Origin of the sequence: Candidatus Desulfovibrio trichonymphae (assembly GCF_002355955.1) — a bacterium.
In the GTDB taxonomy this organism is placed as follows: Bacteria; Desulfobacterota; Desulfovibrionia; order Desulfovibrionales; family Desulfovibrionaceae; genus Desulfovibrio; species Desulfovibrio trichonymphae.
In genome coordinates this window covers 287,898-345,568 of sequence record NZ_AP017368.1, presented here as the reverse complement: position 1 = coordinate 345,568, position 57,671 = coordinate 287,898, and the positions used below count along the sequence as shown (strand labels likewise).

Annotated in this window: 52 protein-coding genes, 4 tRNA genes, 2 pseudogenes and 1 CRISPR repeat array (2 of these 59 cut by a window edge); of the genes and pseudogenes, 41 read left to right on the top strand and 17 right to left on the bottom strand. The window is 56.6% G+C overall.

The annotated features are described in order from the left end of the window. Positions 1 to 1,299, top strand: partial view of a type III-A CRISPR-associated protein Cas10/Csm1 gene (gene cas10, locus RSDT_RS01690; protein ID WP_096399308.1) — the 3' portion only. It extends 63 nt beyond the left edge of the window; 1,299 of the gene's 1,362 nt are visible here — the last part of the coding sequence; its start codon lies beyond the left edge, outside the window; the stop codon is at positions 1,297 to 1,299. Positions 1,300 to 1,385: 86 nt separating this feature from the next. Here the strand turns inward: cas10 and RSDT_RS01685 are convergent, their stop codons facing one another. Continuing rightward, on the bottom strand, positions 1,386 to 2,000 hold the full coding sequence (locus RSDT_RS01685) for a DUF456 domain-containing protein (protein WP_096399307.1): 615 nt from the start codon (positions 1,998 to 2,000) through the stop codon (positions 1,386 to 1,388). 272 nt (positions 2,001 to 2,272) lie between these two features. Between RSDT_RS01685 and RSDT_RS01680 the strand changes: the two genes are divergently transcribed. From RSDT_RS01680 to RSDT_RS01665, 4 genes are all read left to right on the top strand, one after another. Further along, positions 2,273 to 2,348, top strand: a tRNA-Lys gene (locus RSDT_RS01680). Then, the gene (prmC, locus tag RSDT_RS01675; protein WP_096399306.1) at positions 2,338 to 3,264 is read left to right on the top strand and encodes a peptide chain release factor N(5)-glutamine methyltransferase; all 927 of its coding nucleotides are present in this window, start codon (positions 2,338 to 2,340) and stop codon (positions 3,262 to 3,264) included. The genes RSDT_RS01680 and prmC overlap by 11 nt, the downstream gene beginning before the upstream one ends. Positions 3,265 to 3,370: 106 nt before the next feature. Further along, a tRNA-Thr gene (locus RSDT_RS01670) sits at positions 3,371 to 3,446 on the top strand. Between the two features lie 176 nt (positions 3,447 to 3,622). After that, the gene (locus RSDT_RS01665; protein ID WP_145954794.1) at positions 3,623 to 4,036 is read left to right on the top strand and encodes a hypothetical protein; all 414 of its coding nucleotides are present in this window, start codon (positions 3,623 to 3,625) and stop codon (positions 4,034 to 4,036) included. Positions 4,037 to 4,148: 112 nt separating this feature from the next. Here the strand turns inward: RSDT_RS01665 and RSDT_RS01660 are convergent. Next, positions 4,149 to 4,240 (bottom strand) — tRNA-Ser (locus RSDT_RS01660). A 284-nt stretch (positions 4,241 to 4,524) separates the two neighbouring features. On the opposite strand from RSDT_RS01660, the gene RSDT_RS01655 reads away from it, so the two are divergent. Next, entirely contained in the window at positions 4,525 to 5,001 is a 477-nt protein-coding gene (locus RSDT_RS01655; protein ID WP_331712857.1) for an RrF2 family transcriptional regulator, read from the top strand. An 80-nt stretch (positions 5,002 to 5,081) separates the two neighbouring features. Continuing rightward, entirely contained in the window at positions 5,082 to 6,038 is a 957-nt protein-coding gene (cysK, locus tag RSDT_RS01650) for a cysteine synthase A (protein ID WP_096399303.1), read from the top strand. A gap of 202 nt (positions 6,039 to 6,240) precedes the next feature. Here the strand turns inward: cysK and RSDT_RS01645 are convergent, their stop codons facing one another. Then, entirely contained in the window at positions 6,241 to 7,422 is a 1,182-nt protein-coding gene (locus tag RSDT_RS01645; protein ID WP_197702120.1) for a ThiF family adenylyltransferase, read from the bottom strand. An 89-nt stretch (positions 7,423 to 7,511) separates the two neighbouring features. On the opposite strand from RSDT_RS01645, the gene mnmA reads away from it, so the two are divergent. The 4 genes from mnmA (at position 7,512) to murJ (ending at position 12,058) form a co-directional block, all read left to right on the top strand. Continuing rightward, positions 7,512 to 8,594: a tRNA 2-thiouridine(34) synthase MnmA gene (mnmA, locus tag RSDT_RS01640; RefSeq protein ID WP_096399302.1), complete on the top strand. Its 1,083-nt coding sequence runs from the start codon at positions 7,512 to 7,514 to the stop codon at positions 8,592 to 8,594. Positions 8,595 to 8,651: 57 nt separating this feature from the next. Continuing rightward, entirely contained in the window at positions 8,652 to 9,509 is an 858-nt protein-coding gene (locus tag RSDT_RS01635; RefSeq protein WP_145954793.1) for an adenine nucleotide alpha-hydrolase family protein, read from the top strand. A 90-nt stretch (positions 9,510 to 9,599) separates the two neighbouring features. Next, positions 9,600 to 10,304 (top strand): Bax inhibitor-1/YccA family protein, encoded by a 705-nt coding sequence (locus RSDT_RS01630; RefSeq protein ID WP_096399300.1) that lies wholly within the window; start codon positions 9,600 to 9,602, stop codon positions 10,302 to 10,304. 74 nt (positions 10,305 to 10,378) lie between these two features. Beyond that, positions 10,379 to 12,058, top strand: a complete 1,680-nt coding sequence (gene murJ, locus RSDT_RS01625) for a murein biosynthesis integral membrane protein MurJ (protein ID WP_231941877.1) — start codon at positions 10,379 to 10,381, stop codon at positions 12,056 to 12,058. Here murJ and RSDT_RS01620 read toward each other — a convergent pair. From RSDT_RS01620 to RSDT_RS01600, 5 genes are all read right to left on the bottom strand, one after another. Beyond that, positions 11,979 to 12,467 (bottom strand): metal-dependent hydrolase, encoded by a 489-nt coding sequence (locus RSDT_RS01620; RefSeq protein WP_231941876.1) that lies wholly within the window; start codon positions 12,465 to 12,467, stop codon positions 11,979 to 11,981. The two genes, murJ and RSDT_RS01620, sit on opposite strands and share 80 nt — an antisense overlap. A gap of 115 nt (positions 12,468 to 12,582) precedes the next feature. Further along, entirely contained in the window at positions 12,583 to 14,841 is a 2,259-nt protein-coding gene (locus tag RSDT_RS01615) for a vitamin B12-dependent ribonucleotide reductase (protein WP_096400378.1), read from the bottom strand. A 40-nt stretch (positions 14,842 to 14,881) separates the two neighbouring features. Continuing rightward, positions 14,882 to 16,195 (bottom strand): small ribosomal subunit Rsm22 family protein, encoded by a 1,314-nt coding sequence (locus RSDT_RS01610; protein ID WP_096399299.1) that lies wholly within the window; start codon positions 16,193 to 16,195, stop codon positions 14,882 to 14,884. Further along, complete coding sequence (locus RSDT_RS01605) at positions 16,196 to 17,797, bottom strand: ASKHA domain-containing protein (RefSeq protein WP_096399298.1); 1,602 nt, start codon at positions 17,795 to 17,797, stop codon at positions 16,196 to 16,198. It lies immediately after the preceding gene. A gap of 152 nt (positions 17,798 to 17,949) precedes the next feature. After that, positions 17,950 to 18,573, bottom strand: a complete 624-nt coding sequence (locus RSDT_RS01600; protein WP_096399297.1) for a flavodoxin family protein — start codon at positions 18,571 to 18,573, stop codon at positions 17,950 to 17,952. 610 nt (positions 18,574 to 19,183) lie between these two features. Between RSDT_RS01600 and RSDT_RS01595 the strand changes: the two genes are divergently transcribed. From RSDT_RS01595 to RSDT_RS01570, 6 genes are all read left to right on the top strand, one after another. Further along, positions 19,184 to 19,486, top strand: coding sequence for a helix-turn-helix domain-containing protein (locus RSDT_RS01595; RefSeq protein ID WP_145954792.1), 303 nt, complete (start codon positions 19,184 to 19,186; stop codon positions 19,484 to 19,486). A gap of 12 nt (positions 19,487 to 19,498) precedes the next feature. Continuing rightward, the gene (locus tag RSDT_RS01590) at positions 19,499 to 19,936 is read left to right on the top strand and encodes a HipA domain-containing protein (RefSeq protein WP_408606712.1); all 438 of its coding nucleotides are present in this window, start codon (positions 19,499 to 19,501) and stop codon (positions 19,934 to 19,936) included. A 260-nt stretch (positions 19,937 to 20,196) separates the two neighbouring features. After that, positions 20,197 to 21,438, top strand: coding sequence for a nickel pincer cofactor biosynthesis protein LarC (gene larC / locus RSDT_RS01585; protein ID WP_096399294.1), 1,242 nt, complete (start codon positions 20,197 to 20,199; stop codon positions 21,436 to 21,438). Then, positions 21,405 to 21,995: a hypothetical protein gene (locus tag RSDT_RS01580; protein WP_096399293.1), complete on the top strand. Its 591-nt coding sequence runs from the start codon at positions 21,405 to 21,407 to the stop codon at positions 21,993 to 21,995. Before larC ends, RSDT_RS01580 begins: the two co-directional genes overlap by 34 nt. Beyond that, positions 21,992 to 23,233 carry a bifunctional phosphopantothenoylcysteine decarboxylase/phosphopantothenate--cysteine ligase CoaBC gene (coaBC, locus tag RSDT_RS01575; RefSeq protein WP_096399292.1) on the top strand — a complete coding sequence of 414 codons (1,242 nt, stop codon included), beginning with the start codon at positions 21,992 to 21,994 and terminating at the stop codon, positions 23,231 to 23,233. Before RSDT_RS01580 ends, coaBC begins: the two co-directional genes overlap by 4 nt. Next, a complete protein-coding gene (locus RSDT_RS01570; protein WP_096399291.1) occupies positions 23,215 to 23,976 on the top strand; it encodes a hypothetical protein in 762 nt (253 codons plus the stop codon). Before coaBC ends, RSDT_RS01570 begins: the two co-directional genes overlap by 19 nt. A gap of 316 nt (positions 23,977 to 24,292) precedes the next feature. Here RSDT_RS01570 and mgtE read toward each other — a convergent pair whose 3' ends face one another. Continuing rightward, complete coding sequence (mgtE, locus tag RSDT_RS01565; protein ID WP_231941875.1) at positions 24,293 to 25,681, bottom strand: magnesium transporter; 1,389 nt, start codon at positions 25,679 to 25,681, stop codon at positions 24,293 to 24,295. A 170-nt stretch (positions 25,682 to 25,851) separates the two neighbouring features. Between mgtE and nadC the strand changes: the two genes are divergently transcribed. From nadC to RSDT_RS07640, 9 genes and pseudogenes are all read left to right on the top strand, one after another. Then, positions 25,852 to 26,823, top strand: coding sequence for a carboxylating nicotinate-nucleotide diphosphorylase (gene nadC / locus RSDT_RS01560; RefSeq protein WP_096399289.1), 972 nt, complete (start codon positions 25,852 to 25,854; stop codon positions 26,821 to 26,823). Between the two features lie 81 nt (positions 26,824 to 26,904). After that, positions 26,905 to 28,509 carry an L-aspartate oxidase gene (gene nadB / locus RSDT_RS01555; protein WP_096400376.1) on the top strand — a complete coding sequence of 535 codons (1,605 nt, stop codon included), beginning with the start codon at positions 26,905 to 26,907 and terminating at the stop codon, positions 28,507 to 28,509. Positions 28,510 to 28,557: 48 nt separating this feature from the next. Beyond that, on the top strand, positions 28,558 to 29,742 hold the full coding sequence (locus tag RSDT_RS01550) for a pyridoxal-phosphate-dependent aminotransferase family protein (protein ID WP_096399288.1): 1,185 nt from the start codon (positions 28,558 to 28,560) through the stop codon (positions 29,740 to 29,742). Positions 29,743 to 29,812: 70 nt separating this feature from the next. Next, entirely contained in the window at positions 29,813 to 30,145 is a 333-nt protein-coding gene (locus tag RSDT_RS01545; protein ID WP_096399287.1) for a DUF1844 domain-containing protein, read from the top strand. After that, the gene (gene argC / locus RSDT_RS01540) at positions 30,142 to 31,194 is read left to right on the top strand and encodes an N-acetyl-gamma-glutamyl-phosphate reductase (RefSeq protein WP_096400374.1); all 1,053 of its coding nucleotides are present in this window, start codon (positions 30,142 to 30,144) and stop codon (positions 31,192 to 31,194) included. The genes RSDT_RS01545 and argC overlap by 4 nt, the downstream gene beginning before the upstream one ends. Positions 31,195 to 31,305: 111 nt before the next feature. Beyond that, entirely contained in the window at positions 31,306 to 32,214 is a 909-nt protein-coding gene (gene epsC, locus RSDT_RS01535; RefSeq protein ID WP_096399286.1) for a serine O-acetyltransferase EpsC, read from the top strand. A gap of 3 nt (positions 32,215 to 32,217) precedes the next feature. After that, positions 32,218 to 32,406, top strand: a complete 189-nt coding sequence (locus RSDT_RS01530; protein ID WP_096399285.1) for a hypothetical protein — start codon at positions 32,218 to 32,220, stop codon at positions 32,404 to 32,406. A gap of 176 nt (positions 32,407 to 32,582) precedes the next feature. Then, positions 32,583 to 33,200 carry a signal peptidase I gene (lepB, locus tag RSDT_RS01525; protein ID WP_096399284.1) on the top strand — a complete coding sequence of 206 codons (618 nt, stop codon included), beginning with the start codon at positions 32,583 to 32,585 and terminating at the stop codon, positions 33,198 to 33,200. 89 nt (positions 33,201 to 33,289) lie between these two features. Then, positions 33,290 to 34,798: pseudogene (locus RSDT_RS07640) on the top strand (YifB family Mg chelatase-like AAA ATPase). 6 nt (positions 34,799 to 34,804) lie between these two features. On the opposite strand, the gene RSDT_RS01515 reads toward RSDT_RS07640, so the two are convergent. From RSDT_RS01515 to RSDT_RS01490, 6 genes are all read right to left on the bottom strand, one after another. Continuing rightward, complete coding sequence (locus RSDT_RS01515) at positions 34,805 to 35,731, bottom strand: phosphoglycerate dehydrogenase (RefSeq protein ID WP_096399283.1); 927 nt, start codon at positions 35,729 to 35,731, stop codon at positions 34,805 to 34,807. A gap of 86 nt (positions 35,732 to 35,817) precedes the next feature. Continuing rightward, positions 35,818 to 36,093, bottom strand: coding sequence for a hypothetical protein (locus RSDT_RS01510; protein ID WP_197702119.1), 276 nt, complete (start codon positions 36,091 to 36,093; stop codon positions 35,818 to 35,820). 467 nt (positions 36,094 to 36,560) lie between these two features. After that, positions 36,561 to 37,235, bottom strand: a complete 675-nt coding sequence (locus RSDT_RS07120; protein ID WP_231941872.1) for a pyridoxamine 5'-phosphate oxidase family protein — start codon at positions 37,233 to 37,235, stop codon at positions 36,561 to 36,563. A gap of 226 nt (positions 37,236 to 37,461) precedes the next feature. After that, positions 37,462 to 37,546: transfer RNA gene (locus tag RSDT_RS01500), tRNA-Leu, on the bottom strand. Positions 37,547 to 37,622: 76 nt separating this feature from the next. Beyond that, positions 37,623 to 39,053, bottom strand: coding sequence for an NADPH-dependent glutamate synthase (gene gltA / locus RSDT_RS01495; RefSeq protein ID WP_096399282.1), 1,431 nt, complete (start codon positions 39,051 to 39,053; stop codon positions 37,623 to 37,625). Next, positions 39,043 to 39,885, bottom strand: coding sequence for a sulfide/dihydroorotate dehydrogenase-like FAD/NAD-binding protein (locus tag RSDT_RS01490; RefSeq protein ID WP_096399281.1), 843 nt, complete (start codon positions 39,883 to 39,885; stop codon positions 39,043 to 39,045). Before RSDT_RS01490 ends, gltA begins: the two co-directional genes overlap by 11 nt. Positions 39,886 to 40,644: 759 nt before the next feature. Between RSDT_RS01490 and RSDT_RS01480 the strand changes: the two genes are divergently transcribed. The 14 genes and pseudogenes from RSDT_RS01480 to RSDT_RS01415 all read left to right on the top strand — a co-directional run. Then, positions 40,645 to 44,397 (top strand): complex I subunit 5 family protein, encoded by a 3,753-nt coding sequence (locus tag RSDT_RS01480; protein ID WP_096399279.1) that lies wholly within the window; start codon positions 40,645 to 40,647, stop codon positions 44,395 to 44,397. Continuing rightward, positions 44,394 to 45,365 carry a respiratory chain complex I subunit 1 family protein gene (locus RSDT_RS01475; RefSeq protein WP_096399278.1) on the top strand — a complete coding sequence of 324 codons (972 nt, stop codon included), beginning with the start codon at positions 44,394 to 44,396 and terminating at the stop codon, positions 45,363 to 45,365. The genes RSDT_RS01480 and RSDT_RS01475 overlap by 4 nt, the downstream gene beginning before the upstream one ends. A gap of 25 nt (positions 45,366 to 45,390) precedes the next feature. Continuing rightward, positions 45,391 to 45,825: an NADH-quinone oxidoreductase subunit B family protein gene (locus RSDT_RS01470; protein WP_096400370.1), complete on the top strand. Its 435-nt coding sequence runs from the start codon at positions 45,391 to 45,393 to the stop codon at positions 45,823 to 45,825. Between the two features lies 1 nt (position 45,826). Continuing rightward, the gene (locus RSDT_RS01465) at positions 45,827 to 46,411 is read left to right on the top strand and encodes a 4Fe-4S binding protein (protein WP_145954791.1); all 585 of its coding nucleotides are present in this window, start codon (positions 45,827 to 45,829) and stop codon (positions 46,409 to 46,411) included. Between the two features lie 11 nt (positions 46,412 to 46,422). After that, positions 46,423 to 46,956 (top strand): NADH-quinone oxidoreductase subunit C, encoded by a 534-nt coding sequence (locus RSDT_RS01460; RefSeq protein WP_096399277.1) that lies wholly within the window; start codon positions 46,423 to 46,425, stop codon positions 46,954 to 46,956. After that, the gene (locus RSDT_RS01455) at positions 46,953 to 48,044 is read left to right on the top strand and encodes a hydrogenase large subunit (protein WP_096399276.1); all 1,092 of its coding nucleotides are present in this window, start codon (positions 46,953 to 46,955) and stop codon (positions 48,042 to 48,044) included. Before RSDT_RS01460 ends, RSDT_RS01455 begins: the two co-directional genes overlap by 4 nt. A 1-nt stretch (position 48,045) precedes the next feature. Beyond that, a complete protein-coding gene (locus RSDT_RS01450) occupies positions 48,046 to 48,417 on the top strand; it encodes a hydrogenase maturation nickel metallochaperone HypA/HybF (protein ID WP_096399275.1) in 372 nt (123 codons plus the stop codon). 4 nt (positions 48,418 to 48,421) lie between these two features. Beyond that, positions 48,422 to 48,988, top strand: a complete 567-nt coding sequence (locus RSDT_RS01445) for a 4Fe-4S dicluster domain-containing protein (protein WP_096399274.1) — start codon at positions 48,422 to 48,424, stop codon at positions 48,986 to 48,988. Between the two features lie 8 nt (positions 48,989 to 48,996). Next, a complete protein-coding gene (locus tag RSDT_RS01440) occupies positions 48,997 to 49,218 on the top strand; it encodes a hypothetical protein (RefSeq protein WP_145954790.1) in 222 nt (73 codons plus the stop codon). A 112-nt stretch (positions 49,219 to 49,330) separates the two neighbouring features. Then, entirely contained in the window at positions 49,331 to 49,633 is a 303-nt protein-coding gene (locus RSDT_RS01435; RefSeq protein WP_231941871.1) for an AtpZ/AtpI family protein, read from the top strand. Beyond that, positions 49,605 to 50,021, top strand: a complete 417-nt coding sequence (locus RSDT_RS01430) for a hypothetical protein (RefSeq protein ID WP_096399271.1) — start codon at positions 49,605 to 49,607, stop codon at positions 50,019 to 50,021. The genes RSDT_RS01435 and RSDT_RS01430 overlap by 29 nt, the downstream gene beginning before the upstream one ends. A gap of 99 nt (positions 50,022 to 50,120) precedes the next feature. Then, a complete protein-coding gene (gene atpB, locus RSDT_RS01425; RefSeq protein ID WP_096399270.1) occupies positions 50,121 to 50,825 on the top strand; it encodes a F0F1 ATP synthase subunit A in 705 nt (234 codons plus the stop codon). 63 nt (positions 50,826 to 50,888) lie between these two features. After that, on the top strand, positions 50,889 to 51,212 hold the full coding sequence (gene atpE, locus RSDT_RS01420; protein WP_096399269.1) for an ATP synthase F0 subunit C: 324 nt from the start codon (positions 50,889 to 50,891) through the stop codon (positions 51,210 to 51,212). Between the two features lie 46 nt (positions 51,213 to 51,258). After that, positions 51,259 to 51,708 (top strand): annotated as a pseudogene (locus RSDT_RS01415) (redox-sensing transcriptional repressor Rex); the annotation flags it as partial. Positions 51,709 to 52,151: 443 nt separating this feature from the next. On the opposite strand, the gene hemW reads toward RSDT_RS01415, so the two are convergent. Further along, positions 52,152 to 53,402 (bottom strand): radical SAM family heme chaperone HemW, encoded by a 1,251-nt coding sequence (hemW, locus tag RSDT_RS01410; protein ID WP_096399268.1) that lies wholly within the window; start codon positions 53,400 to 53,402, stop codon positions 52,152 to 52,154. Between the two features lie 42 nt (positions 53,403 to 53,444). Further along, on the bottom strand, positions 53,445 to 55,442 hold the full coding sequence (locus RSDT_RS01405; RefSeq protein WP_231941870.1) for a TIGR04326 family surface carbohydrate biosynthesis protein: 1,998 nt from the start codon (positions 55,440 to 55,442) through the stop codon (positions 53,445 to 53,447). 223 nt (positions 55,443 to 55,665) lie between these two features. Between RSDT_RS01405 and RSDT_RS01400 the strand changes: the two genes are divergently transcribed. Then, entirely contained in the window at positions 55,666 to 56,466 is an 801-nt protein-coding gene (locus RSDT_RS01400; RefSeq protein ID WP_096399267.1) for a TrmH family RNA methyltransferase, read from the top strand. Positions 56,467 to 56,540: 74 nt separating this feature from the next. Then, a CRISPR array of direct repeats spans positions 56,541 to 57,671; the repeat unit is 31 nt; unit sequence GTTTCAATCCACGCCCCTGTGAAGGGGCGAC; it runs 214 nt beyond the window's last position.

Genomic DNA, 57,671 nt, shown 5'->3' with positions numbered 1-57,671 from the left:
TTCGTCCAGCGCGCCGACAAAACTGGGAATTCCCGCTTCCCTCAGGATAAGCTGGACGGCAACACCACCTTGTATTGCCCGTTTCACGAAGCAGGCGGCTACCACTCGCACAGACACGCCGCCTATACCGCCCTTGCCTTTGACGAACTGGAGAGCAAATGGCCGGACGTGATCAAAGGCGACATGTTCCCTTTTGCGGACAGGACAAAAACCGAAACTATTACCGACAGCCTCGTCAACGCGGCGGCAGCCCACCACAAGCCGGACACATACCTCCAATGGATTATTGCTGTTGCGGACAGAACTGCTTCCGGCTTCGAACGTGAAGAATTTGAAAAATACAATCAGGCTGAGGACAAAACAGACACCGGCCGCAACCATTATCAGGCAAGACTGCTCTCTGTGTTTGAACAGTTGCTGTTGCCCACAAAACAAGGCTCGAAAGACGTCGAATACCGTTATCCGCTTAAAGCGCTAAGTCCAGCCGATATTTTCCCCATGCGGCGCGAAGAATGCGAGCCGGATACGGACAGCGCGGCGCAAACCGAATACAGTGCGTTGTGGAAGGCATTTGTGGAAGGCCTTGACAAAATCCCCCAGTCACACTGCAAATCATGGCCATTATGGCTTGACCATTTTGATTCCTTGTGGTTGACATTCACCCATGCCATACCGTCGGCAACAGCCTTCGGCATAAAGCCGGACGTTTCCCTGTACGACCACAGCAAAGCTACAGCCGCCTTGGCTGTGGCCATGTGGCGTTACGGCCAAATAAAAAATGGTGACGAGACGGCGACCGTGCGCAATATGCACGATCGCGCCGGCTATGACGAGAAAAAGTTTCTGCTGATACAGGGTGATTTTTTTGGCGTGCAGAATTTTATTTTTGCAGAAGGCAGCCAGACCAACAAGCAGGCAGCAAAAATTCTGCGCGGGCGTTCCTTTCAGGTAGCGCTGTTTACTGAGCTTGCCGCACTGCGCATTCTTGAGGCGCTGAACCTGCCATCCACAAGCCAGATTACAAACGCCGCCGGAAAATTCCTTATTGTCGCCCCCAACACGCCGAATACTGTTGAAAACATGCAAAAAATCAGACGGGAATTTGACGACTGGTTTCTCCGTCATAGTTACGGACTGGTCGGCATCATCCGAGAGTGGTATGAACGTAACCCTGAATTGAAAGGGATTGAGACTCTCTTCCATCGTCGCAGGAATGCACTCCAGCTAGGTAATTTTTCACAAAAAACAGCGAACAGAAGTAGAATTTTCCATACCGGGCAAGCGGGAGATTTCACATGAAAAAGTCACGATATGCCGTCCGCCAGATTGCAAGGCGCTGCTGCAAAACGTCAACTTGACCCTTCTTTAGGAGTGTCCATATCGCTTCAGCACAAGTGGCGCGCAAGGCGCAGCATAACCTGAGCCGCGCTATCCAGCGCGTCCGGCGAACCAGGCACGAACGGAACTGAGGGCGGCCATATGCGCCCCGCAGTCAGCGCCAGCATGGCACCGCCAGCGCCGCACTTGCATACTGTGCCCAAAAATCGCCCCATCATGGCGCCGAAGGCAGCGTCCATCGCTTCCTTGAGTGGTCTGCGGCGAATAAAAAGTTCTGTGACGAAGCAACCTGTCCATGCTCCGCCCAAAGCGCCGATCAACGCGCCCAGTCCAAAAAAAAGCGGCGCCAGAAAAATCGCGCCGGCAACGGCGCCGATCATGCCCGCAAACGTGCCCGGCGAGCTGGAACCATACCGCCGCGCTTTTAAAATCTGCATGCCCAGTTCCAGAGCTTCGCCCGTCAGCGCAAGCCCGACCATCATAACCCAGAACCATACGTCCATGGTTGTCGCGGCAGGGTGCAGCACTTTCCACAGAGCCGTCAGGCCGAGCAGACCCCAGTTGGCCGGCAAACCAAAAATGTTCAACAGCAGTATAAAACAAAACAGCGTGAGAAATGCGCCCGCAAGCACAGAAGCGATGGGAAAAGGCAGATAATCCATGACCGCCCGCAAGCATGCCCCTGATTCGCCGCAGAGATTCCCGGCCGCAGCGGAATCCGGGTTTTGCCGTTACATTATGTTGCGCATGTCCTGCATGCGCACAACCTTGCCTTCCGCACGGGGGAGGCTGTTGCATTTCCACTGAAATTTTCAGTATACCCGCAAGAAAGCGCGAACACAAGCCCCTAGACAAGCAGGACACTTTGTCTTGATATATTTATAAGGATTGACAATCAAAAAAGTTCGGCATATAAAAAAAATGAACACCCGCAGGGTCATTAGCTCAATTGGTAGAGCAGCTGACTCTTAATCAGTTGGTTCGGGGTTCGAGTCCCTGATGGCCCACCACACTGCTCTCTCTCTTACATCGAGTCCAGACGTAACAGCAACGACACCGCGGATCTGCCAATCCGCGGTATCTCTTCAGCAATATCTTGTCGAAGCCGCAACCCGTCTCAGGCAGGCCGGCATCGACAGTCCCCGCCTTTGCGCACAACTGCTGCTCTGCCACCTGTTGAAGATTGATCGCCTGCGCTGTACGCTTGAAACGGAAATGGAATTGACCTCCGCGCAGGTTAAAGCGGTAAACCTTCTTGTCAACCGCAAAATCAAAGGGGAACCGCTGGCTTACCTCATCGGGCACAAAGAGTTTTTCAGCCGCAATTTTTCAGTCACTCCCGATACGTTGATCCCGCGCCCGGACACGGAACTGCTTGTTGCAACCGCTCTGGAACTCCTGCCTGCATCCCCGCTCACCTTCGCCGATGTCGGGGCCGGCTCCGGCTGCATCGGCATCACGATCGCCCTGGAGCGCACGTCCTGGCACGGTGTTTTGTTTGATCTCAACCCAAGGACTATTGCAGTGGCCCAGGCAAATGCGCACAGACTGAAGGCGACATCGCGACTGACGTGCGTCCAAGCTGATATGCGCCTTGCCCCGTTGCAGGCATGCGCCTATGACCTTGTGGTGAGCAATCCTCCCTATATTGCGGAATGCGAACGAAGTCAAATTATGGACGAAGTGCTGCACTTTGAACCGCATATGGCGCTGTTTTCTTCAGAGAACGGCATTGCCTGCCTGAAAATTGTTGTCGCTCTTGCGGCACCCGCTCTCAAAACAGGAGGACTTTTACTCTTGGAACACGGCGCGAATCAGGGCGCGAAGGTGCGCCGGCTGCTTGACGAATCATTTGTTTTTGGCGGCATTTGCACGCGCAAGGATCTGGCCGGTCTGGAACGCTGCACACTTGCCTGGAAACATTGATGCGGCGGGACGCGCTTCGTCTACACGACCAATGAGTTTGCCGGCCCTGGCAAAACGGCATTTTGTTCTTGCAATAAAAATCAAAAGTGGATAGAGATTTTTTGCCGCTGGCGTAGCTCAACTGGCAGAGCAGCTGATTTGTAATCAGCAGGTTGCGGGTTCAAATCCCATCGCCAGCTCCAAGAATATCAGGGAAGCTCCAACGGCAATCTGCGGCAATGCAATTGGACAATAATCCCCAGATGATGCCCGTGGAGTTTTCCGCGTTTTTGTTCACTGCGGCGGAGCTGTAATTAAAGCTGCCCGTTTGCAAAGACCGGCTGTCTATCACATGAATTTGTGGTGATGGATGGTGTGCTTGGAGTTCCGCCGCACCGGCACGCCATCGTTAACCAACTCTGTCACCTCGTTCACCCAGCGCCGAAACCACATCCAAGCTGCCCCGCGCGGGGAGAAGGCGATATCATATTGCGCGCCCGGCTCCAGTGGCGCTGGCGAGAATCGCGGCAAGGGCAACGCGTGGTGTTGCAATATCTTACTTTTTCGGCACGCTGCGCTTGTGGGATTTCACGCTTGTGCTGTTTTTCTTCAGGTGTTTTCTCATCTTGACCTTTTTTTCGCGGCATGGGCGGAGCTGACACAGGACACCACAGTGCCGGCAGCAGTGTTTGACACATACGCGGGCAGCGCGAAGGAGAGAAAAAAGCTGAAACCTATCAATAATGCTGTCTTTTTCATGGCTATTCCCTTGGTAATTATTTTTTTCACCTGAAAGATACTGCTCTCACAGAATGAAAAACAGGTTCCCTAAAGCTGAGGCATCCCGGCTTCTCCTTTGTCGTCAAATTATCAATTCCTTTTCTGTATCCATCTGGACTTAAATTTGGCGGAGGGGGAGGGATTCGAACCCCCGGAAGGTTTCCACCTTCGCTGGTTTTCAAGACCAGTGCAATAAACCGGACTCTGCCACCCCTCCATGTTCCGCTACAATCAGCGGCAACCACAAGCAGTAATTTATCCCTGGGAAATATTCAAATAAAAAAATCCACTATACCCTAACGATATAAAATAGTTAAATTGCTTGAAAGCCACCCAAAAAAAAGCATCTTTGGAAGTGAAACCTACGGGCAAGGCGGCTTTTGGGTCGATTTAATCGGATTCTATATTCCGTCAAGACCGCATGCATGAGCAGTAAGGACATTTCTGATAAGCGCTTGCTTTTCGTCCACAGATAAATTATAACTATCTCGACAAAGTTGCATGACTTATCTGTCAGGTTTTGAAGGGGGTCACGGGATGGGTGTTTCCTTAAAATGTCAGTATGGGTTGCGGGCTCTGTTTGAATTGGCCCGACGGCACGGGAACGGCTTGGTGCGGATTTCCGAGATAGCCGAAATCCAGGCCATCCCTGAACGTTTTTTGGAAAACATCTTGAACCAGCTTCGTCATGGCGGCTTTGTGGAAAGCAGGCGCGGCAAAGGCGGCGGATTCACACTGGCAAAAACACCTTCGGGCATTACCGTAGGCGACATTATAAGATTTATTGACGGCAGCATCTATAATATAGGTTGTGATGGAGACGCGCCGCTGCACAAGTGCAGACTCAAGGGCAACTGCATTTTTTTGCCGGTCTGGCGGGAAGCGAAAACTGCCGTTGAAGAGGTCTATAACAGCAAATCACTGCAGTATCTGGTAGACGCGGACGCTGATGTAACTTTGTCTGATTATAGTATATAATATCAGCATAGCTATTTCTTAAAAACATAACTATACCTGATTTTGTCGTTTTAATACTATAACATACAAGGAGTTCAGTTATGTCCAAAATTTTTCAGGATAATTCACAATCCATCGGTTGCACGCCGCTCGTCAGGCTCAACAGAGTTGTCAGCCGGAAGGCCACGGTCCTTGCGAAAATTGAAGGCCGCAACCCCTCTTACTCCGTCAAATGCCGTATAGGCGCGGCAATGATCTGGGATGCCGAGACCCGCGGCGTTTTGAAGCCGGGGGTAAAAATTATTGAGCCCACCAGCGGCAATACAGGCATCGCGCTTGCCTGTGTTGCGGCGGCAAGGGGTTATGATCTGACTCTGACCATGCCTGAAACCATGAGTCTGGAACGACGGCGCGTTCTTGCCATGCTGGGGGCCAAGCTTATTCTTACTTCCGGGATGGATGGCATGCCCGGCGCCATTAAAAAGGCCGAAGAAATAGCCGCGGGCAACCCGGCCGCCTATTTCATCCCGCAGCAGTTTAAAAATCAGGCCAATCCCGACATCCATGAAAAAACAACGGGGCCGGAAATCTGGAACGACACGGACGGCCGTGTGGATGCTGTCGTGGCGGGTGTGGGAACGGGAGGAACAATAACAGGGGTGTCACGCTATATCAAAAAAACACGGGGCAAGTCCATCGTCTCGGTAGCGGTTGAACCACAGACAAGTCCGATCATTACCCAACATCTGTCCGGGCAGCCGCTGCAGGCAGGGCCGCACAAGATTCAGGGGATTGGAGCCGGTTTCATCCCGGACACACTGGATGTCAGCCTGCTGGATAGAGTGGAGCCTGTCGGCAATGAGGAGGCGATTGAATTCGCCCGCCGGCTTGCAAAGGAAGAAGGCATTCTGGCAGGCATCTCCTCCGGAGCGGCCGCGGCCGCGGCCGGACGCCTCGCCGAGCTGTCCGAATTCGCCGGAAAAACAATCGTAGTTATTCTTCCGGACGCCGGGGAGCGCTATCTCTCCTCGGTTCTGTATGAAGGCGTCGGCGTGTAATCTCCTGCTGACCGGCATGATCCCGCATAAATGCCAAGCAACAGCCGCGCAGCACTGCCGCAATGTAGCGCTTCGGTGATATTTCTTCACCCCAGCGGCGTCAAGTGGAGTTCGGCCGGCATCGTGGCAGGGGCGCGTGTCCATCCTAGATGTTGTTCTGGAAAATCGCTGAACCGGCTGACCGGGGAAAGCGCGTCTCCGCCTAATAAACAGGCATGTCGGGATCAATCTCCGCCGCCCACGCGTTCACGCCCCCTTTCAGGCTGAGCAGGCGGCCGTGGTAACCCGCTTCCCTCAGGCCCTGTATCGCAAACACACTTTTTTCTCCTTTTTTGCACACCACAACCACATCCCGTTGCGGGTCAAGCTCGTCCATGCGCGTATACAGTTCATGTAAAGTAATCGGCACGGCAAAAGAAAGTCTGCTGATTGCCAGCTCCGCGGGAAGCCGCACGTCTATCACCTGCATGTCAGAGCCGTGATCCAGAAAATTTTTCAGTTCTTGCGGGCTGATCTCCTCGACCGTATCCTCTCCCGCACGAGCATCCTCCGTATGCGACCCGCAAAACCACTCGTAATCAATAAGTTCCTTAATATGCGGATGCTCGCCGCACAAAGGGCAATCCGCCTTTTTGCGCAGCGCGAACTCGTGAAAGCGCATATCCCAGGCGTCAAAGGCAAGCAGACGGTTGATGAGCGGCGCCTCGCCGTTCAGGATCAGCTTGATGACCTCGGCCGCCTGGATGGTTCCAACAATGCCGGGCAGCACTCCGAAAACGCCGCCTTCTCCACACGAAGGCGCCGTGCCGGGGGCGGGGGGGGAAGAAAACAAACAGCGCAGGCATCCGCCCTTCACGGCATCAAACACCGTGGCTTGTCCTTCAAAGCGATACACCGCGCCATACACGTCCGGCTTGCCCAGCAGGGCGCAGGCATCATTGATCAGGTAGCGGGCGGGAAAATTATCCGATCCGTCCACAATGATGTCGAAACGGCTGAAAATATCAAACGCGTTGGCGCTTGAAAGCGTCACGTCGAAGGTGACGACCAAGACCCCTGAATTGATGCGCAGGATGCCGTCTTTGGCCGAAGCCGTTTTCAGCCTGCCGATATCTCCCTCTCCGTGGATAATCTGCCGCTGCAGGTTGCTTTCTTCCACCTTGTCATGATCCACAAGACCTATAAGCCCTACCCCGGCGGCAGCCAGATAAAGGGCCGCAGGAGAGCCGAGCCCTCCGGCGCCGACCAGCAGAACACGGCTTTTTTTCAGTTTTTTCTGCCCTTCAATACCGACTTCCGGAATCAATATATGGCGGCTGTAACGAAACATTTCCCCTCTGTCCAAGGCCGGCAGCGCACTGTCATCTTTTTTCCCCTCCGCCACGGGGAACTCCTTTACATTTCTTTAAAATTGAGAATAAGTAATATTAATCTTTCAGCCTACTTCGAATCAAGCGTTTTTTGGAGTTTCTCATGAGCGCCGGGCACCTCCTCCGCAAAAAAATTCTGATCGGCCTTTCAGGCGGAGTGGACTCGGCTGTGGCCGCCCTGCTGCTTGTGAAGCAGGGATTCCGTGTCATCGGGGCGACCATGTCCGTGTATGACGGCCCGCCCGCTCCTTCGCGCGGAGGGGCGTGCTACGATTGCGGCGAAAAGGAAGATATAGCTTCGGCCGCCATATTGAGCGCCATGCTGGGCATACCGCATCATGTTTTTGACTGCTCCGCTTCTTACAAGGCTGTTGTGCTGTCCTATTTCAAAAAAACCTATCTGGCCGGAAAAACGCCAAATCCGTGCGTCCGCTGCAACCATCTGCTGAAATTCGGCCTTCTGCCTTCACTGGCCAGGGAATGCGGTCTGGACTTTGATTTTTTCGCCACAGGACATTACGCGCGCACGGAATTTTCCCAGCATTACGGACGGCATGTTCTGCTCCGCGGACGTGACCCGCACAAGGACCAATCCTATTTCCTTTACCGTCTCAACCGGTCCCAGATCAACAGCGCCCTTTTTCCCCTGGGGAACATGACAAAAAAGGAAGTACGCGCTCTGGCGGCCGGGCATGGCCTGCCCATGCATGCCAAACCCGACAGCCAGGATTTCTGCGCCGGCGGCTATGCGGCATTGTTGAATATGCCGGACAGCCCGGGGAAGATTGTTGATTCCGACGGCCTTGAGCTGGGAACCCATGCGGGATTCTGGCACTTTACGCCCGGCCAGCGGAAGGGGCTCGGTATCGCCGCAAAAAAGCCTTTATATGTACTGCGCGTCAACCCCGCGCGCAATGAGGTTGTGGCGGGAGATTACGAAGAAAGCCTGCAACAGGACTGCACCCTTGAATACACGCGTCTGCATGTTCCTCTTGAGACGGCGGGGCACTCTTTGGCCGCCCGTCTGCGTTCATCCCAACGCCCCGTGACGGTGACGGCACTGCCGGGCGCTGCGGCCTCACAGCTTTCCATATCTTTTGCCGAACCCCAGCAGGGAGTTGCGGCGGGGCAATCTCTGGTGCTGTATTGCGGCGATCTGGTTGTAGGCGGCGGCATTATCCGCTAACAACATGTTTTGCATCAGCAACAGTCCAATTATATTATAAAAACTCTTGAGAACTGTATGACATCATCCCAATCATTGCCTGACCGTGAACATTCGCTGCACGATCATCTGCGCTCGCTGGGCGCTCTGTCCGTCGCCTTTTCCGGCGGCGTGGACAGCCGTTTTCTCAGTTTTACGGCATTGCGTCTGGGGCTGGATGTCAGGGTGCTGCATGTGAAAGGGCCGCACATTCCCGCCGAGGAGAGCGCCTGGGCTGAAAGCTGGGCTGAACTGAACGGGCTTTCTCTGACGCTGCTGTCCATTGACCCGTTGCAGGTTCCTGAGATTGCGGCGAACGGCAGGGAGCGCTGTTATCATTGCAAAAACGCGGTTTTCAGGGCGCTCAGGGCGGAAGCGGGTGATCTGCCGCTGTGCGACGGCACAAACGCTTCGGATGGAGAAGGATACAGGCCCGGCTTGCGCGCCCTCAGAGAATTGGGCATTATTTCTCCACTGGCCGCAGCCGGGCTGCGCAAAGTCGATATTCGGGCGCTGGCCCGGAAAAACGGCATGGACATGCCCGATCAGTCGGCCCATCCGTGTTTGTTTACCAGGTATAACTACGGCATCCGCCCGACATATGCAAGTCTGGCTGCTCTGAACACGGCGGAAGAAGCCGTCGGGCTTGTGCTGCGGCGTCATGCCGTGCTCACACGCGGCGCGGATGCGGAAGACCCGCAGGCGGAAAGGGGCCGTTTCCGCCTGCGCTTTGAGCAGGAGGGGCAGGCGGTGCTGCATGTGGCTTACGCAGACTTGACAGACGCCGTGCTGGCGGCCCTGCGCGGCGTTTTGGCGGAAACAGGGTTCAGTGATGTCCCTGTGGTGACGGTGGAACAGATCAGCGGGCATTTTGACAACTTGCCAAGCGCGGGTTAAATCTTATAACTATACCGTGAGTACTCTGTAAAAACAGGTAAACACATTGCAGAAGCAAAAAACACATTACTAACCATTTCAGGAGGAACCATGTCGCCAACTACCCGCACTATCGCCCAAAGCGGCGTCAGCGCCGCTTCCGTCTATATGCGTCAAGTCTATCAGTGGATGACGGTCGGTATGGCCCTGACCGCTGCTGTGGCTTACGGAGTGACGTCGTCGCCCGATCTGCAGCAGACCATACTGGACAACAGCCTTATCACGGTAGCGCTGATTATCGCCCAGTTCGGCCTTGTCATAGCTCTCTCCGCCGCCGTGCATAAAATGTCCGGGCAGACGGCCACAGGCCTTTTTCTGCTCTATTCAGCCCTGACCGGGGCCATGCTTTCGTCCGTTTTCGTCGTCTATTCCACAGCTTCCATTTCCAACGCCTTTCTGACGACGGCGGGTACCTTTCTCGCCATGTCCCTTTACGGCACTGTGACAAAACGCGACCTTACAGCCTTCGGCAGTTTTTTATTCATGGGGCTTATAGGCATTGTCATCGCCATGCTGGTCAATATTTTTCTGCAAAGCACCTTGATGGATTTCATCATAACCTGCCTCGGCGTTCTGATTTTTACCGGACTCACAGCGTACGACACGCAAAAACTGCGTCGTTTCGGCGAAACCGCCCCTCTGAATGACGGCACGGCTGTCCGGCGCGGAGCGATATTGGGCGCGTTGACCCTGTACCTTGATTTTATCAATCTCTTCCTCCTGCTGCTGCGCTTGTTCGGCACCAACCGTAACTGACATGACCCTGTGACAGCGCGTGAGGCAGCAGGAGTAAACGCCCTGACCGCCCTCACAGTCTACCCCGGCACTCTGTGAAAAAATGCAAGCTTGAACTACATGGCACTCAAGCTCCCTCCGGGGCTTGCGCCAAGGCCTCTGGCAGCCGCCGGGAAACCACACTGATGCCGGGGCTCGCCACACGTCACCGCATGGGCCCGGCAGCGCTGATTCTGGCTGTCAGCGCCATTCTTTCACGGCTCATGGGCCTTGTGCGGGACAAAGTTATTTCCTGGCAATTCGGCGCGAGTGGCGAGGCGGATATGTATTTTGCCGCCTTTGTGGTGCCGGACATCATTAATTATCTGCTGGCTGGCGGCTTCATGTCCATCACCATCATCCCCCTGCTCTCCCGCAGATTTGCGGAGGACGAGGACGACGCCTGGCGCTTTTTTTCCTGCGTCTTCTGTTGGACGCTGGCCGGCTCAATCCTTCTCACAGCATTCGGCATGTTCGCGGCGGAACCTCTGGCCCGGTTGACCGCTCCGGGCTTCGCCCCCGACCAGTGGCAACGCCTGGCTTTCTTTATGAGAATTATTCTGCCTGCCCAGATATTTTTTCTCTGCGGCGCCTGCCTCACTGCCCTGCTCTATCTGCGGCGGCAGTTCAGCATACCGGCGCTTGCGCCGCTGGTCTATAACGGCTGCATCATCGCCACGGGTCTGCTGCTGCCAGTTGTCGCTCCTGTTCAGGGCATGACAGGGTATTGCGCCGGCGTCACTGTCGGCGCTGCCCTGGGCACTTTTTTCCTACCCCTGCGCGTTGCGGCAGCGGGCGGGCTGCGTTTGCGACCGATCTGGCGGCACGCGCTCATGGGCAGATTTCTGCTCACGGCCCTGCCGCTCATGCTGGGGCAGACCGTCATCATGCTGGACGAACAGTTTCTGCGCGTTTTCGGCAGTCTGGTCGGTGACGGCGCGGTCAGCCTGCTCAATTACGCGCGGCGCATCGCCCAGGTTCCTGTTGGTCTCATGGGACAGGCCGCCGCCGTGGCTTCCTACCCATTTCTCGTGAGTCTACTGACGCAGGGCGAAAACAAACGCTTTCACCAGACACTACGCACAGCTCTGAGCGCCGGACTGGCGCTTGTCATCCCCTGTGCGCTCTGGATGGCGGCGTCCGCCTGGCCTGTTTTATGCGTCATCTTTCAGGGCGGGAGCTTCGGCGCGGAGGAAACGCTGGCCGCAGCACCGTTGACCCGGCTCATGCTGGCGCCGGCCCCGTTCTGGATTGTCTACATGGTGCTGGTGCGGGGCTTCTACGCTTACGGCGACACTGTCACCCCTGCCGCCACAGGCACACTCGTCACCCTGATATGTCTGCCTGTTTACTACTTCTGGGCTGTTCCCGCGGGCGCGGCCGGCATAGCCGCGCTTTCCGGCGCAAGCGTCAGCCTGTACACGCTCTGGCTCGTGGGGATATGGATTCATCGCCACGGCAAAAGTGCTTTTGCCGGGATCCGCGGCCTTGGGCTGCGGGTCTTTTTCTGCGCTCTGCCGGGCGCGGCAGCGGCCTGGCTTATATCCGAATACTGTCTGCGGGAGCTGCCGCTTCCGCCCATCGGCGCGGCCTGCGTGGCGCTGGTAGCCGGCGGCTGCGTCTTTGCCCTGCTCTTTCTGCCCCTGTCCCGCGCGTTCACGCCGTCTTCTGTATGGGAAACGATCCGGCGGTGTGTTCAGGGCAGTTCACATGTGAAATCTCCGCTAGTTGAATGACAACCGCGCTAAAAAAAACGCTCCGCCCCAGACGCCGCACCACGCGCAAGACGTCTGTGCCCAGAAAAAACCAGGTCGCGGCGACAACACCCGCAAGAAAACAATATTCGCCGAGGCTGCCGGTGGAACAGAGATTGAAAGAAAAACGGCCCGTGCGGGGAAAAGGCTGCAAGGGCACGCCCTGCGGCGTGAGCATGTCCAGAATCACATGGCTTAATCCGCCGAAGCCGAGACCTGTCGCCGCTGCCCGCGCCGCCGGCGTCAACGACAAAAGCAACGCGCCTGCAAAAACAGCCGCCCACCAGCCGAACCAGTGCGTGGTTCCCCGGTGAATGCGGTTGAACGTCTGCTGTCGTCCGCGCGCCGAACCGGCCAGACCCGCCATGCGCTGATCCAGAACGTCAGACAAGGCAGCGCCGGCACAGGCTGCCAGCAGGCCCGCCCGGCGGCAGCTACAACGCCAGTGCGGCGGCCACAGCCGTTGCCTGATGGGTGATCCATTTCATGCAGACGCCGCCCTGTCATCACCCGCAACGGGAAAAGCCGCACGCCGGGCAAATGAGGCAACCCTCCTGAAATACAGGTGTCTCTCCACATTCCGGGCAGTGTCGGGATTCCAGATTATTCATGTCTCCCAAGTGTTCGTCTTTGAGGTAACGCTTTTCAAGTACCCAGGCGATGGCATCGGGAATGGACAAAAGCAGGCCCTTGCCCCTGAACACGGGGTGTTCTCCGCCTATGTCCTTTATCTGCGCCACCACATCGCGCACATGCACGCCGGAACGCAGCGCCAGGGAAACGAGACGGCCTATGGCTTCCGCCTTGGCGGTGATGGACCTCCCTGATTTTCCGATGGTGGCAAAGATCTCGAAAGGCGCGCCGTTCACTTCATTGACGGTCAGATACATGGCTCCCAGGCCTGTCTGCACCTTTTGTGTAAAGCCCTGCACCACGTCCGGACGCCTGCGCACAGAAGAGACAGGCCGGACGGAGTGCGCGTCCCCGTCCATTTTTTTCTGACCCTCGCCCGTGGCCAGCACCTGAACGCTCTTGCAGCCGTCGCGGTATACTGTGACGCCCTTGCAGCCTTCTTTGTAAGCAAGCCAGTAAATATCGTAAATATCTTTTTCTGTTGCGCTGTTAGGCAGGTTCACCGTTTTTGAGACGGCGTTGTCTGTATGGCGTTGAAAGGCAGCCTGCATACGCAAATGCCAGACAGGCTCAATATCCATGGCAGTCACAAAAACTCTGCGCAGATCAGCCGGCAAAAAATCCATATCCTGTATGGACCCCCTGGCCACAACGCTGTCCATAATTTCATGACCGGAGAGGCCCTCGGCAGAAAGAGCCGCCTCAAAATAGGGATTGACCTCCACAAGGCGTTCCCCGTCCAGAATATTGCGCGTGAAACAGAGCGCAAACAACGGCTCCACACCGGAAGAACACCCGGCAATAATGGAAAGCGTGCCTGTAGGGGCAATGGTGGTGACTGTGGCGTTGCGATAAGGGCCTTTTTTCCCTTTGCGGTGAACAGAAGAGGGCCAGGCGGGAAAGGGACCGCGTTCCCGCGCCAGAACGGCTGAAGCCCTGTGCCCTTCTTCCTGAACAAAGCCCATGAGGCGCTCGGCCAGTTCAATACCCTTCTGTGAATTGTACGCTACGCCGAGCTGATACAGCAGATCGGCAAACCCCATAACGCCAAGGCCGATCTTGCGGTTTCTGCGCACAGTTTCATCAATGTTTTTGAGCGGAAAACGCGAAGCGTCAATCACATTGTCCAAAAAGCGCACGGCCAGATGCACAACGCGCCTGAGTTCGTCCCAGTCTACCCCCTTTGCGGCCGGGTCGGCGTCATCATTGTGCCCCGGCGCATAAAAACCGGCCAAATTGACCGATCCCAGATTGCAGGCCTCAAACGGCAACAGCGGCTGCTCGCCGCAAGGATTGGTGGACTCGATCTCGCCTTGATCCGGTGTCGGATTGTCGCGGTTGATGCGATCCAGAAAAACAATGCCCGGATCACCCGACTGCCAGGCTTTGTTGGTCAGCAGCTCAAAAACATCCCGCGCGCGAAGGCGCTGTGTGACTTCGCCGGTATTGGGTGCACGCAGGTCGTAGTGTTCGTCCCTTTCCACAGCCTGCATGAATACCTCCGTCAGCCCGACGGAAAGATTGAAGTTATTAAATTCCCCCTCTTTTTCTTTGGCGCGAATAAAGTCCAGAATGTCAGGATGATCCACGCGCAGAATGCCCATGTTGGCGCCGCGGCGTGTCCCCCCCTGTTTGATCTGCTCTGTGGCGGTGTTGAAAATACGCAAAAAAGACACCGGCCCCGAGGCCACGCCGCCGGTGGAACCCACACGGCTTTCCTTGGGGCGCAGACGCGAAAACGAAAAACCCGTGCCGCCGCCGGATTTATGTATCATGGCCGCGTATTTCACTGCGTCAAAAATTTCCTCAATGGAATCACCCACAGGCAGCACAAAACATGCGGAAAGCTGGCCTAGATCCGTTCCGGCGTTCATCAGTGTCGGCGAATTGGGCAAGAACTTCCAGCTTGTCATCATATCGTAGAACTCGCGCGCGAGAGCGTCCGACCGGCAGGAAGACTTTTCATACCTGGTTTCTTCCGCAGCGACGGCAGACGCAACACGCCAAAAGAGCTCACGCGGACTTTCGTCGGGATATCCCTCCGGAGTTTTGCGCAGATAGCGTTTTTGCAACACCACTTCGGTGTTGGCGGACAGCTGCGGATGAGACAGATTTTCAGGCATGGGAATCATGAAAGATAACCTTAATTTTATCATAAAGATATAATATAAATCAATACAGCAACGATGCACGGCGGACAATCCGGGCACGGCTTTTGGCGTCACGCGGCGCATCAGGCGAAACCCGCGCATGAATCAAATCGCCGCACGCAAGCCCTTCAGCGTCCTCCAGCAGCAAAAGCCCCCCGTCCGCACAGGCGTAACGCGCCCGCCCCGCAAGGCCGGGCACGGCGAACGGTGCGGAAAGCACTCTTGCCCGGCCGGCGGAACCCGCTTCCTGCCGCAGGCCGCTGGCCTGTCGCAGGAGAAGGGCCGAAAGACTCAAGGCCTTCTTGTCCAGACCCGCCGCCGCGGACAGACGGCGCAACCATTCAGGCGCACCGCCGCTGCCGAAGGTAAAGTGGCACCAGGTGCGCCCGCCGTCTCCGGCCAACAAAGGGCAGGCGGAGCTGTGGGAACAGGGCGCCAACGCGGCAAAGCCGCCGGCAAGCGCCGTCGCCCGCAGACGCATGAGGGTTTTGCCGCCAAGGCGCGTTCCCGGTTCCACAACCAGCAGCGCGGGGGCTGCGTCCGACCTGCCTGTCGCCGTGCCCGCACCTTCGGCACGGCGTTGTAAAGACAACAACGGCGACAGCACCTCCAACAAGTTCTCAAAGCGTTCCGCCCCATACCGTGACGGGACGCCATCCCCGCTCCGTGCAAAGTCTGACGCGCATCGGTCGCAATGCAATTCGTTAAGCACATTCGCCGCCGTAACCAGCCAGGGCCGTACCCGCCCGCCAGAGAACGCCGGGGCCGCCCGCCGGGCCAGCTGTTCTACCGGGCTCGCCGCCGTCAGCACAGGCCAGATTTTCCGTCCCAGCATTTCCCCCAGTGCCGCGAACAATTTCCTGCCCAGATCCAACGGCTGCGAAGCGCTGTCCAGCGCCAGAATCCGCACAGGGGCATCGCCCCATTCCGGCCGCGCCAACCAGAGGGCCAGAGGCAGCGTCAACGGACCGGAACCGACGTCCAGCAGCAGAACTTCTCCTCCGGCCGGCGCGGCGCAGCGCGGATCAGGCAAAGGCAGGGCAGTGAGCAGAGGAACAAGGCGCAGCAAATTCCAGGGTAGAAAATAATAAAGATAGGCGCTGACAAAGGCCGGAGAACTCCAATAAGGGCGGCGCAATTCCCCGCGTTCAACAGTCAGCAGACGCGACAGAGATGCCGCGTCTTCCGGCAGGGACCTGCGGTGAGAAAGATTCAGAGGCCGGACGCGCGACAGCGCCTCGGGCAGAAGCGCAAGAGCGCGGCCTGCCTCTGTTGACATCTGCGGGAAAAGCGGCACACGCGCCGCTGATTTTTGTAGTGCTGTTCTGCCCGGCATTTAATCTCCAAAACGCATACGGCAAAAGTATTCACGCTGAAAGTCCGCCTCCTCAACCAACGAGAGAAGGCGGGCCCGCCCGCACAGACAGGCCAGACCTAAGCTTTTTTGGGGCCGCAGAGCCAGAAGTGCCGCTCCATCCAGTGATACATTGCCCGCAGCCCGGATGCGCGAGGCCTGACATGCGGGCACAAAACCAAGTATTGCCATATCTTCAGGATTGACATGTTCGCCCAGCGCGCCGGCCAGACATATCCGCGCCACATCCTTGTGCGACAAAGCTGCTGCGTCCAGCAGCCTTGACAGGGCCAGTTCAAAAGCGGCTTTAACCTTGAGCAATTTCTCCACATCAGCCGCGGACAGCCAAAGCCCGTTGGGGAGGTTCAGACGCGTCTGCCCGCTCCATTGCACAAAACCGGCGGCCACAGTGTGCGCAATGGGCAATGCGCAGCCGTTCAGAGACACGGAATCGGCGAAACGGCCGAAAGCGTCCAGCAAACGCAATTTGTACAACGCCGCGGCAAGAGAAATATAGCCGGTAGCGCTGATCCCGCGCGCCTGCGCCGTCCCGCCGGGCGCGACCGCCGTCAAGCCGGATGGAGTGAGGCTGAAGCGTGTTGCCGCGTCCGGTCCGGCAAGCCGGCCGCATTCCATGCCTGTGCCCTCCAGTGCCGGTCCCAGGGGGACGCTTGTCAGCAGCACTTCCCCCCGCCCTGTAACAAGAGCCAGTTCGCCGTTTGTTCCCAGATCCGCCAGCACAAAAGGCCGCGGCGTTTTACAATGCAGCAGGGCCGCCAGCCCGGCGCTGACATCGCCGCCGACAAACGGCGCAGGCAGCGGAGGGATATAGACAGGCGGCAACTCCGACAGACGTACAAGCTCATGACCGGCATGACTCGTGTAATAAGGCGCCGCGCACAGTCCGGCGACGTCGCGGTCCAGAAAAATATCGGTCATGGCCGTGTTAGCCGCAAGGCACATTCGGACAACCGGCCCGGGCGCGGACGCAACGACAAGACGCAGCCGCTCACGGACGAGATCGCTCAGGCGCTTGCGGCCCTCCGGCCGCACAGCGACGGCCAAACGCGACATGACGTCAGCCCCGGCGCCTGCCTGCGGATTCAGAAAACTCCCCTGCGCTGCAATCGCGCCGCGTTCTCTGCCCGTTGCGACCAGAGCGCGCCAATGCACGGAGGTGGTTCCCAAATCCACGGCCAGCACCAGTTCAGACCCTGCGTCGGCAACAGATTTTACAGAAGTGGGACCAGGGCAGTGCAAGGCCACAAAAACGTCCCGCGGGAGTTCCAGATCAAGCGACGCGCGCCCGTTGCCTTCATAAACCTGACGACGGCAGGCCAGCCTCCAACCAGAAGCCAGATCCTCCCGGGAAAAAACGACTTCTTCCTCCGGCAACGGCAGAGGTGCAGCCCCTACAAAACGCACGCGGCATCGGCCGCAATGCCCAAGCCCGCCGCAAAGCGGCAACGGCGGAATCCGCCCGGAAAGCCAAACCGCGTGGGAAAGTTTTTCTCCCGCGACGGCGTCAATCTCAGCTAGCGGAGCGCCACGCGACGCCTGGACTTTAAAAATGCGCAATTTCATGGGAACTGCATGCCTTAATGCCCACGGAACGGCAATTTCATCATCCGCCGCGTGTTTGGTATACCTAACATCTGCGCAAAATATATGGCTATTATAATGCGCTATACTTGTGCCTGATAAATCAGGAAAGGTTAAGCTGAGCGTCAAGCTCTCTAACGGATAAAGTTGGTCACTTCCCAAGGCTCCGGTTTCGGCGCATTTATGCCGGCCGCCCTGCCTGCCGCTATACACTTGACAAGCCAGGCCATATTGTCGCCCAGCGTGCGCATGGTCTGCAAGCCTTCCCTGTCCTGACGCACCTCATCCGACGTATTGCCGTGTACAGAATTCCAGTATTGGGAAGAAACCACGGGCATGCGCGCAATGGTAAAATATTTGTTCAGCCTGTCAAAAGAGGCGCTGGCCCCGCCACGGCGGCAACTGACCACGGCCGCGGCGGGCTTGAAAGCATACGGCGCCGCTTTCATAAAGAACATACGCTCCAGCAGAGCGCAGACAGAAGCATCCGGCCCGGCATAGTACACCGGCGACCCCACCACAAGCCCATCCGCTGCTCGAAGCAGATCGACGGCCTCGTTGACGATGTCATCATCAAAAACGCAATGGCCGCTTTTCGCGCATTTGCCGCAGGCAATACACCCGCGCACCGGCTTTGTGCCCAATTGCAGCATTCTGGTTGTCAGACCGTTTTTCCCAAGCTGTTCAGCCACAGTGGAAAGCGCTGTAAATGTACAGCCATTTGGATGAGGGCTGCCGTTGACAAGAAGAACATTCATACATTTCCTCCATAAGAAAAGCAATTGCAAGAATATCACCGTTGAAAAGCTGCCTGTAATTCTACGGCAGATTGTGCAAAAAAACAACCAGATCTTTCACGCAGTGCCGGCGGCGGGCGAGACAGCAACTGACATATTCCCGATGAGTCAGGCATGTTGAAATGGAGAAAGCCTGGGATCAAGGGTAACCGGCTTGAAAATAATGCTCGAAATTTCAGCAATTAGACTCTGGATGGTGTATCACGAGGTTGTCCGGATTCGATTTTTCTGGAGTACTGCGCTTGCAGATCAACCAACAGCGAGATTCTTAACGTTTGGGAGAAGTTTGAACCACATTTGCTCGGCCAAAAAGGAACCTGGCGGCATTACACAAGATAATCGGCTCATTATAAATACTGTGTTTGGCTCATGCGTACCGGCGCGCCATATGGACAAGTCCAACTTTGGAAGATATGGCGCGGCTTGCCGGTTAGTCATCATAACAAGCTCACGCGTAATACTATTCCGCTTGCCGTTACACAAACGATAGAATAATATCTCTTATATGCTTATTTAAGATATTAAAAGTGTTATGCGAAAAAATGTTGTTTTGGAAAAATCACTGCGGGAAATGAGACAAGGCATCAAGATTGCCAGGTTGCGCCGGCGTCTGCAGCTTGTCGTTATAGCTGAACGCGCCGGCATAAGCGTTATCACACTCTACAAGATTGAGAAGGGCATGGCGGGCATTGCCGTCAGCAACGTCGCCGCAGTTTTCTGGGCGCTTGGCCTCGGCACACCATTGGGCAGGTACATTTTATGCGCTGTTACAGGATATTCAGGCAGGAAGAGAACTGTCCGACAACGATATCTGGGATATCGTCGCGTCGGGCGCTTCACTGGGAGGTTCGCGTCCCAAGGCCTCCCTCTGTGACGTCAACGGAAAATTTTTTGTCGTAAAATTTCCACAAGCCACCGATCCTGTGGTGTCTCCCTCTGGGAAAAAGTTTCGCTGGACATGGCCAAACGCTGCGGCATCCGAGTTCCTGAATCCCGGCTGATTCAGCTCCCGCAAGACCGTCACGCTCTTGTTCTGGATCGTTTTGACCGCGACCCGCAGGGCGGTCGCATTCCCTTTGCCTCAGCCATGACGCTGCTTGAGGCACGCGACAACGACGGCAATGTTCACAGCTATTCTGAAATTGCCGTGCTGCTCCAATTATGTGGGAGCGACACCACAGAAGACCTCAGAGAATTATGGAAAAATCACGCGGAAAGGCTCGACGCGAAAGGCAGGGATATCGACGCAATGAGAGGAAATTTTACGTTACCGCCTGCTGCGGTCAAAACGTCCGCGGCTCTACCTCCTGAAAATACGGTTTAAAATTTCCAGAGAATATTAAATTTCTGCCGCCCCATATTCCCCTGAGTTAAATTCTGTGGAAAACATCCGGGAAGAATTGCGAGAGAAAAATTTTCATAACCGCGTTTTCAAGTTTTCTCATCCGGTACAGGCAGACGACGGATATTGTGGTCCAGCAGCAGTTTACCGATTTTAAGGAGTGTTGTATCCTGCGTGAGTGACCTGTACACCAAAAGACCGCGCCGGCACAATGCCGCCGGCAAAAAGATTGAGGAATCCCCATGGATTTGTATCTGGATTGCGGACGCGGCATCAGCGGAGACATGACGCTGGCCGCCTTAAACCATCTCGGCGTGGAGATGGCGCCCTTTGTTGCCATCCTTGCCGAAGCCGGAATACGCTGCCGCATTGAAACCCGCGCGGAATTGCGCGCCGGCGGCTTGGGCCGACTGGCGGACGTCAGTTGGGACGATGTGCAACCGTTGCGACACCCGGCCGATATCGCGGCTGTCTTTAACCGCCTCGCCGTCAGCGCGACCGCGCGCGACCGCGCGCTTGCCGTGCTTGAGGCGCTGACGCAGGCTGAAGCGCATGCACATCAAATTCCTCCGGAGCAGGTGCATTTTCATGAAGTGGGTGCCGTTGACACGCTGGTGGACATTGCCGGCGTGTGCTGGGCGCTGGAGCAGCTCGGGGCAGAGCGGATTACAGCCTCGCCTCTGCCCTGGTTTTCCGGCACAGTCGAGTGTGCGCACGGGCTGCTGCCGTTGCCCGCTCCGGCCACGGCTTTTTTATTCCGCGGCAAGCCTGTACGCCCTGTGCCGGACCGCGAAGAACTGGTTACGCCAACGGGCGCGGCTCTTGTCCACACACTTGCTGACGGTTTTGCCGACGGCCCCTGCGGCATTGTGCGCGCCATGGGCACAGGCTACGGCTCCCGTCCGGCGCCAGCCGGGCTGCGCATTTGGCTGACGGAAGCCGTTCAGGCACAGGTTTCCCACACCCGTGGAGGCTTTGAATTTGTGCTGCAGCTTGAAACGCATCTGGATCACCTGACGGGCGAGGAACTGGGACTCGCTCTGGAAGCCTTGTCCGCGCTGCCCGAAGTGCTGGATGTGCTCTGGCTGCCCGGCACAGGCAAAAAAAATCGTCCGGCAGGGCTTATGCGCATGCTCTGCCGCCCTGAAGACGAAGACGCGGTCAGTCGCGCCGTGTTGCGCCATACGCACAGTCTGGGCCTGCGGCGCCAGTGTCTTGAACGCCGCGTGCAGCCCCGTGAACCGGCTTTTCTTGACATCGGAGACGCACAACTCGCTGCCAAGGCCTATATTCTTGAAGACACGCGGTATGCGCGGGCTGAAGCGGAGGCCGTCAAAACCGCGGCCGGAGAACGCGGCATCGGTGCGCCGGCCTTGCGTTTCGGGCAAACACGCCGGGGCCTGACGGCGCACGGCCAAAAAACCGGGACAAACCGTAAAGGAGTGCAGCCATGCGCGTGCTTGCCGCCCTTGTTCTCGGATTGACCGTTGCCGCCGTGCAGGGCTGCACCGACCTCGGCATCGGCAATCTCTTCTCCAATGATCCGTTCACCGGCGGCTCGGAGGCAGCCACAAGTCGTCTTCTGGATGTCACGCTGCCCCCTGGCATGGAACGTTACCCCTCGCACGGCTATCAAACCTCCGGCGCCTACGGAGGACGCGAAGGGCTTGAGACCTTGCGGGGAGACGTGGATCCGGCGCAGGCGGCGCAAAGCCTGTACTCCTCGCTGTCGGCGCAGGGCTGGCAAATGCGCCTCGCGTTGCGCAAAGGCGACCGCTCCGTTTATCTCTATGACAAGGCAAACGCGCTGACCATCCTGGTTTTTCGCCGCCAGACGGTCATGACAATTCTGGAAATATGGACAGGCGGCCGTCTGCAGGACGGCGCCGCACTGAATCTGCCGGGAGAAAACGGCCCGCATACAGAACCGCCCGGCGAAACATGGCCGGCCGGCAACCCAGACAGCTATCCTCCGTCCCCCGGCGCAACTGAACACTGGGGCGAAAAGAACGGATCAGGGATTCAGGAAAGAAATCTATGACCCCCATTGACACTACCTTTAATGCAAGCACACGCTTTGTCAATCACCGCCTGCACCTCGGCGTGTGCGGTTCAGTCGCCTGCTATAAAGCTGCTGATCTATTGCGGGCCTGGCACAAGCTCGGCATCCACGTGTCCGTCACGCTGACAGCGGCAGCGCAACGTTTTGTCGCGCCGCTGCTCTTTGAATCGCTCGGGGCAATGCCGGTATATCAGGGCATGTTCTCGCCCGGCGACAATATTTTCGCTCATCTTGAGCCGGGTCAAAGCGCCGAAGCGTATGTTATTGCTCCCGCCTCGGCGGACGCGCTCTCAAGGCTCGTCCACGGCGCGGCCTCAGACATGCTCTCCGCCCAGGCTCTTGCGTTTGACAAAACACTCATCATAGCACCGGCCATGAACCCGCGCATGTGGGCGCACAGGGCAACGCGCGCCAATGCCGCCCTGCTGCAGGAACGCGGCATCGTAATTATTGAACCGGCCTGCGGCGATACGGCCTGCGGCAATGAAGGACAGGGCAGACTCGCTGATCTGTCGGATATTTTTCTGGCCGTACTGCGCGCTCTGGCTCCGCAGGACATGGCCGGACGCAAGGTGCTGGTCACGCTGGGCCCCACCCGCGAACCTTGGGACGGCGCACGCTTCTGGTCAAATCCGTCAAGCGGACGCATGGGCACGGCAATGGCCGTTTGCGCATGGCTGCGCGGCGCGGAGGTGACGGCCGTCTGCGGGCCGGGAGAAGCGATATGGCTGCCGCCGGGCATTGTCAGAATCAACGTCGGCAGCGCAAGAGAAATGTTCGCAGCAGCGCGGGACAGCTGGCCGCAGATGGACATGGGCATGTTTGTGGCGGCAGTGGCCGACTTTTTTCCAAAATCCCTCGGCCCGGACAAATTCAAAAAATCGGAAACGCCGCAAGGCTTCAGCATTGAATTTTGCCCCAATCCGGATATTCTGCAAACACTCGCCGCCCATCGCCGGCCGGATCAAAAACTGCTTGGATTCGCTGCGGAAAGCACGCCGGATATGGAAAGCCTGCTGCCGCTCACGCGGGAAAAACGCCTGCGCAAAAATGCAGATCTGCTGGCCGCCAACCGCATCAACGCGCAGGGCAGCGGCTTTGGTTCGCACACCAACAGAATGGCCGTTATTGACGCGCATGGCCATGAGGTCATCTGGCCTGAACAAAGCAAGGCCGACGTGGCCTGGGATTTGTGCTCATGGCTTTTGCGGATATAAATCTTCAGGGCGTCGTCTGGCGGGGAAAAGGCCTGAACCTCCTTTTGCTGCCTCCGGGGGTGTCCGCACGCAGCTTGCGCGGCGCATCGCAGCCGAAATCGACATCGCAACGGGGGGAACACGGCAAAAAAAAACGATACCCCTGCGCGCCGAATCAAAACCCGGAAGGGCAAAACGGCCTTCAAACAGCGCAGCCGCCTGACCGGCGGCCCCTGCCGCAAAACGCATGGCCCGAAGAGTGGCAAAAACGCCTTGCGGCGACGAGGCCGGGGAATATTGTCTGGACATACTGGGAGTTGGGACGGGATGTGTGCCTGACGCCAAACGCGGCCCGTCGGGCATTTTTTCAACGACTGCTTACTGATCTGGCCCATCCGGCGGGCACCCACACCTTCTGGCCGTCATGCCTGCCCACAGATACGGAGACATCGGCCTTCCCCCCTTCTCCCCTGTCAGGAGCCGGCTTTACAGCAAATCCCGACGTTTTCTGGTCCGGCGTGGACAAACTCGGCGCACGCGGCGTTATGGTGATGGGCGAAGCAGCCGTGAAAGCTCTGAATCTGCCCGAGGAGTTTAACAACTTTGTGCAAATCCACCATCAGGGACACTTCGTCTGGATGCTTCAAGATGTCGATGATATTCTGCGTGAAGAAAAATTCTACCGCTCCATCTTGGAATTTTTGCGCAACGCGCTGCGCGATTTCGTGCGCAGCAACCGGGTGGAACCGAATTCCTCGCGATAAACAGAAGCGGCAACACCATCCAATCAGATTTTGCCCTGCTCTCCAAGCTCTTTAACCGCCCAGCGCCTAGAAAACCCGATACAAGTGGCAACAAAGTCCAAAGCGAGCGACGAAACAAACGCCTTGAAGAAGGTGAAGAAAAAATTCTAAAAATGACCCCTCTTTTCCTCATGCATGACGGCTACTTCCCGTGCCTTTTCGTCATGGCCGGAATAGAAAACTCCCCTGCCCGCAAAAAAAAGCATGCGCCGGCCGGAGGTTCAGTATTGCCGGGCGGAGACCGGGATAAAAACAAGTCGCCATCCGCAAATCGACGTCAAAAAATAAACACTGTGGCGAGCCCCAGAAAGATAAAAAAACCGGCACCGTCAGTAATGGTGGTTAAAAAAATGCTTGAAGCGTGGGCAGGATCCCGCCCGACAGCCCGGAAGATCAAAGGAATTGATCCGCCGGCCACGGCGCCGAGCATCATGTCGCACAAAAGCGAACCGGCCATAACCCCACCCACAATCATGTTTTTTGTAAAACACCAGGCCCCGAAAAACGTCGTGACCGCCATAAACAAGCCTGTGACAAAGCCTATTTTTGCCTCGCGCAGCACGGCCAGCCAGGCTTTTTTGTGATCAAAGCGATCTGTGGCAAGCTGACGTATCATCACGGCCAAAGCCTGCTGGCCGGTATTGCCCGCCTGATTGGCAACCATGGGCATGAGCACGGCCAGCATGGCCATCTGGGCGATTGTGCCCTCAAACATATACACCACAGAAGCTGAAAGCGCGGAATTAACAAGATTGATCAAAAGCCAGGGCAGTCTGCCGCGCACGCTCTCGCGCCAAGGCGTGTCCACACTTTCTTCCGGGTCGGCGCCCACCATGCCGAGCATATCCGCGCTTGCCTCTTCGTGCATAATATCCATGATATCGTCATAGGTGACAACGCCCATGATGTGCCCGTCATAGTCCACCACCGGCAAAGCCAGAAAATTGTAATGTGAAAGCAGGCCGGCCGCCTCGCGTCTGTCCGCGTCGTACAACACGCTTATCACGGCCTGCTCCGCCACGGCGTCGCCCACAATGGTGCCGGGCTTTGCCAGCATTAAATCCCGCACGGAAAGCACGCCGACGAGCACATCCCTGTGGTCCACCACATAACCGTAATAGGGACTTTCCTTGTCTTCCATCTCGCTGCGTATATGCGCAATGGCTTCATCCACAGTGAGAGTTTTTCCCAGCAGGATTACTTCTGTATTCATGGCCCCAGCCGCTGAATCCGGGTCAAAATTGAGCAGATTGCGCAACTCTTCGGAGTTTTCCCGGGTGAGCCTTCCCAACAGCTCGTCCCGGTGGCCCTCGTCCAGATCGTCCAGCACGTCTGCCGCGTCGTCCGGCGCCATTTCAGCGATAATCTGCGCGGCAACATCGACATCCAGATTTTCCAACACATCCACGGCAACATTGCCGTCCAACTCCGCTAGAGCCCCCGCCGCATCTTCCGTGGGCATCCGGCGCAGAGCGCAAATCTGCTTTTCCAGACTCAGATGTTCCAGATGGTCGGCCATGTCCGCGGGATGGGCAAACTCCAACCCCCTGCCATCGCCGGTGCAGGCTTCAGGCATGCTGATTTTATGATGTTGCCACGTGTCCGGCGCGCCCGCCGCATTCACGGATCTTGCCGCACGGTCAGTATCAGCGCGATCGTGGTTCATACGCATCACCTTGCTGCCTGGAAGATGGGAAGGGGGAAAGCCGTGAATGTGAAATATGTTTCAATAATCTAAATATGTTGACGAAAGCCAAAGAGCATCCTACTATATTTCGCAGGCCATGACAAAGCCGGAACAATATTTACCATACGCATATTGCAGGGACAAGAGCAATGTTCACGCCTTGGGCCTCCTTTTTTTCTCCTGAAGGGAAAACCCTGCTTTGGCAAAGCATTGATCTGGCGCTTGCTGAAGACGGCCCGGATCTGACGGCTGAAGCCCTTTTCCCCGCCGATACGCGCCTGCACACAGTCATACACGCCAAAGAAGACAGCCTGCTTGTCGGCCTGCCGGTCATCGGCGCTGTGTTCAAACGCCTTGGCGCGTCTTTCCGGTGGCGGGCACTTGCACCCGAGGGTTCACGCGTGCCGGCCATGACGCGCGTGGCCCACATCACCGCACCGGCAACAAACATGCTCAGGGCCGAGAGGGTAATCCTCAATTACATTTCACGCCTTTCGGGCATTGCAAATCTGACGGCCCGTTTTGTACGCGAACTTGACGGCACAGGAACACGCCTGCTGGACACGCGCAAAACCACACCGGGACTGCGCTGGCCGGAAAAATACGCGGTACAGGCCGGCGGCGGCGTGAACCACCGCAAAAACCTCGCCGAGATGCTCATGCTCAAAGACAATCACATTGACGCGGCAGGCTCCATCACACAGGCCGTCGCCCTGTTGCGCGCGCGCTACAGCCCCTGCCCGCCCGTGGAAGTGGAGTGCCGCACGCTGGAACACGTGCGCGAAGCTGTAGCGGCGCGGGCGCAACGCATCATGATGGACAACATGCCGGGCGAGCTCCTGCCCCAAGCTCTCGCTCTCGTGCCGGAGACCATTGAAACCGAAGTCAGCGGCGGCGTCACCATTGAAAACATTCGCGCACTGGCCCTTATCAAACCGCGCAGACCGGACTTCATCTCTGTAGGGCGGCTTACACATTCGGCAGCCGCCGCGGATTTCAGCATGACGCTCGTGGCGTCTGAACGCCCGCATCGCCGCAATGCTGCAACAAACAACACATATGTGCGGCGCTTCTGTCGGCAGGGGAACGACAAAGATGACGGGGAAAGAACTTTCGGCTAGACTTGACGATGGTCAACATAACAAAAATAATATATTCCGACAGACAGCCGTCTCCGGAAGACTATGGACAAGGAAACTCCCGTGAATACAACCAGACGCCATGCCGTTGTCCTTATCATAGGTTCAGGTGTAGCCGGCTGTTCCGCTGCACTGACACTGGCTGACGCAGGTTGCGACGTGCTGCTGCTCAATGCCGGTGAACAACTGACCGACGGCAATTCCGAGCTGGCCCAGGGCGGCATTATCTACCGCGCCGCCTCAACAGCCGGGCAGCCGCAGGCAGACGACGCGCGTGCGCTAGAAAAAGACATTCTTGTTGCCGGGCATTATGTCAACTCACGCAAGGCGGTGCGGCATCTGTGCCGCCAAGGCCCCACCTGTATCGACACAATGCTGCTGCTGCGCGCAGGAGTGCAATTTGACCGTAATACGGACGGCAGCTTCAGCCTGACGCGCGAAGGAGGCCACTGTTCCCCGCGCATTCTGCACAGGGCCGACTTCTCCGGCCAGGCCATCATGGAAGGGCTCACAGCCGCTGTTCTGACCCACCCGCGCATAACACGGCTGCACAAACGCCCGGTCATCGACCTGTTGACAACTCACCACCACGCCAAAAATTCACAATATCGCTATGACGTTGCCAACCGCTGCCTTGGGGCCTATGTGCTCAATGAAGAAAACGGCGAACCGGAAACTGTGCTGGCCGACTTTACCGTACTCGCCACCGGCGGTGTGGGGCAGGTTTTTCTGCACTCCACAAACGCCCCCGGCTGTGTCGGCGCAGGCATATCCATTGCCTTTCGCGCAGGGGTCAGTCTGGCAAATCTGGAATTTGTACAGTTTCATCCGACTGCACTGTATGAAGAACGCAGCAACCGCCGCCCACTGGTAACAGAAGCCATGCGCGGCGAAGGCGCGCGCCTGCTGGACCTGAAAGGCCGCCCCTTCATGCGCCGTTATGACAACCGCGGCGATCTTGCCCCGCGCGATATTGTGGCGATAGCAATGATGGAGGAAATGCTGCACAACGGAGCGCCCTGTCTGTTCCTTGACGCGAGCTGCATCAACAAGGACCTGCCCTCCAGCTTTCCCACGGTGTTCAAAACATGCAGCGACGCGGGGCTGGACATCCGCAATGAACCCATACCCGTGGTACCCGCCGCGCACTATTTCTGCGGCGGCGTCCTGGCCGACACACGCGGCCGCACCTCCATGCGCGGGCTCTACGCCATCGGCGAATGCGCATGTACCGGCCTGCACGGGGCCAACCGGCTTGCCAGCTCTTCCCTTCTGGAAGCGCTGGTCTGGGGCGTGAGTTGCGGGCAGGATTTGTCCAAACGCGTCAACAGCGGCGATTCCTTGCCAAAACGGCTTGCATCGTCCATTCCGGACTGGCGGCATGGGGGCGACGAACGCCGGGATGACCCGGCTCTGGTAGCTCAAGACTGGACCAACATTCGCAACACCATGTGGAATTATGTGGGAATCGCACGCACAAACGCGCGCTTGCGCCGAGCTTTTGAAGACATGCGCGACCTCGTGCGGCATATCCACGATTTTTACAAATATACCCGCATCTCGCGACGTCTGGTAGACCTTTTCCACGGTTCACAGACAGCCTATGTGATCACCCAGGCAGCCATGCGCAATACCGCAAGCATAGGGTGCCACCACAGGATTGACTGATAGATGGAACATTCTGCTCTCACTCTTCAACCAGCAGGGAGTCACAGAATGCTTGACAAAATACGCCTGCTCACTCCGGGTCCCACGCCTTTGCCAGAACGCGTGCGTCTTGCTCTGGCCAAAGACATGCTGCACCATCGCAAAAACGAATTCGCCGCAATCTTGCGCCGCGTACTGGAGCGCCTGCGCCTGCTTTTCGGCACGCAGGGGCCTGTGTTGCCGCTTTCCTGTTCCGGCACCGGGGCCATGACGGCCGCTGTCTACAGCCTTTTTCAACCGGGCGAAAAAGTGCTGGTTGCGGAAGCGGGCAAATTCGGCCGGCGCTGGGAGCAGATCGCCGCTTCACGCGGTCTTGGCGTCGTGCGCCTTTCCGCGCCGTGGGGTCGTGCCGTGCAGGCGGCGGACGTGGCAACAGCGCTGGCGACCGACCCGGCCATCGCCGGTGTGCTTGTCCAGCTTTCCGAAACTTCTACAGGCGTGCTCCATCCCGTGCGGGAAATGGCCGAAATAACCCGCGCACGTGACATGCTGCTGGTGGTGGACGGCATTTCCGCTGTGGGGCTTTCGCCCTGTCCTATGGACGAATGGGGTATTGACTGCCTGCTCACCGGCTCGCAAAAAGGTCTGCTGCTGCCGCCGGGTCTGGCGCTTCTGGCACTCTCTCCCAGGGCCTGGAAAAAAACGAAAAATGTAACGCCCGGCTGTTATTATTTCAATCCTGTCAAAGAAAAAGCCTGCCTGGAAAAAGGCCAGACTCTCTTCACCTCGTCGGTCAACCTGATTGTTGGCCTTGATGAAAGCCTGTCCATACTGCTTGAAAACGGCCTTGATGCTGTGTATAGAAAACAATGGGCCTTGACCATGCTCACGCGATCCGGCGTGAGCGCCATGGGCCTTGACCTGTTCGCGCCGGAAAATTTCGCCTGGGGCATTACCAGCGCGCTGCTGCCCGAAGGCGTGGACGGAAATCTTGTGCTGCGCGTTGCCGCCGAAAAATATAGTGTGATTATGGCAGGCGGACAGGACCACCTCAAGGGCCGCATTGTGCGTATCGGCCACATGGGCTGGGTGGACTGGGCCGACGTGACGGCAGGGCTATACGCCCTGAACTGCGGCATTGTGGAGGCGGGCGGCTGTTGCGGCGCACGCGACTTTCTGGAGCAGGCTCTGGCCGCCTGGCGCGCGGCGCTCGCCGTCAAACCCGGCGAGCCGATCCCGCTGACGCACAGTTAAGCACAGCCCCTGCCGCGGCGTTCTTGTTGTAGCATAAAACACAGACCATCCTCAACAGGAAGGCGAACACATGGACCACAACAACAGCGACGGCCGCTCTGCCGGGCAACCTCCTCTGCCTGAAGTCACATTTTCCACCTTTATTCTGTCTCTGGGCTCCACTGCTCTGGCGCAGCTCGGGGAAGTGCCGTTCCCCGAAAGCGGCCGCACGGAACAAAATCTGCTGCTGGCCCGGCACAGCATTGACGTACTCGAAATGCTGGCCCAAAAAACGCGAGGCTGTCTTGATGGTCAGGAACGCCGCCTGATTGACGGCATTTTGTATGAACTGCACATGAAATATGTGCTCAAATGCGGAGAGAACGGCGAAAAATGCTCTCCCGCAGGCGGATGCCGCTCATGAAAACGTGCCGTGTGGGACTTGTGGGCATTACCGGTTACGCCGGAATGGAACTGGCGCGGCTTCTGGTCGCGCATCCCGCCATGCAGCTTGTCATGGCCTGTTCACGGGCTAAGGCGGGCAAGCGTCTGGGCGAATTTTATCCTTTTCTGGAAAAACTCCCCGGCGCGGATGTTGAAATCAGCGTCTTTGCCCCCCGCAATGCCGCTGAAATCTGTGATCTTGTTTTTCTGGCCGTACCCGCTGGAACGGCCATGGGCATGGCCGCGCTGCTGCTGGAACACGGCGTCAAGGTGGTGGATTTTTCAGCGGATTTTCGCCTGCACAACGCGCAAACCTATGAAGAATGGTACAGCCACAACCACACTGAGAAAAATCTGCTGGACGAAGCTGTCTACGGCATCCCCGAGCTTTACGCCGAAAGAATTGCCGGCGCACGGCTTGTCGCCAACCCCGGTTGCTACCCGACTTCCGTCATTCTGGGCATTTGCGCGGCATGCCGCCATGACCTGATTCATACCGACGACATTGTTATTGACGCCAAATCCGGCGCCACCGGCGCGGGGCGCAAAGCCGCCGTGCAGACGCTCTTCTGCGAGGTGTCAGATACCTTTCGCGCCTACAGCATCCCGAGACACCGCCATACCCCTGAAATAGAACAGGAAATCTCAGGCCTTGCCGGCCGCAAAGTGCAGCTTTCTTTCAATGCGCACATTTTGCCCATGAACAGGGGCATATTCTCCACAATATATACAAAACTCAAAAATCCGCGCATACAGCCCGACAGCGTGTACACGGCCTTTTGCCGGACATGGAAGGACAGCCGCTGGGTTCGCGTGCTGCCCCAGGGCAGCCTGCCGGAAACGCGCTATGTGCGCGGCGGCATGTTCTGTGACATTGCCGTGGTGACTGATCCGCGCACCGGGCGGCTGATCATACTCTCGGCTATTGACAATCTTTGCCGCGGCGCCTCGGGACAGGCGATTGCCAACGCGAACCTGATGTGCGGTCTGCCGGTGGAAACAGGTCTGGGCATGGCGCCGCTTGCCTGACCTGCAGCCGGAGAAACGATGCACCCTGTATCCCGCAACGCCCGCGTCACAGCTCAACAGCACTTTTTGCCCACGGCATGACGGAGTAAAAAACAAACAGGATTATTTCCAATGAACACCAACGACCTGCAAACCGCATGCATGCCGCAGCTGGACAACATTGTGGAGCGCCTGTGTCACCCGTCATCGCTCAACGAGGTGTGGCACAACCCGGCGGAAGGCGCCGCCATGCCCTCTATTGACGAACTCAGGGAAATCCTGGACAGGCTCTGCGCCGCCATATTCCCCGGCTATTTCGGTCAGGCCCGCGTACGGCGCGAATCCATGCGCTGCCACCTTGCCGCCAACCTGAACTCTATCTACCACAAGTTGAGCGAACAGATTCTGCGCGGGTTCTGCTTTGTTTGTGAAAAGCACACCCTGTCCTGCGCGGCCCGCGAATCAGCAAGTAAAAATGCGGCAATGGCGTTTATGGATATGTTGCCCGAAATCCGCAGGCTGCTGGCAGGCGACGCCAAGGCCGCCTATGAAGGCGACCCCGCCGCCACAAGCCCAGGGGAAACCATTTTCTGCTACCCCTCCATGCGCGCCATGCTGCACCACCGCATTGCCCACGCGCTCCACAAACTCAGCGTGCCGGTGATACCACGCATAATTTCCGAAATAGCCCATGCGCACACGGGCATTGACATACACCCCGGCGCGACGATCGGCGAAGACTTTTTTATTGACCACGGCACGGGCGTTGTTATCGGGGAAACCTGCATACTGGGACGCAGCTGCCGCTTGTATCAGGGCGTGACGTTGGGCGCGCATTTTTTTGCAAAAAATCCGGACGGCAGTCTGATAAAGGGCATAGCGAGACACCCGATACTGGAAGACAGCGTCACAGTCTACTCCGGGGCCACCATACTCGGCAGAATCACAATAGGCCGCGGCGCTGTGATCGGCGGCAATGTCTGGGTCACCAGCGACGTGGCGCCCGGCGCAAAAATTTCACAGGAAAACCCGCAGGGTTGAACTATGCTTCGTAACAAGCGCACAGCCATTTTTCAACAGCATCGCGCCACGCCACGTTTTTTTGTCCTATGCCTGTGCCTTGCGGCCATATTGACCACCGGCTGTGCCAATCATATTGATGTCCAGGCCAGAGGTCAGACAGCTGTCGGCGTAGGCGTGGGAAGCCGCGGCGGCGGCGCTCACACGAGGTGAGTGCCGCAGAGCGAAGGACCTCGCGTAAAAATTTCCGCAGCTTGCCTTTACCGGCGCATCGCGGCATACTGCTGCTGCTTTTGCGCCATCCGCGTGCGCAGTCGACGCAATCGTCACAAATTTACCATGCACACCCGGTGTTGCGATTGCCAGAGAACTGACAAAAGGAACTATACATGCCATTCAACCTGTCGCAAAAAAAATCAAAACCCCTCTGGCGAGAATACGGCGAAGCCCTTCTTGTGGCGCTCATTCTCGCCATGGTAATCCGCACATTTGTGGTTCAGGCTTTCAAAATTCCTTCGGAATCCATGATGGAAACACTGCTCGTCGGCGATCACCTGCTGGCCGGCAAATTTACCTACGGAATCAAATTCCCCTTTACCAACAGCTATATCTACAATGGCAAAGATCCGGCCAGAGGCGACATCATCATTTTTAAATATCCCAATGACCCGAGCGTAGATTACATCAAACGCATTATCGGCCTGCCCGGCGACGTTATCGCCGTACGCAACAAACAGCTTTACCGTGATGAACAGGCTGTCAAGGAAAGCTATGTCCGTTTCACCAGCCCGAACCGCATTGAACCTAGACGGGATAATTTCGGTCCTGTAACAGTGCCGCCGGGCAAATATTTTGTCATGGGCGACAACCGCGACAATTCGCTCGACTCCCGCTTCTGGGGCTTTGTTGACCGCAGCGCCATACGGGCCAAGGCCTGGCGTATTTACTGGTCATGGGAAAGCTTCAGCAACATACGCTTCAGCAGGCTGGGCAAACACATCGAGTAAGCGGAATCCGTGCTGAAATGAAGCGGCTGCAAATATTTTTATAGGAAAAATCAATTGATTGTTCATTATTTTTACGGATTGGAAAATATATGGTGACACGCCTTTTGAGCGGCGGTCTGGAAGGCGTGGAGGTAGACTTCGTCCGCCAAGGGTTGCCGGGCTTTACGCTGGTAGGCCTTGCCGAAGCAGCCGTGCGCGAAGCCAAGGATCGCGTGTTCGCGGCGCTCAGGGCCTGCAATTTTCGTCTGCCGGCGGCGCGCACATCACCGTCAACCTGGCTCCTGCAGGCCGCCGCAAGGCGGGAGCGAGCTACGACCTTCCCCTGGCTGTCGGTCTGCAGGCCGCCGCCGGTCTGATCCCCCTGAACAAACTGGAAAATCTTTTTTTAACAGGCGAGCTCTCGCTCACTGGCGAGATCAAAGCCGTCAGCGGCGTGCTTCCCCTAGCCATTCTGGCCAGAAAAAAAGCGCGGCAGGGCTGATCGTGCCACCGGGCAACGCGGCTGAAGCCGCCGTAACACGCGGACTTAACGTGTTCGCCCCGCGAAATCTGGCCCAATGCGCCGCTTTTCTGGCCGATGAAGCGGAGCTTGACGCCATTTCCCCGTTGACGCAGCAAAGCCCGGCGCTGCGGGCCTATGGGCTTGATTTCCGCGACGTCAAAGGCCAGCAGAGCACAAAACGCGCTCTGGAGATTGCCGCAGCCGGCGGACACAACGTACTTATGCTGGGGCCGCCGGGCAGCGGCAAAACCATGCTGGCCCAACGACTGCCCACCATTTTGCCTCCCTTCGGTTTTGAAGAAGCCCTGGAAGTCACCAAAATCTACAGCGTGGCGGGCAAATTGCCACCCGACACCGGACTTATGACCACACGGCCATTCCGTTCGCCGCACCACACTATTTCGGACGTGGCGCTTGTAGGCGGCGGCGCAACCCCCGCCCCGGAGAAGTCTCGCTGGCGCACCGCGGCGTGCTTTTTCTGGATGAACTGCCGGAATACCGCAAGTCCGCGCTGGAAGTGCTGCGCCAGCCCCTGGAAGACGGCGTGGTAAGCATTGCCCGTGTGTCGCCCAGAGCGTCACCTATCCCGCGGCCTGTATGCTGGTGGCGGCAATGAACCCCTGCCCCTGCGGCTATTACGGCCACACGGAGCATGCGTGCGTTTGCAGACCAGATCAGTTGGCCCGTTACCGCGCCCGGCTCTCCGGGCCGCTGCTCGACCGCATTGACGTGCATGTGGAGGTTCCGGCCGTGCCCTATGAAGACCTGCGCGACCCAAAAGGCAGCGGCGCCTCGGGCGAAATGCGCGACCGGGTGCTGGCCGCGCGAATCTTGCAGCAAAAACGTTTTGCGGGCCAATCCATACACTGCAAACGCGGAATTGTTCGGCAGCCTTCTGGAGCGTCACTGCGCGCTTGAGGCGGCCGGTCACACACTCATGCGTGCGGCCGTGAAACGTCTGGGGCTTTCCGCACGGGCCTATACCCGCGTGCTGCGCCTTGCAAGAACCGTTGCGGATCTGGCACGCGCCCGGGCCATCAGCACGGAACATCTGGCCGAAGCCATTGCCCTGCGCGTGCTGGATCGCGAAAAATAACAATTTTTACTGTATGCCCAGATCCCGCAACAGATTCTCCACCGCCATGCGGCCCATTGTTTCCGTTGCCCCGCTTGTTGACGAAGAGCAGTGCGAGCCCATGACCACGTTATCGAGTCCGTACCAGACCGGATCGGCCGGGGGCTCCTCTTCAAAAACGTCCAGGCCGGCCCCGTGGAGACGGCCTTCCCGCAGGGCCGCGAGCAGCGCGGATTCGTCAACCAGGCCGCCGCGCGCCGTATTGACGAGAACAGCCGTTTTTTTCATTGCAGCAAGGCGGTCCGCGTTGATCAGATTGCGGGTTTCATCGTTCAGCACCGTATGCAAGCTGATAAAATCGGCCTTGCGGCAGATGCGATCCACATCGGCGCGCTCTACGCCCGCTTCACGGGCATGGACATCATCAAAGGCAATGTCGTGGGCCAATACGCGCATGTCAAAACCCCGCGCGCGCCTTGCCACACATCTGCCCACAGCGCCAAGCCCGATAATGCCCAATGTTTTTCCGTACACGTCAATGCTTGTGATCTTGCCCCAGTCTTTTGCGCGGCAACGCCGGTCAATCAGCGCCGCCTTGCGGGCAACGGCCAGCATGAGCGTGAAGGCGTAGTCCGCCACGGCATTGCTGTTGGCCCCGACAGTGCGTGAAACCGCAATGCCCCGCTCTTTGCAGACGGCAAGATCAATATTATCCGTGCCGACGCCGTATTTTGCGATGGCGCGTACACGCGGCGCGGCCGCCAGAACCTCGGCGTTCATGGGGTCAACCCCCAGTATCACGCCATCGCACGAAGCGAGTTTTTCCTTCATTTGCGCGGCGGAAAAAATCCCGCCGGAATCATTGCGCATGACGTTCAGCCCGGCCTCGCGCAGGGCGTCAAAAAGTTCAGGATTATTTTTGCCGAAAGACCGCGGTGTTACAAGAATATTCACAAGCCGCCCTCCGTTCCGGGTCAGACGAGGTATGCTCCATCACAAAAATGCCGTTCAGACGTTCCTGCACGTTATCTGGCAGTAAATCAATCCCATGATATGCTGGAGGTTACAAGAATGGCATAATGTTCATAGTCCACTTGGTTCTTTGCATACCGTTTTTTGACCACCGCCAGCTTGCGCCGCAAAATTTCAGCGAGAAAATTACCGTTTCCGCACGCCGGCTCAAAAAAACGGGAGTCAATGCGCTCGGCTTCCCGCTTCACCATATCCAGCATAGCGTTGATTTCCCGTTGTCCAGTAAATACCTCGCCGTGGTCAGCAACCCGGTTTTTAGATTTTATCTGGCTATCTTCACACATTTTTTTCTTCTATCACGTTTCTTAATTTTTCAAAATCTGCTGAACAGGGTGCGAATCTGAATCTGAAAACGTGCGCCCAAGCCGTCACCTCACATCTGCTTGTCCAGTGAAGACTATTTGCTTCTTAAAAAGCATCTTTTTTATTTGAGGATAATTGCAGGGATAAATATTTTTAAATCTATTTAAATAAATTATATCAATATGATACATATATAATAAGCCTTAAAATATATAAAGCTTGGAGCAGGAAGCCGGATTGATCTGATTTTTGTATTTTTGCCGGAGCCTGTGCATGACATCCAAGGGAATTAAAGATGCGCGCCTTCCGACGCGAACCTTGAAGGGAAAAGGCAAGGAAGAATGCAGAGTTGCTGCTCATATCAGGGCAGTTCAACAGAATTTTCCATTTCCAGAATAGAAATAACTTATTGATATTAATAGAGAAGCTTAATATTCTCCCTCGTGGTCTAGAATTCCACAGTCCTTGATTCCCCGGTAAACGTATGGAATCTCGCCTTGACGTCCTTCAGGAACAGCACTTGAGAATTGTTGTCATCCGCCGAATACATTTTTTTCAACTCCGGGTAGGAATCCAGCATAAATTGCTTTGCCTCGCGTCTGTCGTCATTCACAGCGACAGCCTGAATCCGCACCCATTTCCCCTTGCCGTCATAAGCGCAAATCTCGATTTTCGGGTTACGCGCCATCTGCTTGAAGACGTCCTTCTTTTTGCCGGTCTGGATATAAAGTTTTCCGTCATAAATGGCCACAGTACCGAACGGACGCACTTTGGGCTGGTCACCATCCACTGTTGCCAAAAAATACTGCCCGCAACTTTTCATAAAATCGTGAACTTCCTGCATACCTACCTCGCTTTTTTGACCTTTGTCTTCCGTCGCAAAGGCGTCACTGCCCATTACTATAAATGCCGTCAGCATGAATACGGCCAAAACCGTTGATGCGACTTTCACAGATCCAACTCCATTCATCATTTGCTTAATTGTGCCGTGTTCTCCGTTGGGATGCAAGGCAGATCCGTCTGCTGCGGCTCCTTCAGAAGCGGCACCCTCGACAATTTTTTCCAGCAACAACCCGGTATTCATTGTTTTGCGCGGACTTCCGTTTACGGCAAGCAGTTTCATGATATCTCCTTTTGCAATTGCGACAATAAGATGCAGTTCTGCCACTACCCATCCCGATAGAGATCGTCAGTTTCCGCATCCCAGTCAACATAGAGGGGGACTTTCTCCTTTTCGTTCCACAATTCAATGTCAATGGATTTAGATACTATATGAGACTATCAAGCCCTGTAAAAGCCAAGTCCCGCAATGTTTTTTTGGCATTATTGGACTTTATGGTTTTTTAGTTTGGTGCGAGAGGGGGGACTTGAACCCCCACAGCCGAAGCCGCTGGATCCTAAATCCAGTGCGTCTGCCCATTCCGCCACTCTCGCCTGCACAGACAAAAACACACACAGCCCATGCGCTCACAACAAGGCTGTTGTGACCACAGGCGCACATGCCCCTGAGTCAGTTCGGCAGCAACCGTTTGCATATTTCCTGTCCGGCTCTCCGTCCGGCGCCCATAGCCAGAATAACCGTTGCCGCACCGGTGACAATGTCCCCGCCTGCAAAAACATTGGACAGGGATGTTTCGCCCGTGGTTGCGCCCACCTTGATATATCCGCGGTTCGTGCGCTCAAGGCCGGGCGCGGCGTCGAGCAAAATGGGGTTTGGACGCGTGCCGAGGGCCACAATGGCCAGATCTGTGGGAAGAACACGGGGTTGTCCTTCCAGCGGCACAGGGCGGCGACGGCCCGAGGAGTCCGGCTCGCCAAGTACCATGGTTTGCAGCGTGACGGAAGCGAGCCGCATTTCCTCATTGCCGTCAAAGCCGTCAAATCGCACCGGCGCGGCCAGCATGGCAAACTGCACACCCTCTTCTTCAGCGTGTTCTATTTCTTCCTTGCGCGCCGGCATTTCCGCTCTGGTGCGTCTATAGACAATATGCACGCTTTCCGCGCCCATGCGAAGGGCCGTACGGGCCGCGTCTATAGCCACATTGCCCGCGCCGAAAACAGTGATGTTTTTACCGGGAAAGGCCGGAGTGTCCTGCCTCGGAAAATCGTAGGCCCGCCCTAGGTTCACGCGCGTCAGGTATTCATTGGCGGAGAAGACGCCCACCAGATTTTCGCCCGGCACGCCCAAAAAGATCGGCAGACCCGCGCCTACGCCGATGAACACGGCGTCGTACTCCCTGCGCAAATCTTCCAGCATTATCGTACGCCCCCCTACCGAGTTCAAATAAAAGCGCACCCCCAAGGCGGCCAACCCGTCAATTTCCGCGGCGACCACGTTTTTGGGAAGGCGAAACGCCGGAATGCCGTAAACAAGCACACCACCCGGCTCGTGCAGGGCTTCAAACACGTCTGTTGCAAGCCCGTTGGCCGCGCACATTCCCGCGCAGGTCAGGGAGGCAGGGCCGGCGCCTATGCAGGCAACCTTTTTGCCGTGACGGGGCACGGCGCATTTTGTTTTTTCCGTAAGACGCTCACAGGCGATAGGTGCGATGAACGAATCCGCCACAAAGCGTTCCAGCCGTCCTATGGCCACCGGCTGCCCCTTGGCGTTCAACACGCACTTGCCCTCACACTGGTATTCCTGTGGACAGACACGGCCACAGACGGCGGGCAGACTGTTGGTGGACTTGACGACGGTGTAAGCGGTCTGCAGATCGCCGCGCGCCAGCTCGGCAATAAAATCGCGTATGGGCACCTGTACCGGACAGCCCGCCACACAGAGCGGCTTTTTGCAGTGCAGGCAGCGCGATGCCTCCTGCATGGCCATTTCTGTTGTGTAGCCGAGGGCCACTTCTTCAAAATTGGCGCGCCGTGCCAAGGGCGGCTGACAGGGCATGTCCACTCTGGGGGCAAGATATCCTGAATTTTTTTTAATTTTCATGTAAGCGCCTCTCGTACATGTCCAAAGAGAGTTTTTCCTGATCGCGGTAAGCGGCAAGCCGGCGGCGAAGTTCGGCAAAGTCCACCTGATGCCCGTCAAATTCCGGCCCGTCCACACAGGCGAACTTTGTTTGGCCGCCAACGCTCACGCGGCAGGCGCCGCACATGCCAATGCCGTCCACCATGACGGGATTCAGGCTGACTGTTGTCCTGACGCCGAAGGGCCGCGTTGTTTCGGCCACAGCGGCCATCATGGACACTGGTCCCACAGCCACCACCTCAAAAACGGCCATGTCTTTCTCAAGCCGTTCGCGCAGAAGCTCAGTGACAAGGCCCTTGCGGCCGTAGCTGCCGTCGTCTGTAGAGACAAGAAGTTCATGGGCAAAAGAGGAAAGTTCTTTTTCAAAAAGCAGTAAATCTTTGCTGCGCGCGCCGATGATGCCCACAACGCGGTTGCCCGCGCGGAAATGCCCCTTGGCGATATGGTGCATGGCGGCGATGCCCGTGCCGCCGCCGACGCAGACGGCCGTGCCGCCTTTTTCAATGTGCGTGGGCCGACCCAACGGGCCGCAGACATCCAGAATGTCGTCACCCTCAGCAAGGCTTTCCAGAAAAGCCGTGCTTTTGCCAACAACCAGATAGACAACAACAATGCTCCCCTTTTCCGGATCTATGTCGGCAATAGTCAGAGGAATACGTTCGCCTTTGTCGTGCATGCGCAGCATGACAAAATGTCCGGGCCGCGCTCTGGCTGCTATCTCCGGCGCGTACAGCGTGAGCTTGCTTGTTTTTCCCGGTATCAGATTTTTCTTGTGAAGAATGGTGGTTGACATACGCTCTCCTGTGACCTCTGAAAAATGTTGTTCGCGGCATAATAGTCGTGAATGGGCGCGCTGACAACAGGGCGTGGACGAGGATGTATTATAATATATTGTAATAATAAAAATTATTCAAAAATAAATCTTGATATATCAACAGATATACCAGCAAATTTTTTCCCTGAAAACAACGTCGAAAACAGCACCTTCAAAATTTATATTCATGAACAAAATAGTGCCTTCCTAATTGAATAACTGCATAAAAATATGACTATAAATAATATCCTGGAGTTGCAAAGCTCTCTTTACCTTGTCAAGGACATCCTCTCTGAATAAAGGCCGAAGCATATCAAAAATTATTTTTGTGCGTTTGTCAGGGGGGGCCAGCCTTTCCTGTGACCATGTGTATGTGAGTCAAAAAAGTCTCTTGCGTTGGTTAAACGGGATAATACATAAATAAACGCAACTAGAGCCAAATTTTTTAAAAAACCAGCCCAAAAACCTTTACACAGGAGAAGATTTTATAAATAGTGATTGTTCTTGTTAATAAAAAATATTTATAAATTATTTTACAAACTTTGTTTGCCACAGCTTAAAAAAATGCTTAGAAGTTGCCGCCCGAAGGCGAAGGTTTTATCCTCATCAAAGTAGAACAATAAATATGCGGGCACGTTCAAGTGAAGTAACATACGGCAATTGTAAAGCTGTCTGCAGTCGTCCGGAGCGCATCTCCCGCGCGAGGACCGGCGAATCTCATAATCACACGGGGCGTCTATGACATCACCTCTGTTCACGTCCGACGGATATCTTTGGCCGCTTTTCGCCGGCACGGTTCTTTTGCTGTTTGCCACAGCTCAGGCTGTTCTGCAGCGCGGCAACCCGCGTCGTCTGATTTTATGGGGCGCCCTGCACGATCTGGGCATTGTCTGTCTGGGGTTCAGCGCTCCCAACGCCACAGCCTATACCGGTCTTTGGCTTTTTGTCATTTTTCAGACAACGGCGCGCGCACTGGCCCTTGTTTCTCTTGCCCGACTCACACCTGACACGCAAGATGCGCCGCTGCTGCAAAATTTGCGCGGCTCAGGGTACGGCAATCTTAACGGCGCGCTCTTTGCCCTAGGCCTTCTGGGTGCGGTAGGCGGTTCGCCTTTCCTGATTCCCGAAGGCCGGGCCATGATCGTCAAAGGCGTGCTGTTCACATCGACGCATGGCGGCATTCCCGCCCTGCTTGTCATGGCCGCCGCAACAACGGTTTTTGTATGGCTTTCAGTAGACGCCGTGCGTTGCGTCTTCCTCACGCCGACGACGAAAGAACAAACAGCCATCGCCGGATCTTCCTCTGCAGCCGTAGCGCTGGTGATTGTTTTTTGTCTGCTTGTCGCTCTGCTCGGTTTCGGGCGTGAGGCGCTGACGGATATTGTCGGCAGACGGTTCGCGCTCGCGCCGGAACATGCGCCCGCGCACCCGGCCTACTGTTTTCTCTACGCCGGCGCCATAGCGGCAGGCCTAACCTCTTGGCTCGGCAGCAAAAAGCTGGCCGCGCTGGTAGCCATCTTTTTTTTCGCCGTGGCTTTTGCGGCCGCATTCAAGGTAGACAGCCCCCCCATACCGCGCCTTTTTCTCTTGTTGATCACGTTTATAGGATTTGTCGTCAGCGTCTATTCCAAAGACTATATCCATGACGAACGCGAAGGATGGTACTGGTTTTTCCTTCCGCTGACCTTCGCCTCCCTTGCAGGCATTGTGTCCGCGCACAGCAAGGACGCGTTCTACGGCTACTGGGAGATGATGACCTTTGCCTCCTATTTTCTTGTAGTGTATGAAGGCAAGCGCACCGCCTTTGACGCCGGCCTCAAATATTACGTCATGTGCGCCGGGGGCGCGCTGTTTATGCTGCCCGGGCTCTTCCTGCTGGAAGGTCTTTCCGGAAATGCCGTAAATCTTGCCGCCGTAAATCCGGTTTGGATTCAGGGAGCGCTTATGCTCTGCCTTGCCGGCTTCGCCGTCAAGGCCGGTCTTGTTCCGTTGCACTCGTGGCTGCCCGACGCCCACCCGGCAGCGCCTTCTCCCGTGTCCGCGCCGCTCTCCGGCATTATCACCAAGATGGGTATTTTCGGCATCGTCAGCGTCATCCTGGCAGGAGCAGATCAGACTGTCGGCGACATGCGCGGCCTGTTTGATTTGAGCTGGTTCGGCACCACTCTGGTTTTCATGGGCGCGGCCACCCTTATCTACGGCGAAATCATGGCATTACTCCAGGACGACATAAAACGCATGCTGGCCTACTCCACACTGGGCCAGCTTGGCGAAATCACGCTTGTTCTGGGTATGGACACGTGGCTTGCCACAACAGGCGCGCTCTGGCATGTCGTCAACCACGCCGTTATGAAAGATTTGCTCTTTCTCGGCGCGGGCGCGCTCATTATGCGCGCAGGCTCCCGCAATCTGGCCGACATGCGCGGCATGGGACGCCAGATGCCGTGGACAACGGCCTGTATGGCCGCGGGCCTTGTCAGCATCATGGGACTGCCGCCTTTTGGGGCTTTTTACAGCAAATTTCTGATGATACAGGCTTCTGTGAACGCCGGCTACATATGGATGGCGGCTCTTATTCTGGCCGGTTCGCTCGTCGGCGCCATTTACTATATGCGCATTCTCAAAACCCTAATTTTTGACGAACGGCCAGCACATTTGCCGAACGTCGCGGAAGCGCCCCTCTACATGCGCCTCCCCTTGGCGGTTCTGGCCGCGCTCAGTCTGGCGCTTTGCCTTGTGCCGCAACTGCCGATGCACCTCGTTGCCGGCGCCGCTTCCTTCTGCTCTGAACCAACGCTGACCGACATCCGCGTCCTGGACGCGCTTGCCGTGCCCTGGCCCATCTATGTGACAACGCCGATATTCGGCGCGCTCATACCGGCCTTTTTTTCCGACAACCGCAGAAAAGCGGGCTGGTCGTCCGTAGCGGTGCTGCTCGCAACCGCTCTGCTGGTAATGGCCTTCGGCCGCGGCATGGATACACTCTCATTCTGCTTTGCCATGATAGTGCCGATCATCGGCGCGCTGAACATGGCTTACGCAGTGGGCTATATGGATCACAGCCACACCCAGTGGCGCTTTTACGGGGCATTTACCTGTATGTGCGGCGCGCTGGTGGGCATGGCTGCCAGCCGTTATATGCTGAGCTTTTTCCTCTTCTGGGAAATCATGAGTTCATGGACGCTCTATATGGCTATAGCGCATGAGGGGACACGGCCATCCCTGCGTGAAGCTTGCAAGTACTTTATCTTCAATCTGGCCGGCGCGGGCTTTTTGTTTGTCGGCATCTGCGTTGTCGGCCCGCTCACGCCATTCACGGCAGAGCTGCTGACTGGCTTTGCTCCCGCATTGCCGCAGCACGCGGCATGGCTCGGCACAGCGCTGTTGGCTACGGGTTTTGTGCTCAAGGCCGCGCAACTGCCCATACGCATTGACTGGCAGATGCACCCGGCGCTCGCGCCCACGCCCGTTTCCGGCTATATATCTTCAGTGCTGCTGAAAAGCGCCATTATCGGTCTTATCAAACTCTTTGCCCTGCTCGGCGGATCTTTTGTGCTGGCCGGCGTATTCCCCGGCTACGAAAAAATAAACCTGATCAACCTCGCCGTTATGTGGATAGGCGCGATCACCATTATATACTCCGCCATACGCGCTCTGCAGGTGAACGGACTCAAGCTCGTCTTCATCTACTCAACAGTGAGCCAGCTCGGTTATATGGTTCTGGCTGTGGGCACAGGCGGCGCATTGGGGTATGCGGGCGGCATGCTTCACCTCATCAACCACGTTTTCTTCAAGGATTTGCTCTTCCTTGTCTGCGGCGCCGTCATGTTTGCCACACACAGGGAAAGCCTTGAGGATCTCGGCGGCATAGGACGAAAAATGCCTTTTACTCTGCTTGTCTTCGCCATTGGCGGCCTCTCGCTTGTGGGCGTGCCGCCGACAAGCGGCTTTTCTTCCAAATGGCTCATCTACCACGCGCTGATGCAGGCGGGCCAGCCCCTTCTGGCGCTGCTCTCCCTTGTCGGCAGCGTGATAACGCTCGCTTATGTTGCTAAGTTCCTGCACTCGGCATTTTTGGGACAGCCGGCGCCGGATCTTGACAATATTAAGGAGGCGCCGCGCATCATGCGCCTTCCCATGGGCATTCTGGCTTTCGGCTGCGTGCTGACCGGCGTCTTCCCCGGGCTTGCGCTCAAGCCCATCAACAACATCCTGCGCGAATACGGTTCAACCCCGCTCGACGTGAACCTTGCCGGCGTGGTTTCCGGACCGGGCGCATGGAACGCCACAGCCATATTCATTATGGCGCTTCTGGCCTTTCTTGCTGGCTGGTTCTTTGTGCGACGCTTTACCACGTTGCGCGAAATTGACGTGCACACCTGCGGTCTGCCGCCGAAAATCGCCGCCAGCCGTATGGGCCCATCCAGCATCTACGGTGGTCTGGCGCCCTATATAAACGCGAAGCCCGCTGCCGAGGAGAACAGGTCATGAGCGACACGCTGCTTGCCATCCTGCACATGATAATCTTTCCCGGCGGAATCTTCGCCCTGGCTGTGGGTTTCTTTTTCAAAGGTCTGGATCGCCGTGTGGAAGCGCGACTGCAGCGACGGGTTGGTCCGCCGTTGAAACAGCCCTGGCTTGACACGGCAAAACTGCTGACCAAGGAAACACTGATTCCAAATACAGCCTGTCGTCAGACATTTCTGCTGGCGCCGGTGTTCGGCCTCACAGGCATGGCCGTCTGCGCGGCTTTTATTCCCATTCCCGGCGTGTATTCCGGGCTAAACAACATGGGCGACCTGCTTGTCATCTTCTACCTGCTGCCCATTCCTGCCATAGCCTTGATGATCGGCGGCTCAGCCTCAAGTTCTCCGTTCGGCGCTTTGGGTTTTTCACGCGAAATGCTGCTCATGCTCGCCTATGAAACGCCGTTGCTCATGATTCTTCTCGCGGTGGCCATGATCGCCGGCAAAAGCATTGCCGGCGGCGCAGCAGGCGCGGAGTTCTCTCTGCTCAAAATAGTGGCCTGGCAACAGCAGACCGGCTCTCTGGGGCTGAACACGGCCATGATCCCGGCTTTGCTCGCCTATCTTATCTTTTTGCCCGGCACTCTGGGCGTTACGCCCTTTGACATTCCCGAAGCGGAAACGGAAATTATTGAAGGTCCGCTTCTGGAATACGGCGGCCCTCTGCTGGCGCTTTTTAACATGACCTCCGCCCTCAAGACTTTTGTCCTTCTGGGACTTGGCGTAGCCCTGTTCTTTCCCGGCGTCATCAGCGCATGGTGGCCTGTCAACCTTATCTGGTTCCTGCTTAAGTGTCTTGTGCTGATGCTGCTTTCTATTACCGTGGTCAAGTCGGCGACAGGACGTTTTCGCATTGATCAGGCCTTCCGTTTCTATGTGACTATTCCTGTGGCGCTCGCGCTGTGCAGCTTGATACTGGTATGGGTGATGTAAGGAGGCCGCTGTGTCGCTGGACAAAATGCTTCAAAAACTTTCCGTTCGCTCACCGTGGCTCTTCCGGATCAATGCAGGCTCCTGCAATGGCTGTGACGTGGAACTCGCCACCACGGCCTGTATTCCGCGTTACGACGTGGAACGCTTCGGCTGCAAGTACTGCGGCAGCCCAAGGCATACGGATGTTGTGCTGATCACCGGTCCGTTGACGACCAAAATGCGCGACAGCGTGCTGAGAGTCTGGCATGAAATTCCCAATCCCAAGGTGACAGTCGCTGTCGGCATCTGTCCGATTTCCGGCGGCGTCTTTCGCGGAAGTTATTCCATTGAAGGGCCGATTGACCGCTACATCCCGGTAGACGTCAATGTCCCCGGGTGTCCGCCGCGCCCCCAGGCCATTCTGGAAGGCATAGTGCTGGCGCGTTCAATCTGGCTCAAAAAGCTGGGTCTGGAGGAATAATATGGCGGGCTTTCTGAAAATTCTGTTCCGTAATCTGCTGAATGGTCCAAGTACAGACCCTTATCCGATGGGGCCGACTTTTTCCCCGCAGCGAATTCGCGGTCGCGCCAAGGTAGATCCCAACCTGTGCATGGGTTGCGGCATGTGCCGCTATTCCTGTACTGCCGGAGCCATCAATATTGCACATCTCCCCGACGGCAGCGGTTATACCATAACCATCTGGCAAAATTCCTGCTGCCGGTGCGCCTCCTGCCGTCATTACTGCCCGACCGGCGCCATGAGCGTGACAGATGACTGGCATTCAGCACATCCTGAAAAGGATAAATTCAACCGGCTGGAACAGCAGACCATCAAATATACGCCCTGCGCGGACTGCGGCGCGCTTATGCGACCAGTCCCCGCACATCTGGCGCAGCGCCTTTACGCCGAGAACAAAGAAATTGACACGGAAAAAATCCGTCACATCTGCCCCAAATGCCGCCGGATTGAAGACGCAAAACGCACTGCCCGACGCTTGCTCACGCCGGCGCCCGAACCGATGAAAGCAGCCGAATTAACCTCACCGCGCCCACAAGATACGAGATAGGGAGTAAGCCCATGCAAGAGACTATTCGCGGCGATGTGCATATCATACAGAGCATTACGGCTCTCTGCGACGAAACCGGCGCTGTGCGCCACAGTGTGGACAGCTTCAGCAACGCTTTTCACTGGTTCAGACTGGGCACGCCGCGCATGCTGACACAGGCGACAGCTGTACTGCACGACGCAGGAGCGCGCCTGTGCATGGCCACAGCCTATAACCGCCGCCATTTGAACGAGCCCATGCAGGAAGTCTGCTATCACTTTGAACTCAGCGGTATTCTTTATAATCTTACAGTGACGTTGAATGGTGAATGCCCCGTGCCGTCCATTTCCCCGCTCTTCGCCAACGCTGACTGGCATGAACGTGAAATGATGGAACTTTATGGCGTCAAAGTGGCAGACCACCCCAACCCGCAACGGCTTTTCCTTGATGAAAAGCTTGACGCAGGCATACTCAATCAGGCTGTGCCGCTTTCCATCATGATGAACAGCGCATGCACGACAGACCTCTGGGAGCGCATCCTCAAAGACAGGGAGAAGCCGGAATGAGCACGGCAAGCAGCACATTCACCATGCCCCTCGGCCCAGTGCACGTGGCGCTGGAGGAGCCGGTTTATTTTCACCTGACGGTGGAGGGCGAAATCATACGTCACGTCAACCTGACCTCGGGCCATGTGCACCGCGGCATGGAGGCCATGGCCGCACAACGCAACCTGATTCAAAACACGACGCTGACAGAACGTGTCTGCTCGCTCTGTTCCAACAGCCATTCGTTCACCTACTGTATGGCGGTGGAAAACGTGCTGGGCGTTACCATTCCTGAACGGGCGCGATATCTGCGCGTGCTCGCAGAAGAAATCAAGCGTGTGGCCTCACATCTCTTCAACACCGCCATTCAGGCGCACATCATAGGTTTTAAATCTCTTTTCATGCACACTATGGAAGTGCGTGAAATGATGCAGGACATTAAGGAAACCGTATACGGCAACCGCATGAATCTGGCCTCAAACTGCATCGGCGGGGTAAAATGCGATGTGCCGGGTGCTCTTCTTGACTACATCCTTTCCATGATTGACAAAATCGAACCTGCAGTGGAAGAGATACGCGAACTTTATTCCACAAACAGCATGGTGCTCGCCCGCACAAAAGGACTTGGCCTTCTGCCCAAAGAAGATGCCCTGCGTCTCGGGGTTGTTGGTCCTGTGGCTCGCGGCTCCGGTCTGCGCATGGATGTGCGCAAGGATTCGCCTTATGCGGCCTACCCTGAACTGGAATTTGAAACAATAGTCGACAGCGGCTGCTGCATCCACTCTAGGACGAAGGTTCGACTGCACGAAATTTTTGAATCGTTCAAACTGATACGCCAGTGCTGTAAACGCGTGCCTGACGGCCCGACGACCGCCTCCATGCGGCAGATACGCGACGCCGAAGCCTGCGCCCGCGCTGAGGCGCCGCGCGGTGAAGTTTTTTACTATATTCGCACCAACGGCACAGACATCCCGGCAAGGCTCAAATGGAGGGTTCCTTCCTATATGAACTGGGAAGCGCTGGGTGTTATGATGCGCGACTGTAAAGTAGCGGATGTAGCGCTGATTTCCAACAGTATTGACCCGTGTGTCTCCTGCACGGAGAGGTAAGATGCACGAAGCGAGTCTGGTGCAGGGTCTGCTTTCCACGGCTCTGACGGCAATGGAAACTCACAATACGGCCAACCCTGCAAATCAGGCGATGCGAATTCAGGAAATTGAATGTGCAATGGGGCTGCTCTCCTGCGTGGAGCCCCTGACCATGACAGGTTGCTTTGAACTTTTTGCGGAAGGAACTCCGGCTGAAGGCGCGACGCTTACCCTCCGCACGACGCCGCTTGATTGCGGCTGCAGAATATGCGGTAACGCCTTCAGCCTGATGCAACGGCATTTTGTGTGCCCGCAGTGCGGGAGTGATGAAATCCACTTCAGCGGGGGACATGGGCTTACACTCATGTCTCTGCGCATTGAATCCGAGGAATAAGACCATGCACGAACACATTCAGGTCATAGCCGACAAATGCCGCGCCTGCCGCCGTTGTGAAGTGGCCTGTATAGCCGCACACCACAACATGACTTTCAAAGAAGCCATGAAACATCGCGATGAGCTGGTTTCTCGTGTGCATGTGGTTAAAACCGATAATTTCAAAGCGTCGGTGCGCTGTCACCAATGCGACAACGCGCCCTGCTGCAATGTCTGCCCCACCGGTGCGCTGCAACAGGAAGAAGGCCGCATTATCGTACGCGTACAGTTTTGTGTGGCCTGCAAAATGTGTTTAGCCGTCTGTCCTTACGGCGCTATTTCTCTGGAAAACATCGGCATGCCCCACGTTGATGACGATTCGGAAACCATGGCGCAACGCTCCCGCCGTGAAGTGGCTGTGCGTTGCGATATGTGCCAGGTCTGGCGTGAACAGAACGGCAAAAAAGTCACCGCCTGCATGGAAGCATGCCCGGCGCGGGCGCTCTTTATGATAGAGCCGGACGGTACCGTGGTGGAGCTGCCCCCTCTGGAGAAAAAAACCGCGGTTGAGGCAGCAGCAAAAACTTTTTGAACCAGCTTGTGCCGCAACCAATTTGTACGCTTGCCGTAACAACATCGGCACACGACGGCAGGGCCGAATCTGAACCGGACGACGTCGGCAACCGGCGGCGATATCATTTTTATGACCGGACATTGCCCTTCGGCGAAGAATGCGTTGTCACGCTCGATACGTGCGGACGCCATAATCCCAAAGCCTTGCTGCCGGCCTGTCTCTGGCGGATCAGTTCAGGGAGTCCTTGACGCGCCGGAGCATCTGTAGTAGTCTTTGTTAATGTATGCTTCTACAGCGTCGTGCGGACAGAAGAACAAACATGCGGCGTTGATATTGGACCTTGACGGCAGGAAAAGAGCTGTGTTTAAAGATTTTCTGCAGCAGCAAAAGAACGGCATGGAAGCTATGGCCGGCCTGGGTGTTATCGGTCTGCATCTGGTGAGCGGTCCGCTTGTGGGTGTTTGCATGGGTTACGGCCTTGATTATTGGTTTGGTTCAGGCCCTTGGTGCAAACTGCTTTTTTTGCTGGTCGGGATTGTCGCCGGTTTTTTGAATGTTTATCGGGACACGCGGCGCCTTTTGAAAAAAATGGCTGCACAAGACGCACACACTGCAAAAATTTTGCGGAACACCCATGTTGAAAACGATGTCGCGCAGCCTTGACGCATGGCTTTGGCGGCGCAAGATATGGCACCCGGAGATAGGGCCGCTTTTGCGCAACGAATTGCTGCTGACGTTTTTTTGTCTGCTGTGCGGCGGTGCTGTGTATACGGTGGCGCCCTGGTTTTTCTGGTTTGGCGTGGGCAGCGGCTTTATGACCCTGACATTTTTGAGCCTGGCGCGCTTTTTTTTGCGCACGGGTCCAGGCGAATACAACACAGCTTTTTTGTGCGCCGTGCTGTTGCGCTGGGGCGGCAGGCTGATTGTCTTTGCGGCGCTTTTGTATACAGCCATGATTGTCTGCAAGGCGCCTGTCACTGCCATTTTGGGCGGATCAACGGCTGCAGCCGTGACGGCACTTGCGACATACGCGCTGGCCGCACGAAGCTGATTGGTAACAACCACGTAAGATTGCGCAAAACTCAAGTGTATCTTACATGTACATCGCGTCAGGAACAGAAGCACATATTTACAGCAGGAGGTTTGATTCATGGCGGGTGGTTTGCCGCATCCGGTATTGCTTTCCACATTTTTCGGCATGGATGAAGTCGTTATTCACGGTCAGGCTGTAGAATTTAAACATGTTTTTTATTCTTGGATCGCCATGGCACTGCTGTTTGGCGTGGCCCTGATTTTGCGCAAACGCTTGACCATGGTGCCCGGTGGTCTGCAAAATTTCTTTGAGGCGCTCATAGACACCATCGAAAAATTTGTCTGTTCCAACATGGGTGAAGTGGGGCGGAAGTATGTGCCCCTTTTGGCCGGCATGTTCATCTATATCTTCTGCATGAACCTTATGGGCCTTGTTCCGGGTTTCGACGCGCCCACAGCCAACCTCAACTCCACGGTCTGCATGGCCCTGTTTGTATTTGTGTTTTACAACATTGTGGGGTTGCTCCGCTGGAAGGCCCGCTATGTGCATCATTTCACCGGGCCGTCCAAGCTTCTTATTCCGCTGATGTTGCCGCTGGAAGTCGTGTCGCACATTGCCCGGCCGCTTTCGCTGGCTCTCCGCCTTTTCGGCAACATCCGTGGCGAAGAAATCGTGATAGTGCTCTTTTTTGTCATGGCGCCCCTGCTGGGCACGCTGCCTATTTACGCGCTCTTCCTTCTGGGCAAGACCATGCAGGCATTTGTCTTCTTTATGCTGACCATGTTCTATATCAAGAGCGCACTGGAAGCGCCTGAGCATTAGAACAATTCTTTTGCGGGGAATGGTCCACGCGACCCAACAATAAACCAGTCCAAGGAGTTTGATATGCGCAAATTTTTGATGACAGCCCTGAATACCGCGGCTCTTCTGGGCATGGCGAGCATGGCCTTTGCCGCCGACAAGCTTGACCCTGCGGCCTTGGGCTTCACCTGCCTTGCCGCCGCCATCGGCATCGGCATTGCCGCTTGCGGTTGCGGTATCGGCATGGGCCTCGGCCTGAAGGGCGCCTGCGAAGGCGTCGCACGCAACCCCGAGGTAAGCGGCAAGATTACCGGCACAATGATTCTGGCCTTTGCCTTCATTGAATCTCTAGCTATTTACGCTCTGGTTATCAGCTTTATCCTGCTCTACGCCAACCCATACGCGTAGCGCCCCCTGATGACAAAAGGTATTTTCATGGCCGCCCCCCGCCTGTCTGGCCTATTTCGGCGAGTTCGGCATACGCGACGTCGACTACCCTGTCAATTCGCTTATTACCGCCATCACCTCGTCGCTCGGTGTGGATCGTGAATGGCGTATGGACAATCTCGGCAAGGCACTGCTCAATCATGGGGATTTTCGTGCCCGCGGCTTTAAGATAATGGGCATTTTTGACTGTGATCCACTCAAAATAGGAGAAGATTGTACATGGCCTTGAGGTACGCTGCACACGCAATATCAAAGATGTCGTGAAGAAATGGACATTGAACTAGGCATCATTACTCCCCCGGATCGCGCCCAACACGCGGCCGAACATCTCATCGACGCAGGGATTACCGCCATACTCAACTTCGCTCCGGCCAAGATACGAGTTCCGGACAACGTCAACGTGGAATACGTGGACTTTTTTGATCATCTCTATGCGCTGGCCTTCACGCAGAACTAGAGCATTTTACTCTTGAAAAAATCCATTCTGCGAAAATTATGCCAGGCAGGCAAAAGCCGTTCTACTTTACAGCGCCGTCTGTAACGCCGAAGAACGACCGGGATTCCTTCGTCTTTCTGTTATGGGGCAATCATTTCAATGTTCAGTCCTCATTTCAGTCTGTTGTCAGGCTTGTCACCGTCATAAGCCTTGTCACCTGTCGCCGGACAGGCAATTCATTGGCAAGCATACAATGCTCAAAGCATGTCTACGTTGCACAGCAGTCATCCTGTGCCGTGCCTTTATCTTACCCTGTTGTTTAAATCTCGACGATCCTAGGACAGACGAAGAAGACCGGCTTGGGGAATGTTTGTAGTCATGATGAACCTCCATTGTAAGACTGATCACTCTTCCTCCTGTTACACTTTTGTTGCATGTTGCCGGAGCATTGGAATAATAAATTTTTAAACCGTTGGGTATCTGACCGGCTGGAGCGCCGCCGGTTTTTGCGATAATCTGCGTTGCTCCCCCGCAGTGGGAGGCGGCAGTTCGAGAACCTCTTGCGTACGTTCAAAAAGATTGGACAAAATGGCGTTGGAAACCAGCATGCCGTTGCGCGTCAGCCGCAGACGGCCGTGCCGGATGTGTATGAGTCCGTTTTCGTGCAGGGCCTGAACCATTTTTTGATTGTCGCGCAAAAAATCCCGTCCCGTGAGCTCTCGCCAGACTTTTATCCGCAGCCCCCTCGTCGTGCGCAGACGCAGCATAAGCATCTCAAGCAGATGCGTTGTGGGCGTAAGGTATTCAATGTTGTCGTCAAGCTGGCCATGACGCATTTTTTCGTCCCAGGCTTTCTGCCCGGCGGGGTTTGTCCACCGCCGCCCCTGTATGGTGGATGTGGCTGACGGGCCAAGGCCGAGATAATTCATTCCCTCCCAGTACCAGCGATTATGACGACATTGAAAGCCCATGCGGGCGAAATTGGAAATTTCATAGTGCATATACCCGCACGACTCCAAAAACGCCGCTCCTTCAGTAAACATAATGCTCTGATCCCGCTCCGGCGGCAACGTAACTCGGCCTTCTGTACAGTCCAGTTCCAGCGCTGTGCCCGATTCCAGCGTCAGACCGTAAGCGGAAATGTGCTCCGGTGCCATACGCGTCACGTCTTTCAAGGTTTGCAGCCAGTTGCGCACACTCTGGCCGGGCAATCCCCACATCAGATCCACATTGATATTGACAAAGCCCGCTTCGCGCGCCACATAGACCGCGTGCAGGCTGTCCTTTGCCCTGTGCGTCCGCCCGAGCACGCGTAGCGTCGTTTCATCCAGCGACTGAATGCCGATGGAACAACGGTTGACGCCGACAGAAAGATACTGCGCCGCCCTGCTCGTATCCCGAAGTGATTCGGGATTTGCCTCCAGCGAGACCTCGACCTTTGAAGAGAGAGTGAAATATTTGGCCAGCCGTTCCAGCACAATGCCCACAATGCGCGGCGGCAGCAGGCTTGGCGTGCCCCCTCCCCAAAAAATCGTCTGCACGTCCGCCCCGCCATAGCGATCCGCCCAGTGCGCAAGCTCCAGAAGCAGCGTGTCCGCATAATCGCGCACCAACGGCGAAGCGGCGGCCTCCACCCCCCTGCCGAGCGGTGTGGAATGAAATGCGCAGTAATTGCAGCGCGTACGGCAAAAAGGAACATGAATATAGACAATCATGCGGTATTCTGACGAGTGTACTATGAATATTATAAGCAAAAATTATACTGAGAAAGGCTTTTCAGCAAAAAGCAGTTCCCGCCACAACGGCAGCTCCGGGTTCAATTCCAGATAATCCGGAGCAAGCGGGAGCGGCACGGCCTCGGCAAGCGCCCGGCGCAGACCTGCAAGGCCGATTGTCCGCGGAAGGCCCGGCGCATCCTGCAGGGGGCAGAGGTCAAAGTCATCAAACGGCGGCATTGCCATGACGGGCAGCCCCATGATGGCCGCTTCCAAAGCCGCTGTGGTGGAGTTGGAAGCCCACACGTGCACTCCAGGCAGCAAATGTGCGGCAATGGGTCCTCCGGCTTCCTGAATTTGCTCCGCCCGCGCGCCAAGCAGTTCGTGCAGTATCTTCCGCACCGGCAGATAAGGATGAGGCTTCACCACAACGGCAAACTCGTCCAGCAGCCCCGCCCGCAGGGCCTTGGCCAGCAAAGCAAGATGGGCGCGCGTTTCGTCCGCAAAAAAGCTTGTGACCACAAGCAGCTGTTTGTACGGCAAGGGGGGCGTTTTGGAAGAATCATTTTGTGTTTTTTTTGTCAGATACAGGTAGCGCAGCGCCTCTACCTTGCCTAGGCGGCGCGCCGGCACGCCGGCTTCAAGCCACTGCGCGCACGCGCTGTGACCGTTGCCGCGCAGTTCGTCCGGCTGGAAGGCCGCGCAGTCCGGGGCGCTGAAAGCGCGCGGGTCGTCAAAATAGCGAAAATCTGCCGGCCGTATGACGGAATGCTGCGTCCCGAACACAGGTCCCGCGCCGGCTTCATGCACAGCGTGGGTCAACATGCGTTCCCAAGGGCAGTTTTCCAAGGGGAAAAGCGTCCAGCGTTGCGGCCCGGACAGGCGAACCCAGTTGTTGAATGCCCTCTGTTGAAGGCATCGTTCAAGACAAAGCCAGCCGCGAAAGGATTCCGCCCAATATACGGCAAGTCTGTCCCGAAAGTTCAGCCGTGAACCGGCGAAACAAAACGCCGCGCGCACATGCCGCTCAAGGCGCAACGAAGCGACGGTCAAGCGCGCGTAGCGCAGGAGGGCGGCCAATATGTCCCGCGTCGAGAGAAATTCCTCCAGATAATGAAAAGAAAGGCCGTCTTTGCCGGCTTTGCGAAATTGATCCCGTAGCGCGATGCACCGGTCAAGGTCAAAATCCGGCACGGGGAAACGGATGAACAGCCAGCGTAGCCGCCGGCCGCCGCCATGCGCATTGAGCGCGTTGTGCAGGCTTTCAAAATAGCGTGAGCGAAAGCGTCCCTGCTGTGCGGCGTCCATGTCTATGTTGGGGAAATAGGTGACAATGCTTGCGCTTTGTCCCTGTGCGTGGGGCAAAGGAGCGTGCCCGGCAAAGGGCAGCTTGCGTCGGACGCTCCACCACCAGTGCGCCAGACGCGCCATAGCCCGCACAGGGGCAGGACAGAGGCGATAGAGCCTTGCAATAATGCCTGAAGCGGGCGGGCGGGCATCAGGGCGCATGTCGTCGGTGTTTTCTTGGGCGAATGTACGGCCGGATGCTGCGCACATGGCCGCAAGGCTCCGCGCAAGGCGTCTGTTCCCGCCGCGGAGCCGCAGGGCTGTGACCTCCCGCGCATCCATCAGTCGCTCCAGAACGCGCAGCCTATATATTGTATACAGCCCCGGCGTCATCTTGGGGTGGCGTTCATATATCAAGGAACACCACCAGAACGAAAGGCTTTCTCCGCAGCGCAGATACTCCTGCACTTCACGGCCGTTGACGCGCAGCCGGGCAAAATCATAAGCCCAGGCGGCGTGTTCCGCGCGTATCTGCAACAGTTCGTTCTGAAGAAACGCCGGCAGGGAAATTTCATCCTGCGGGACGTCCCATGCATCAAAGCGGACAACAAGCCTTTCAGGCGCGGCGTTCGATCTCGCCCTTGACCTGTCCATGCCCGTTCCGGCCAGCAAAAGCAGTTCGTTCACAGCATTTTTGTACACGACATGCCTTGCGATTGCAAAACCTCCGGCGTCGTGAACCAATGCCGTCATGCTTTATCCTACGTTTTCGACGACGATAGATGCGGTACTGAACTTCTCGCTATAATTCCATTTCTAAGTAAGGATGGTGTTAATAATCTATGGACATAAAAAAATTGATGGGATAGACCACCATATAATCGAAAACCTGTTCAGGCACTCAACCGGTAACAACAGAGTCCCTGAATCTTGGCTGCCCCTCATGCCGCCGCATTCCCCGCCCCGGAGGCGCGCCATGCATACCTGTTCCGACAAGGCCCAGCTGCTGCCGGGCGTCAAGCCCGTCCTGGAGCTGCTTTTGAGCAACCCCTCGCACATTGACCTCGTCTATTGCAAAAAAGGCCTGCGCAGTCGGGAAGCACTTGAAGCTCAACGCCTGTGCCGTCAACACGGCCTGCGCTTCTCCCTTGTGGACCAGCTTGTGCTCGACCGCCTTTGCCGCGACGACAAGGGACGGAAAGCCGTTGCCCACCAAGGTCTTATGGCCCGTCTGACCATGACCGCCTTCTGCGGACTTGACCATCTGCTCTCCACCGTCACGGAAGCGCCCCTGCCGCTGCTGCTGGCGCTTGATCAGGTGCAGGATCCCGGCAATGTGGGCACACTCTGCCGCACGCTCTACACGCTGGGCGGCGCCGGTCTTGTCCTGCCCATCCACAACAGCGCCCGGCTTGGACCGGCCGCCCACAAAGCCGCCGCCGGAGCGCTGGAACACTTGCCCGCCGCAAAGGTGACCAACCTAGGCCACGCCCTAGATCAGGCCGAAGAAGCGGGGCTCGCCATTTACGGAACCGGCGTTGCGGGCAAACCCGCTGCGGCCGGCACACTCAACGCTTTTACCGAACCCCTGCGCCTACCCGCCGTGCTTGTGCTCGGCAATGAACAAAAGGGTCTGCGCCCAGGCGTGGCAAAACGTTGCGCGCATCTGCTGCACATTCCGCAGGCCAGACCCTTGGACTCCTTCAACGTTGCGCAGGCGGGAGCCATACTCCTCGGCCTTGCGGCAGCGGCGCAAACACGCGCCGTTGATGCTTGATTCGGTATAAACGCAAAAAAAACAATAGAGTTGTCAACCCGCGCAACGACGTTTAATGCGCAGTTGGCCGCCGCGTTTCAATCCACGCCCCTGTGAAGGGGCGACACACTCCCTACCGGCGAACAGGCGGGCTACCACCTCGTTTCAATCCACGCCCCTGTGAAGGGGCGACTCGCGGCTGTCAATCGGTTCGACGACGAGGACATTGTTTCAATCCACGCCCCTGTGAAGGGGCGACACCACCACCCGTAACTTCAATAAAGCCGTTGTCCGTGTTTCAATCCACGCCCCTGTGAAGGGGCGACCGTATACATCAGGGAGCTGGGGGGATAAAGAACAGGTTTCAATCCACGCCCCTGTGAAGGGGCGACGGCTATAGTCCACGTGCTATCGACTGAAACACAGGTTTCAATCCACGCCCCTGTGAAGGGGCGACATGGCTACGCAAATACCACATTACCCAACAAGAAATAGTTTCAATCCACGCCCCTGTGAAGGGGCGACGCAAGGATAATTCCCAGCAGGATGACAATAACGTTGTTTCAATCCACGCCCCTGTGAAGGGGCGACCCTGCAGCTGTAACAACCAGTCCGTTGTTCGGCTGTTTCAATCCACGCCCCTGTGAAGGGGCGACGCTTATATCGAACTGTTGAGAGCGTCTATTGACGAGTTTCAATCCACGCCCCTGTGAAGGGGCGACTACACCAACCGCTACCCCGGGGGATCTGAATAATGTTTCAATCCACGCCCCTGTGAAGGGGCGACCTGTTGTCCGACAGGCACCCACCGCGGATTCAAGGGTTTCAATCCACGCCCCTGTGAAGGGGCGACCGCCTGCGCGCACCAGTTTAGTGGGCATGAGCAGGTTTCAATCCACGCCCCTGTGAAGGGGCGACCTTAGGGGGCAGCTGATGTGCACGGGGGCATGTGTTTCAATCCACGCCCCTGTGAAGGGGCGACCCCGGTACTCCTCACACAGCGATTCATGCAGCTCCAGTTTCAATCCACGCCCCTGTGAAGGGGCGACTGAGATTGGGTAGACCATAGACATTGCGCCCACGAGTTTCAATCCACGCCCCTGTGAAGGGGCGACAACATCACATCGACAATGGATCCGAGAGGCACAGTTTCAATCCACGCCCCTGTGAAGGGGCGACGTGAGCGTACCAGCAGGCGCACGTCCTCGAAGCCGTTTCAATCCACG

Bases quoted from the DNA above. Each gene is read 5' to 3' on its own strand.
- RSDT_RS01470 (WP_096400370.1), top strand. From the start codon at position 45,391: ATGCTTCAAAAACTTTCCGTTCGCTCACCGTGGCTCTTCCGGATCAAT.
- RSDT_RS01455 (WP_096399276.1), top strand. From the start codon at position 46,953: ATGAGCACGGCAAGCAGCACATTCACCATGCCCCTCGGCCCAGTGCAC.
- RSDT_RS01405 (WP_231941870.1), bottom strand. From the start codon at position 55,442: ATGACGGCATTGGTTCACGACGCCGGAGGTTTTGCAATCGCAAGGCAT.
- RSDT_RS01655 (WP_331712857.1), top strand. From the start codon at position 4,525: ATGACTTATCTGTCAGGTTTTGAAGGGGGTCACGGGATGGGTGTTTCC.
- RSDT_RS01580 (WP_096399293.1), top strand. From the start codon at position 21,405: ATGCGCGTGCTTGCCGCCCTTGTTCTCGGATTGACCGTTGCCGCCGTG.
- coaBC (WP_096399292.1), top strand. From the start codon at position 21,992: ATGACCCCCATTGACACTACCTTTAATGCAAGCACACGCTTTGTCAAT.
- RSDT_RS01450 (WP_096399275.1), top strand. From the start codon at position 48,046: ATGCACGAAGCGAGTCTGGTGCAGGGTCTGCTTTCCACGGCTCTGACG.
- atpB (WP_096399270.1), top strand. From the start codon at position 50,121: ATGGCGGGTGGTTTGCCGCATCCGGTATTGCTTTCCACATTTTTCGGC.
- RSDT_RS01530 (WP_096399285.1), top strand. From the start codon at position 32,218: ATGCTTCGTAACAAGCGCACAGCCATTTTTCAACAGCATCGCGCCACG.
- RSDT_RS01610 (WP_096399299.1), bottom strand. From the start codon at position 16,195: ATGCCGGGCAGAACAGCACTACAAAAATCAGCGGCGCGTGTGCCGCTT.
- cysK (WP_096399303.1), top strand. From the start codon at position 5,082: ATGTCCAAAATTTTTCAGGATAATTCACAATCCATCGGTTGCACGCCG.
- mgtE (WP_231941875.1), bottom strand. From the start codon at position 25,681: ATGAACCACGATCGCGCTGATACTGACCGTGCGGCAAGATCCGTGAAT.
- RSDT_RS01475 (WP_096399278.1), top strand. From the start codon at position 44,394: ATGAGCGACACGCTGCTTGCCATCCTGCACATGATAATCTTTCCCGGC.
- gltA (WP_096399282.1), bottom strand. From the start codon at position 39,053: ATGAAAATTAAAAAAAATTCAGGATATCTTGCCCCCAGAGTGGACATG.
- RSDT_RS01635 (WP_145954793.1), top strand. From the start codon at position 8,652: ATGACATCATCCCAATCATTGCCTGACCGTGAACATTCGCTGCACGAT.
- mnmA (WP_096399302.1), top strand. From the start codon at position 7,512: ATGAGCGCCGGGCACCTCCTCCGCAAAAAAATTCTGATCGGCCTTTCA.
- RSDT_RS01480 (WP_096399279.1), top strand. From the start codon at position 40,645: ATGACATCACCTCTGTTCACGTCCGACGGATATCTTTGGCCGCTTTTC.
- RSDT_RS01510 (WP_197702119.1), bottom strand. From the start codon at position 36,093: ATGTGTGAAGATAGCCAGATAAAATCTAAAAACCGGGTTGCTGACCAC.
- hemW (WP_096399268.1), bottom strand. From the start codon at position 53,402: ATGATTGTCTATATTCATGTTCCTTTTTGCCGTACGCGCTGCAATTAC.
- RSDT_RS01545 (WP_096399287.1), top strand. From the start codon at position 29,813: ATGGACCACAACAACAGCGACGGCCGCTCTGCCGGGCAACCTCCTCTG.
- RSDT_RS01630 (WP_096399300.1), top strand. From the start codon at position 9,600: ATGTCGCCAACTACCCGCACTATCGCCCAAAGCGGCGTCAGCGCCGCT.
- argC (WP_096400374.1), top strand. From the start codon at position 30,142: ATGAAAACGTGCCGTGTGGGACTTGTGGGCATTACCGGTTACGCCGGA.
- RSDT_RS01490 (WP_096399281.1), bottom strand. From the start codon at position 39,885: ATGTCAACCACCATTCTTCACAAGAAAAATCTGATACCGGGAAAAACA.
- RSDT_RS01570 (WP_096399291.1), top strand. From the start codon at position 23,215: ATGGCTTTTGCGGATATAAATCTTCAGGGCGTCGTCTGGCGGGGAAAA.
- epsC (WP_096399286.1), top strand. From the start codon at position 31,306: ATGAACACCAACGACCTGCAAACCGCATGCATGCCGCAGCTGGACAAC.
- prmC (WP_096399306.1), top strand. From the start codon at position 2,338: ATGGCCCACCACACTGCTCTCTCTCTTACATCGAGTCCAGACGTAACA.
- RSDT_RS01445 (WP_096399274.1), top strand. From the start codon at position 48,422: ATGCACGAACACATTCAGGTCATAGCCGACAAATGCCGCGCCTGCCGC.
- RSDT_RS01685 (WP_096399307.1), bottom strand. From the start codon at position 2,000: ATGGATTATCTGCCTTTTCCCATCGCTTCTGTGCTTGCGGGCGCATTT.
- RSDT_RS01605 (WP_096399298.1), bottom strand. From the start codon at position 17,797: ATGAAATTGCGCATTTTTAAAGTCCAGGCGTCGCGTGGCGCTCCGCTA.
- larC (WP_096399294.1), top strand. From the start codon at position 20,197: ATGGATTTGTATCTGGATTGCGGACGCGGCATCAGCGGAGACATGACG.
- RSDT_RS01600 (WP_096399297.1), bottom strand. From the start codon at position 18,573: ATGAATGTTCTTCTTGTCAACGGCAGCCCTCATCCAAATGGCTGTACA.
- lepB (WP_096399284.1), top strand. From the start codon at position 32,583: ATGCCATTCAACCTGTCGCAAAAAAAATCAAAACCCCTCTGGCGAGAA.
- RSDT_RS01400 (WP_096399267.1), top strand. From the start codon at position 55,666: ATGCATACCTGTTCCGACAAGGCCCAGCTGCTGCCGGGCGTCAAGCCC.
- nadC (WP_096399289.1), top strand. From the start codon at position 25,852: ATGTTCACGCCTTGGGCCTCCTTTTTTTCTCCTGAAGGGAAAACCCTG.
- RSDT_RS01430 (WP_096399271.1), top strand. From the start codon at position 49,605: ATGTTGAAAACGATGTCGCGCAGCCTTGACGCATGGCTTTGGCGGCGC.
- atpE (WP_096399269.1), top strand. From the start codon at position 50,889: ATGCGCAAATTTTTGATGACAGCCCTGAATACCGCGGCTCTTCTGGGC.
- RSDT_RS01550 (WP_096399288.1), top strand. From the start codon at position 28,558: ATGCTTGACAAAATACGCCTGCTCACTCCGGGTCCCACGCCTTTGCCA.
- RSDT_RS01615 (WP_096400378.1), bottom strand. From the start codon at position 14,841: ATGATTCCCATGCCTGAAAATCTGTCTCATCCGCAGCTGTCCGCCAAC.
- RSDT_RS01465 (WP_145954791.1), top strand. From the start codon at position 45,827: ATGGCGGGCTTTCTGAAAATTCTGTTCCGTAATCTGCTGAATGGTCCA.
- RSDT_RS07120 (WP_231941872.1), bottom strand. From the start codon at position 37,235: ATGAAACTGCTTGCCGTAAACGGAAGTCCGCGCAAAACAATGAATACC.
- RSDT_RS01595 (WP_145954792.1), top strand. From the start codon at position 19,184: ATGAGACAAGGCATCAAGATTGCCAGGTTGCGCCGGCGTCTGCAGCTT.
- RSDT_RS01460 (WP_096399277.1), top strand. From the start codon at position 46,423: ATGCAAGAGACTATTCGCGGCGATGTGCATATCATACAGAGCATTACG.